At 67.3% G+C, this 57,175-nt stretch carries 52 protein-coding genes and 2 riboswitches (2 of these 54 only partly in view); of the genes, 47 read left to right on the plus strand and 5 right to left on the minus strand.

Translation table 11 applies throughout. The features are described from left to right. From OVY29_RS01550 to OVY29_RS01605, 12 genes are all read left to right on the plus strand, one after another. Positions 1-936: the 3' portion of an acyl-CoA ligase (AMP-forming), exosortase A system-associated gene (locus tag OVY29_RS01550; RefSeq protein WP_037555121.1), read on the plus strand. It extends 597 nt beyond the left edge of the window; the window shows 936 of its 1,533 coding nt (coding positions 598-1,533); the start codon falls outside the window, past its left edge; its stop codon occupies positions 934-936. After that, a complete protein-coding gene (locus tag OVY29_RS01555; RefSeq protein WP_037555122.1) occupies positions 933-2,162 on the plus strand; it encodes a pyridoxal-dependent decarboxylase, exosortase A system-associated in 1,230 nt (409 codons plus the stop codon). Before OVY29_RS01550 ends, OVY29_RS01555 begins: the two co-directional genes overlap by 4 nt. Before the next feature lie 172 nt (positions 2,163-2,334). After that, the gene (locus OVY29_RS01560) at positions 2,335-2,988 is read left to right on the plus strand and encodes an XrtA/PEP-CTERM system exopolysaccharide export protein (protein ID WP_037555123.1); all 654 of its coding nucleotides are present in this window, start codon (positions 2,335-2,337) and stop codon (positions 2,986-2,988) included. A 48-nt stretch (positions 2,989-3,036) separates the two neighbouring features. Continuing rightward, positions 3,037-4,554 (plus strand): XrtA system polysaccharide chain length determinant, encoded by a 1,518-nt coding sequence (locus OVY29_RS01565; protein WP_313910687.1) that lies wholly within the window; start codon positions 3,037-3,039, stop codon positions 4,552-4,554. Between the two features lie 14 nt (positions 4,555-4,568). Next, complete coding sequence (locus OVY29_RS01570) at positions 4,569-5,594, plus strand: P-loop NTPase (protein WP_037555146.1); 1,026 nt, start codon at positions 4,569-4,571, stop codon at positions 5,592-5,594. Then, entirely contained in the window at positions 5,594-7,303 is a 1,710-nt protein-coding gene (locus tag OVY29_RS01575; RefSeq protein WP_313910688.1) for a hypothetical protein, read from the plus strand. Before OVY29_RS01570 ends, OVY29_RS01575 begins: the two co-directional genes overlap by 1 nt. Positions 7,304-7,326: 23 nt before the next feature. Then, a complete protein-coding gene (locus tag OVY29_RS01580; protein ID WP_037555127.1) occupies positions 7,327-8,583 on the plus strand; it encodes an XrtA/PEP-CTERM system-associated ATPase in 1,257 nt (418 codons plus the stop codon). Positions 8,584-8,628: 45 nt separating this feature from the next. Next, complete coding sequence (locus OVY29_RS01585) at positions 8,629-9,489, plus strand: XrtA system polysaccharide deacetylase (RefSeq protein ID WP_037555128.1); 861 nt, start codon at positions 8,629-8,631, stop codon at positions 9,487-9,489. Further along, on the plus strand, positions 9,471-10,553 hold the full coding sequence (locus OVY29_RS01590) for a FemAB family XrtA/PEP-CTERM system-associated protein (RefSeq protein WP_037555130.1): 1,083 nt from the start codon (positions 9,471-9,473) through the stop codon (positions 10,551-10,553). The genes OVY29_RS01585 and OVY29_RS01590 overlap by 19 nt, the downstream gene beginning before the upstream one ends. Then, a complete protein-coding gene (locus OVY29_RS01595; RefSeq protein ID WP_313910689.1) occupies positions 10,553-11,758 on the plus strand; it encodes a TIGR03087 family PEP-CTERM/XrtA system glycosyltransferase in 1,206 nt (401 codons plus the stop codon). Before OVY29_RS01590 ends, OVY29_RS01595 begins: the two co-directional genes overlap by 1 nt. Next, on the plus strand, positions 11,755-13,233 hold the full coding sequence (xrtA, locus tag OVY29_RS01600; protein WP_313910690.1) for an exosortase A: 1,479 nt from the start codon (positions 11,755-11,757) through the stop codon (positions 13,231-13,233). The genes OVY29_RS01595 and xrtA overlap by 4 nt, the downstream gene beginning before the upstream one ends. Positions 13,234-13,244: 11 nt before the next feature. Next, the gene (locus OVY29_RS01605) at positions 13,245-15,140 is read left to right on the plus strand and encodes an XrtA/PEP-CTERM system amidotransferase (protein WP_037554557.1); all 1,896 of its coding nucleotides are present in this window, start codon (positions 13,245-13,247) and stop codon (positions 15,138-15,140) included. A 299-nt stretch (positions 15,141-15,439) separates the two neighbouring features. On the opposite strand, the gene rplI is transcribed toward OVY29_RS01605, so the two are convergent. From rplI to OVY29_RS01625, 4 genes are all read right to left on the minus strand, one after another. Further along, on the minus strand, positions 15,440-16,072 hold the full coding sequence (rplI, locus tag OVY29_RS01610; RefSeq protein WP_037554560.1) for a 50S ribosomal protein L9: 633 nt from the start codon (positions 16,070-16,072) through the stop codon (positions 15,440-15,442). Positions 16,073-16,085: 13 nt separating this feature from the next. Continuing rightward, positions 16,086-16,310, minus strand: coding sequence for a 30S ribosomal protein S18 (rpsR, locus tag OVY29_RS01615; protein WP_037554562.1), 225 nt, complete (start codon positions 16,308-16,310; stop codon positions 16,086-16,088). A gap of 12 nt (positions 16,311-16,322) precedes the next feature. Continuing rightward, the gene (rpsF, locus tag OVY29_RS01620) at positions 16,323-16,688 is read right to left on the minus strand and encodes a 30S ribosomal protein S6 (RefSeq protein WP_037554563.1); all 366 of its coding nucleotides are present in this window, start codon (positions 16,686-16,688) and stop codon (positions 16,323-16,325) included. A 401-nt stretch (positions 16,689-17,089) separates the two neighbouring features. After that, a complete protein-coding gene (locus tag OVY29_RS01625; protein WP_037554565.1) occupies positions 17,090-18,469 on the minus strand; it encodes a Mur ligase family protein in 1,380 nt (459 codons plus the stop codon). Positions 18,470-18,683: 214 nt separating this feature from the next. On the opposite strand from OVY29_RS01625, the gene OVY29_RS01630 reads away from it, so the two are divergent. From OVY29_RS01630 to OVY29_RS01650, 5 genes are all read left to right on the plus strand, one after another. Then, entirely contained in the window at positions 18,684-19,511 is an 828-nt protein-coding gene (locus tag OVY29_RS01630) for an LD-carboxypeptidase (RefSeq protein ID WP_037554567.1), read from the plus strand. Positions 19,512-19,555: 44 nt separating this feature from the next. Beyond that, positions 19,556-20,494, plus strand: coding sequence for an ACP S-malonyltransferase (fabD, locus tag OVY29_RS01635; RefSeq protein ID WP_037554568.1), 939 nt, complete (start codon positions 19,556-19,558; stop codon positions 20,492-20,494). Positions 20,495-20,564: 70 nt separating this feature from the next. Beyond that, the gene (locus tag OVY29_RS01640; protein WP_037554570.1) at positions 20,565-20,981 is read left to right on the plus strand and encodes a GxxExxY protein; all 417 of its coding nucleotides are present in this window, start codon (positions 20,565-20,567) and stop codon (positions 20,979-20,981) included. A gap of 18 nt (positions 20,982-20,999) precedes the next feature. After that, complete coding sequence (gene fabG / locus OVY29_RS01645) at positions 21,000-21,740, plus strand: 3-oxoacyl-[acyl-carrier-protein] reductase (RefSeq protein WP_037554571.1); 741 nt, start codon at positions 21,000-21,002, stop codon at positions 21,738-21,740. Positions 21,741-21,772: 32 nt separating this feature from the next. Next, positions 21,773-22,312 (plus strand): hypothetical protein, encoded by a 540-nt coding sequence (locus OVY29_RS01650; RefSeq protein ID WP_037554572.1) that lies wholly within the window; start codon positions 21,773-21,775, stop codon positions 22,310-22,312. Positions 22,313-22,390: 78 nt separating this feature from the next. Here the strand turns inward: OVY29_RS01650 and OVY29_RS01655 are convergent, their stop codons facing one another. After that, complete coding sequence (locus OVY29_RS01655; RefSeq protein WP_037554573.1) at positions 22,391-24,520, minus strand: TonB-dependent receptor; 2,130 nt, start codon at positions 24,518-24,520, stop codon at positions 22,391-22,393. Between the two features lie 192 nt (positions 24,521-24,712). Here OVY29_RS01655 and OVY29_RS01660 point away from each other — a divergent pair, with 192 nt between their 5' ends. From OVY29_RS01660 to OVY29_RS01805, 30 genes are all read left to right on the plus strand, one after another. Beyond that, the gene (locus OVY29_RS01660) at positions 24,713-25,690 is read left to right on the plus strand and encodes a cysteine synthase A (RefSeq protein WP_037554774.1); all 978 of its coding nucleotides are present in this window, start codon (positions 24,713-24,715) and stop codon (positions 25,688-25,690) included. Next, entirely contained in the window at positions 25,687-26,088 is a 402-nt protein-coding gene (locus OVY29_RS01665; RefSeq protein WP_313910691.1) for a hypothetical protein, read from the plus strand. Before OVY29_RS01660 ends, OVY29_RS01665 begins: the two co-directional genes overlap by 4 nt. A 2-nt stretch (positions 26,089-26,090) precedes the next feature. Next, a complete protein-coding gene (locus OVY29_RS01670) occupies positions 26,091-27,248 on the plus strand; it encodes a hypothetical protein (RefSeq protein WP_037554776.1) in 1,158 nt (385 codons plus the stop codon). Between the two features lie 277 nt (positions 27,249-27,525). Continuing rightward, complete coding sequence (locus OVY29_RS01675; protein WP_037554575.1) at positions 27,526-28,026, plus strand: division/cell wall cluster transcriptional repressor MraZ; 501 nt, start codon at positions 27,526-27,528, stop codon at positions 28,024-28,026. After that, entirely contained in the window at positions 28,023-29,027 is a 1,005-nt protein-coding gene (gene rsmH / locus OVY29_RS01680; RefSeq protein ID WP_037554576.1) for a 16S rRNA (cytosine(1402)-N(4))-methyltransferase RsmH, read from the plus strand. Before OVY29_RS01675 ends, rsmH begins: the two co-directional genes overlap by 4 nt. Beyond that, positions 29,021-29,644 carry a hypothetical protein gene (locus OVY29_RS01685; RefSeq protein WP_037554577.1) on the plus strand — a complete coding sequence of 208 codons (624 nt, stop codon included), beginning with the start codon at positions 29,021-29,023 and terminating at the stop codon, positions 29,642-29,644. The genes rsmH and OVY29_RS01685 overlap by 7 nt, the downstream gene beginning before the upstream one ends. Next, entirely contained in the window at positions 29,641-31,329 is a 1,689-nt protein-coding gene (locus tag OVY29_RS01690) for a peptidoglycan D,D-transpeptidase FtsI family protein (protein ID WP_037554578.1), read from the plus strand. The genes OVY29_RS01685 and OVY29_RS01690 overlap by 4 nt, the downstream gene beginning before the upstream one ends. Next, on the plus strand, positions 31,329-32,768 hold the full coding sequence (locus tag OVY29_RS01695; protein WP_037554579.1) for a UDP-N-acetylmuramoyl-L-alanyl-D-glutamate--2,6-diaminopimelate ligase: 1,440 nt from the start codon (positions 31,329-31,331) through the stop codon (positions 32,766-32,768). The genes OVY29_RS01690 and OVY29_RS01695 overlap by 1 nt, the downstream gene beginning before the upstream one ends. Further along, entirely contained in the window at positions 32,765-34,141 is a 1,377-nt protein-coding gene (gene murF / locus OVY29_RS01700; RefSeq protein ID WP_313910692.1) for a UDP-N-acetylmuramoyl-tripeptide--D-alanyl-D-alanine ligase, read from the plus strand. Before OVY29_RS01695 ends, murF begins: the two co-directional genes overlap by 4 nt. After that, on the plus strand, positions 34,141-35,211 hold the full coding sequence (gene mraY, locus OVY29_RS01705; RefSeq protein WP_037554581.1) for a phospho-N-acetylmuramoyl-pentapeptide-transferase: 1,071 nt from the start codon (positions 34,141-34,143) through the stop codon (positions 35,209-35,211). Before murF ends, mraY begins: the two co-directional genes overlap by 1 nt. Next, positions 35,208-36,524, plus strand: coding sequence for a UDP-N-acetylmuramoyl-L-alanine--D-glutamate ligase (gene murD, locus OVY29_RS01710; RefSeq protein ID WP_037554582.1), 1,317 nt, complete (start codon positions 35,208-35,210; stop codon positions 36,522-36,524). Before mraY ends, murD begins: the two co-directional genes overlap by 4 nt. Next, positions 36,521-37,753, plus strand: a complete 1,233-nt coding sequence (locus OVY29_RS01715) for an FtsW/RodA/SpoVE family cell cycle protein (RefSeq protein ID WP_200880155.1) — start codon at positions 36,521-36,523, stop codon at positions 37,751-37,753. The genes murD and OVY29_RS01715 overlap by 4 nt, the downstream gene beginning before the upstream one ends. Positions 37,754-37,763: 10 nt before the next feature. Continuing rightward, positions 37,764-38,948 carry an undecaprenyldiphospho-muramoylpentapeptide beta-N-acetylglucosaminyltransferase gene (gene murG / locus OVY29_RS01720; protein WP_037554584.1) on the plus strand — a complete coding sequence of 395 codons (1,185 nt, stop codon included), beginning with the start codon at positions 37,764-37,766 and terminating at the stop codon, positions 38,946-38,948. Next, positions 38,948-40,378 (plus strand): UDP-N-acetylmuramate--L-alanine ligase, encoded by a 1,431-nt coding sequence (gene murC / locus OVY29_RS01725; RefSeq protein WP_037554585.1) that lies wholly within the window; start codon positions 38,948-38,950, stop codon positions 40,376-40,378. The genes murG and murC overlap by 1 nt, the downstream gene beginning before the upstream one ends. After that, complete coding sequence (gene murB, locus OVY29_RS01730; protein ID WP_037554586.1) at positions 40,375-41,274, plus strand: UDP-N-acetylmuramate dehydrogenase; 900 nt, start codon at positions 40,375-40,377, stop codon at positions 41,272-41,274. The genes murC and murB overlap by 4 nt, the downstream gene beginning before the upstream one ends. Next, positions 41,271-42,197, plus strand: a complete 927-nt coding sequence (locus OVY29_RS01735; protein WP_037554587.1) for a D-alanine--D-alanine ligase — start codon at positions 41,271-41,273, stop codon at positions 42,195-42,197. The genes murB and OVY29_RS01735 overlap by 4 nt, the downstream gene beginning before the upstream one ends. Next, positions 42,194-43,132 (plus strand): cell division protein FtsQ/DivIB, encoded by a 939-nt coding sequence (locus OVY29_RS01740; protein ID WP_313910693.1) that lies wholly within the window; start codon positions 42,194-42,196, stop codon positions 43,130-43,132. The genes OVY29_RS01735 and OVY29_RS01740 overlap by 4 nt, the downstream gene beginning before the upstream one ends. Positions 43,133-43,136: 4 nt before the next feature. After that, entirely contained in the window at positions 43,137-44,393 is a 1,257-nt protein-coding gene (gene ftsA, locus OVY29_RS01745; RefSeq protein WP_136173816.1) for a cell division protein FtsA, read from the plus strand. A 153-nt stretch (positions 44,394-44,546) separates the two neighbouring features. After that, positions 44,547-45,998 carry a cell division protein FtsZ gene (ftsZ, locus tag OVY29_RS01750; protein WP_037554778.1) on the plus strand — a complete coding sequence of 484 codons (1,452 nt, stop codon included), beginning with the start codon at positions 44,547-44,549 and terminating at the stop codon, positions 45,996-45,998. Positions 45,999-46,058: 60 nt separating this feature from the next. Beyond that, entirely contained in the window at positions 46,059-47,798 is a 1,740-nt protein-coding gene (locus OVY29_RS01755; protein ID WP_037554590.1) for a tetratricopeptide repeat protein, read from the plus strand. Between the two features lie 154 nt (positions 47,799-47,952). After that, entirely contained in the window at positions 47,953-49,128 is a 1,176-nt protein-coding gene (locus OVY29_RS01760) for a deoxyguanosinetriphosphate triphosphohydrolase (RefSeq protein WP_037554591.1), read from the plus strand. Between the two features lie 126 nt (positions 49,129-49,254). Then, positions 49,255-49,908, plus strand: coding sequence for an NAD-dependent dehydratase (locus tag OVY29_RS01765; protein WP_313910694.1), 654 nt, complete (start codon positions 49,255-49,257; stop codon positions 49,906-49,908). Positions 49,909-49,966: 58 nt separating this feature from the next. Continuing rightward, a riboswitch (glycine riboswitch) is annotated at positions 49,967-50,057 on the plus strand. After that, a riboswitch (glycine riboswitch) is annotated at positions 50,058-50,166 on the plus strand. 52 nt (positions 50,167-50,218) lie between these two features. Further along, positions 50,219-51,343: a glycine cleavage system aminomethyltransferase GcvT gene (gene gcvT / locus OVY29_RS01770; RefSeq protein ID WP_313910695.1), complete on the plus strand. Its 1,125-nt coding sequence runs from the start codon at positions 50,219-50,221 to the stop codon at positions 51,341-51,343. A 3-nt stretch (positions 51,344-51,346) separates the two neighbouring features. Further along, entirely contained in the window at positions 51,347-51,718 is a 372-nt protein-coding gene (gene gcvH, locus OVY29_RS01775) for a glycine cleavage system protein GcvH (protein WP_037554592.1), read from the plus strand. 39 nt (positions 51,719-51,757) lie between these two features. After that, positions 51,758-52,564 (plus strand): glycosyltransferase family 2 protein, encoded by an 807-nt coding sequence (locus OVY29_RS01780; RefSeq protein ID WP_037554594.1) that lies wholly within the window; start codon positions 51,758-51,760, stop codon positions 52,562-52,564. A gap of 12 nt (positions 52,565-52,576) precedes the next feature. After that, entirely contained in the window at positions 52,577-53,935 is a 1,359-nt protein-coding gene (gcvPA, locus tag OVY29_RS01785) for an aminomethyl-transferring glycine dehydrogenase subunit GcvPA (protein WP_313910696.1), read from the plus strand. Next, positions 53,932-55,479, plus strand: a complete 1,548-nt coding sequence (gene gcvPB / locus OVY29_RS01790) for an aminomethyl-transferring glycine dehydrogenase subunit GcvPB (protein WP_313910697.1) — start codon at positions 53,932-53,934, stop codon at positions 55,477-55,479. The genes gcvPA and gcvPB overlap by 4 nt, the downstream gene beginning before the upstream one ends. Before the next feature lie 142 nt (positions 55,480-55,621). Next, positions 55,622-56,068 carry an ABA4-like family protein gene (locus OVY29_RS01795; RefSeq protein WP_313910698.1) on the plus strand — a complete coding sequence of 149 codons (447 nt, stop codon included), beginning with the start codon at positions 55,622-55,624 and terminating at the stop codon, positions 56,066-56,068. After that, positions 56,020-56,700 (plus strand): DUF938 domain-containing protein, encoded by a 681-nt coding sequence (locus tag OVY29_RS01800; RefSeq protein WP_409581450.1) that lies wholly within the window; start codon positions 56,020-56,022, stop codon positions 56,698-56,700. Before OVY29_RS01795 ends, OVY29_RS01800 begins: the two co-directional genes overlap by 49 nt. 103 nt (positions 56,701-56,803) lie before the next feature. After that, positions 56,804-57,175: the beginning of a fatty acid--CoA ligase gene (locus OVY29_RS01805; protein ID WP_313910699.1), read on the plus strand. The gene runs 1,188 nt beyond the window's last position; only the first 372 of its 1,560 coding nucleotides appear in the window; its start codon is at positions 56,804-56,806; its stop codon lies off the right edge, out of view.

Raw genomic sequence — 57,175 nt, forward strand, 5'->3', positions numbered from 1 at the left:
GTGCTGCCGCTCAGTTTCGACTATGGGCAGAATCAGTTGCTTTCGAGCTGGTACGCGGGCGCGGCGGTCGCGCCGCTCGACTATCTCACCGCGCGTGACGTCGTGAAGGCGGTCGCGCGGCACGCGATAACGACGCTCGCCGGGGTGCCGCCGCTCTGGGTGCAGCTCGTCGAGGCTGAATGGCCCGCCGAGACCGCCGGCGTACTCCAACGCCTGACCAACAGCGGGGGGGCGCTGACGCCGTCGCTGATCGACGCAATGCGCCGGACGTTCCCGGGCGCCGACATCTACCCGATGTACGGGCTGACCGAGGCGTTCCGCTCGACGTATCTGGATCCCACGCTCGTCGCCGATCATCCAACCTCGATGGGCCGCGCGATCCCGCACGCCGAAATCCTCGTCTGCCGTCCCGACGGCAGCGTCACCGCCGACGACGAGCCGGGCGAACTCGTCCATGCGGGACCTCTGGTCGCCAAAGGCTATTGGCGCGACGAAGAACGAACCGCGCAGCGCTTCAAGCCCGCGCCCGCCGCCTCGCGCTATGGCGGCACCGCGGTATGGTCGGGCGACACCGTTCGCCGCGATGCCGAAGGCCTGCTCACTTTCGTCGGCCGCGACGATGCGATGATCAAGACCGCGGGCAATCGCGTCAGCCCGACCGAGGTCGAGGATGTCGCGGTCGCGTCGGGGCTGATCTATGAAGCCGTCGCCTTCGGCGTGCCCGATGCGCGGCTCGGCGCCGCGATCGTCCTGATCGTGCGCGGCAGGGACGGCGCCGCCGACGACGAGAGTCTCGCGGCTTATCTTCGCCAGAACCTCCCCAATTTCATGCAGCCGCAGGCCATCGAATGGCGGAGTGAACTGCCGCGCAATCCGAACGGCAAGCTCGATCGCGTCGCGATCGCCGCGGGCTGGACGCGGGAGGAAGTGCAATGAAACCGCACGGCCCGATCCCGCCCGGCTTTCGTGCCGATCCCGATGGCATGCTGCTGATCGGCGGCGACCGCGCCGCCGCGCTCGCCGACGTCGCGGGCGACACGCCGCTCTTCGTATACGACAGCGCGATGCTCGCCGCGCGCGTCGCCGAATGGCGCGCCGCGATGCCTGCCGAGGTGCAGCTTCATTATGCGATGAAGGCGAACCCCTATGCGCCGCTGCTCGCCTTCATGGCGGGGCTCGTCGACGGCTTCGACGTGGCATCGGGCGGCGAACTCAAGGCCGCGCTGGCGAGCGGCATCGCGGCGGCGGACATCAGCTTCGCCGGTCCCGGCAAGCGCGACCGCGAGCTCGAAGCGGCGATCGGCGCCGGCGCGACGCTCAATCTCGAATCGGCGGGCGAGGCGGCACGCGCGCTGTCGATCGCCGATCATCTGGGCGTGACGCCAAGACTTGCGGTGCGCGTCAACCCCGACTTCGACCTCAAGGGGTCGGGGATGAAGATGGGGGGCGGCGCCAAGCCTTTCGGGGTCGATGCCGCCGAGGTTCCCGCGCTCGTCCGCCGCCTGATCGACGCCGGCGCCGACTGGCGCGGCTTTCATATCTTTGCGGGGTCGCAGGCGCTGGGCGCGGCTGCGATCGCCGAGACGCAGGCGCAGACCGTTGCGCTCGCCGCGCGGCTGGCGAGTGAAATCGGCGGGCCGCCGCCGCTCGTCAATATCGGCGGCGGCATGGGGGTGCCCTATTTCCCCGGCGACATGGCGGTCGATGCGATGGCGGTCGGGCAGGCGCTCGGCGAAACGCTGCGCGCGCGCGACCCGGTCCTCGCGGACAGCCGCTTCGCGATGGAACTCGGCCGCTGGCTCGTCGCCGAGGCGGGGGTCTATCTGACGCGCATCGTCGATCGGAAGGTCAGCCACGGCGAGACCTTTCTCGTCACCGACGGCGGCCTCCACCACCAGCTCGCCGCGAGCGGCAATTTCGGCACGGTGATCCGGCGCAACTATCCGATCGCTCTCGCCAACGCCTTCGGGCGCGAGCCTGTCGAGACGGTATCGGTCGTCGGCTGCCTTTGCACCCCGCTCGACCGGCTCGGCGATCAGGTCGCGCTCCCGCGCGCCGAGGTCGGCGACCTGATCGCGATCTTCCAGGCGGGCGCTTATGGCGCGAGCGCGAGCCCGGCGGCGTTTCTGGGGCAAGGGCCGGCGCGCGAAATGCTCGTCTGACGCCGCACGACCTGTTCCCAATCGGGACAGTTTGATGCGGCCGCGGTCCAGACTTATGTCAATACTAACATTATGTTCACCCTTTCCGAGCAAGGACGGACGCTGACGCAATGGCTGTCGCCGCTTAAGTTCTGACCGCGGCTCCCCCCGGCGGCTCGAAAGGTTGATGATTATGGCTTCGTTTCCCTCGCTCCGTATCGCGCGCGCCGCGCTCGTCTCGGGCATTGCCGCGACCGCGCTCACCGGCTGTATGGGGGCGGGAAACGCGCCGCAGCTTCCCAGCGCGAATTTCGTCGCGAACCAGGAAGGGCCGGGCGAGGAATATATCATCGGCCCGCTGGACGAGCTCCAGATCTTCGTGTGGCGCAACCCCGAACTCGGCGGCAAGGTGCAGGTGCGCCCCGACGGGCGCATCACCACGCCGCTGATCACCGACATGCCCGCGGTGGGGAAAACCCCCACGATGCTGCAGCAGGATATCAAGCTCCAGCTCAGCCAATATATCAACGACCCGATCGTCAGCGTGATCGTCACCAGCTTCAACAGCACCTTCTCGCAGCAGGTGCGGATCGTCGGCGCGACCGAGAAGCCCGCCTCGATTCCGTTCCGCGCCAACATGACCGTGCTCGACGCGATGATTGCAGTCGGCGGCCTGGGCGAATATGCCGCTGGGAACAAGGCGCGACTCGTCCGTTTCGACAAGGGCAGTGGGAAGCAGCAGGAATTTGCCCTGCGGCTTAATGACCTGATCAAGCGCGGCGATATCAAGGCGAACGTGCGGCTTCAGCCGGGCGATGTGATCATCATCCCCGAAAGCATGTTCTGATATCGACCGGCGGCCACTCACCCATCTCCCAAGGATAGATTTCGAGCGATGAACAGCCTCTACGACGAATTCCGGGTGGCAGTGCACAGCGTCTGGACGCGCCGCTGGCTCGTGCTCGCGGTCGCGTGGGGTATTTGCATCCTCGGCTGGCTCGCGATCGCGTCGATCCCGAACCGCTATGACAGCCGCGCGCGTTTGCTCGTCGAGATCAACCAGATTCTGCCCGACGAGGCGCAGGGCGGCCGGGGGCCGCGCATCGACCAGATCCGCGAGACGCTGACCAGTGCGCGCAATATGGAAAAGGTCGCGGCGACGACGGGCCTGCTTCCGGCGGGCGCGAACGACCGCGAAAAGGCCGGCACGGTCGCGATGCTGCAAAAGAGTATCAAGGTCGTTCCGCAGCAGGACAATATCTTCGAAATCACTTCGAGCATCGCGGTGGGCAGCCTTTCCGACGCCGACAATGCAAAGCTCGCGTCGGGGGTGCTCGACAGCCTGATCACCGTGGTTCGCGACGATCAGCTGCGCGGCGGCCGGATGAACGCGCGCGAGAGCCTGAAATTCCTCGATTCGCAGATTGCCGACCGCGAAAAGGCGCTGCGCGAGGTCGAGGCGCGCCGGGCGGCGTTCGAGGCGCAGAATATCGGGCTGATCCCGGCTGGTGCGGGCTCGCCCGCGCAGCGCGTCGAGGCGGCGCGCGCCGAACTCAGCCAGATCGATTCGCAGCTCGTCTCGGCGCAGGCGCAGCTCGCGGCGGCGAACGGACAGCTCGCCTCGACCCCGCAGTCGATCCCCGGCGGCGGCGGCGGCGTCGCGCGCCAGCAGCTCGCCGGTGCGCAGAACGAGCTGTCGGCGATGCGCGCACGCGGCCTGACCGATGCGCACCCCGACATGATCGCGATCAAAAGCCAGATCGCCTCGCTGAAGGCCATCGCCGACCGCGAAGGCACGGGCGGCGGTGGCGGCATCCAGAACCCCGCCTATGCCTCGCTCGCCGCGATGCGCGCCGAGCGTCAGGCGACGGTGAGCGCGCTGTCGGCGCGCAAGAGTCAGCTGATGGGCGACATATCGAAGATCACGGCGCAGCAGATCCAGAACCCCGGCATCGCCGCCGAATATGACCGGATCAACGGCGAATATACGGCGTTCAAGGCGCAATATGACAAGCTGCTCGCGCAGCGCGAGCAGGTGCGCCTGCGCGGCGAGGTGCAGACCGAAACCGACGCGGTGAAGATCGAGCTGCTCGACCCGCCGTCGAAACCGACAAGCCCCGCAGCACCCAACCGGCCGCTGTTCCTGACGCTCGTGCTGCTTGCCGGGATCGGCGGCGGCATCGGTGCCGCCTTCGGATTGGCCCAGGTGCGCACGAGCTATGCAACCGCGGCGAAGCTCGAACGCGCGAGCGGGCTGCCGGTGATCGGCTCGATTACCGAGGTGGTGACGCCCGAACGCCATGTCGAGCGGCGCAAGAAGCTGGTCTGGCTGGCCAGCGGCGGCGGTGCGCTCGTCGGGCTTTATGCGTTGCTGCTCGTCGCCGAATTCATCCAGCGCGGCATGGTTGCGTGACGGGGGACGATGACATGAACGATCAACGCAAAGTCAAACGTCCGCCCTCGCTCCTCGAACGCGCCGCCGATATGTTCGGGCTCGATCCCGTCGCCAACGCGCCGACGATCGACGTGTCGAACCTGCCGCCCGAGCCGGAGAAAAAAGCGAAGAAGGTCGAGCCGGCCGAACCCGCGGCCGAGGCGCCGCAGCCCGAAATTCTCGAGCCGGTCGTCGAAGCCGCGCCCGCCGTCGAACCCGCGCCGGCGCCGAAGCCGTCGCCGCGCAAGGATGTCGCGAAGGCCGCGGCCGCGATCGTTCCGGCGCGCCAGGGGACGATCGACCGCGAGCGGCTCGCATCGCGCGGCATGATCGTACCCGGCACGCCGGTCACCGGCATCGCCGAAGAATATCGCATCGTGAAGCGCGAGCTGATCCGCAATTTCGGCGGCGCGGGCAACCGCCCGATCCTGCCGCGCGGGCACCGCGTGCTCATCGCCTCGGCGAACCCGGGTGAGGGCAAGACCTTCTCGGCGGTCAATTTGGCGCTCAGCCTCGCGGTCGAGGCCGATCACGACGTGCTGCTGATCGACGCGGATATCGCGAAGCCGAGCGTGCTCGATGCGCTCGGACTGGAAGACGGTCCAGGCCTGATGGACGCGCTCGCCGACCCGCATCTGCCGCTCGGCGATTGCCTGATCCAGACCGACATCGCGGGGCTGAAGGTCATGCCCGCCGGCACCCAGCATATGCACGACACCGAGCTGCTCGCTTCGGCACGTACCGAGACCTTGCTGGCCCAGCTCGAAGCCGGCGCGCCGGGCCGCATCCTGATCCTCGATTCGCCGCCGGTGCTCGCCGCCTCGCCCGCCGCCGTGCTCGCCGGCCATGTCGGTCAGACGATCATGGTCGTGCGCGCCGACGAGACGCTTGAATCGGCGCTGCGCGACGCCATCGGATTGATGGGCGCGTGCCCGCATATCCAGCTGCTCCTCAACGGGGTGAAATATTCGCCGGGCGGCCGCCGCTTCGGCACCTATTACGGACAGGGAGGCGCGTGATGCGCTCCGCCACCACCGCGCGTCATGTTGCGACGCTGGCGGCGCTTCTGTTCGCCGGAACCGCAACGGGCGCGCACGCGCAATTTTCGGGCGATCCCGGTGCGAGCGCCGGTGAAGCGCCAACAGGCGTGCCCACGGCCGAGCCGGGCCGCGCGGAGAGCCGGGCCGAAGGCCGCCGAGCCCAGCGCCAGGTCGACGTCAGCCCCTATCTCGAGGTCGGGCAGGTGCTGACCGCCGATCTCAAGAACGGCGGCGACGTGCTCACCTACACAACTGTCGCGGCCGGCATCGACGCCGCGATCGTGACGCGCCGCGCCGAACTCGCCGCGACCTTGCGTTACGAGCATCAATTCGGCTGGGGCGATCAGGGCGATACCGACGTCGTCAGCGGCCTTGCGCGCGGGCGGCTCGAAGTCGCGCGCGGCCTCAATCTCGAAGGCGGCGCGCTCGCGACGCGCACGCGCGCCGACGGGCAGGGCGCCGACAGCGGCCTGTTCATCGGCGACGCCAGCAATGTCGCCAACCTCTATTCGGTCTACGCCGGGCCGACGCTCGCGCGGCGGATCGGCGGGCTCGACTTCGGCGCCGGCTATCGCTTCGGCTATACCAAGGTCGATATCGACCAGCCCGCGATCCTGTCGCCCGATGTGCAGCCGCAGGATATTTTCGACAGCTCGACCAACCATGTCGCCTGGGCCAGCCTCGGTGCGCGCCCCGGCGACCTGCCGTTCGGCTGGCAGGTTTCGGGCGGTTACGAGCGCGAGGATGCGAGCCAGCTCGACCAGCGTTACGAGGGCAAATATGCCCGCGCCGACGTCACGGTGCCGATCGGCCCGACCGTCGCGCTGCTCGGCGGCGTCGGTTACGAGGATATCGAGATCGGCCAGCGCGATCCTGTGCTGGACGCCGATGGCGTTCCGGTGCGCGACGCGAACGGCCGCTTTGTCACCGACAAATCGAGCCCGCGCCGCCTGTCGTTCGACACCGACGGGCTGATCTGGGATGCCGGGGTGATGTGGCGGCCGAGCCGCCGGACGTCCCTGACGGCAAGGGTCGGGCGCCGCTATGGCGATACCATCTATACCGGCAGCTTCGCCTATCGCGCCGACCATGCGACGTCGATCCAGGTCGGCGTCTATGACGGACTGTCGAGCCTCGGCCGCGGCCTGTCGGGCGGACTGGCCGCGCTGCCGACGCAGTTCGATCCGACGCGCAACCCGGTCGGCGGCAATATCAACCCGTGCGTGTTCGGCCAGCAGGGCGGTGGTTGCCTCAACAACCAGCTCGGCAATGCGACCTCGGCGCAATATCGCAGCCGCGGCGTGCAGGCGACGCTGTCGTCGCGTTTCGGCGGCTGGGCCTATGGCGTTGGCCTCGGTTATGACCAGCGCAAGCTGCTCGCGCCGCAGCTGTCGCCGATCGGCGGGCTTAACGGAATCAAGGATGAGAGCTATTATCTCTTCGTTTCGGCGGGCCGTCAGCTCGACGTCGATTCGGACCTCAGCCTGTCGGGCTACGTCAATTATTTCGACAATGGCGCCCCGGGGGCAAGCGACGTCCAGTCGGCCGGATTGTCGGCTGCCTATTCGCGGCGCTTCTGGCGCGGCCTGACCGGGACCGCGGCGGCCAGCCTCAACGCCTTCGATCAGGAAGGCTTCAACAGCCAGCTTATCGGCTCAGCTTTGGTGGGACTGCGTTACAACTTCTGACCAGTCGAACGGGAATTCAAGCGATGTACGATCAATATTATGGTTTCACCGGCCGTCCGTTCCAGCTGACGCCTGACCCGAATTTCTATTTCGAAAGCGGCACGCACCGCAAGGCGATGTCCTACCTCGGTTATGGCCTCGCGCAGGGCGAAGGCTTCATCGTCATCACCGGCGACGTCGGCGCGGGCAAGACGACGCTCGTCGGCCATCTGATGAACACGATCGACCCCAATCGCCTGACCGCGGTCAAGCTGGTGTCGACACAGGTCGAGGGCGACGATCTGCTCCGCCTCGTCGCCGAACAGTTCGGGATCGAATGGGAAGGGCAGAGCAAGGCCGAACTGCTGCGTTCGATGGAACAATATCTGCGCGAACAGGCGCGCGCGGGTAAACGCACGCTGCTGATCGTCGACGAGGGACAGAACCTTGCCATCTCGGCGCTCGAAGAGCTGCGGATGCTCTCGAACTTTCAGCTCGGCGGCCATTCGCTGCTCCAGATCTTCCTGCTCGGCCAGCCTGAATTTCGCCAGACGCTCTTTCACTCGCCGACGCTCGAACAGCTGCGCCAGCGCGTGATCGCGACGCACCACCTCGACCCGATGGAGCCCGAAGAGGTCGAACCCTATATCCTGCACCGTCTCGGCAAGGTCGGCTGGACGGGGAACCCCAGCTTCAGCCCCGACGCGTTCGAGGAAATTTTCGATTACAGCGAAGGCGTGCCGCGCAAGCTCAATGTCCTCGTCAGCCGGCTTTTGCTCTATGGCGCGGTCGAACAGATGAATCGCATCACCGCGCAGAATGTGCGCTCGGTCGTCGCCGAGATCGAGGCCGATCGCGGCATCGACGCCTCGACGCTCGCCCCGCTGCCGGTCGAAGAGGTCGTCGCGGCCGCCGCGACGGCGGTCGCACCGACCCCCGCGCCCTTCGCCGCCCCGGCGGCCACGAACGAAACGCCCGAATGGCCGCAGCGTGCGGCAGCACCTGCCACGGAGGGGCCGGCGCCTTTCGCCGTGCCCGCCGAACCGGCGCAGGTCATCACGCTGACCCCGCCTGCCGCCGACGCGGTCGCGCCCGACGCGACCGAAATCACCCCGCCGGCCGCGCCGGCGATCGACCCCGAACATCTCGCGGCGCTCGAGGCGCAGGTCGCCTCGCTCGAGGCGCGGCTGGTCGAACAGGATGAAGCGCTTCGCCGCGTTCTCGACCTGCTCATCGAATGGGTCGAGCGCGATCCCGACAACGCGCCCAACCCGGCGACGTCGCGGACCTGGGCCGCCTGACACGCCGGCCGAAATCGGCTATCCCGCTGATGAAGGTGAGGGAAAATGCAGAACGGCCTGTCGGTCGATGTCGAGGACTGGTTCCAGGTCGGCGCCTTTGAGCGCACGATCGACCGCGCCGACTGGCCGACGCTCGAATGCCGCGTCGAGGCGAATTGCGACGCGGTGCTGCGGATTTTCGCCGACGCCGGCGCGACGGGGACCTTCTTCACCTTGGGGTGGGTTGCCGAACGCTATCCCGCGCTGATCAAGCGCATCGTCGCGGCGGGGCACGAGCTTGCCAGCCACGGTTATGATCACAAACGCGTGTTCAATATGACGGCGGACGAATTCGCCGCGGACCTCAAGAAGACGCGGGCCATCCTCGAAGACCTCGGCGGAGCGCAGGTGCGCGGCTATCGTGCGCCGAGCTTCTCGGTCGATACGCGCACGCCTTGGGCGCACGCGGTGCTCGCCGAACAAGGCTATGCCTATTCGTCGAGCGTCGCGCCCGTGGTCCACGATCATTATGGCTGGCCGCAAAGTCCGCGCCATGCGTGGCGCCCGCTTGCCGACAGCGACCTCGTCGAATGGCCGGTGACGACCGCACGTTTTGCCGGGCGGACATTGGCGGCGGGCGGCGGCGGCTTCATGCGAATGCTGCCCTATGGCTTCACGCGCTGGGCGATCGCGCGGATGAATGAAGAGGGGCATCCGGCGATCCTCTATTTCCACCCGTGGGAAATCGACCCCGGCCAGCCACGCGTCGCCGATGCGCCGATCAAATCGAAAATCCGCCATTACAGCGGCTTGTCGGCAATGGCTGGCAAGCTGAAGAAATTGCTTGCCGATTTCGAATGGACGCGCGCCGACGCCCTGCTCCCCGCGCAGCAACAACGCGCACAGCGATGGCGCGCCGCGGCGTGAACGCGCCGGGGCTTGCCGCGAAGAACGCCTTTTCGGGCGCGCCGCTCTCCGATGCGGGCGAATGGGACGCCTATGTCGCCGCGCATCTGGAAGCGACCCCCTTCCACAGCCGCGCCTGGTGCGAGGCGATCACCAGCGCGACCGGGCATCGCTGTCACCTCGTCACCGCGCGCGACGCGGCGGGCGCGCTCACCGGTATCCTGCCGCTCCACCATATCCGCTCGCCGCTCTTCGGGCAGGCGCTCGTCGGCAGCGGCTTCGCGGTCGGCGGCGGCATATTGGCCGACGATCCCGCCGTCGCGACGACGCTGGCGCAAGGCGCGGCCTCCATGGCGAAATCGCTCGGCGTGCCGTCGGTCGAACTGCGCGGCGGCGCGCAGCCCGAAGGCGAGGGCTGGGCCCGAGAGGAGGGCGTCTACGCCGGCTTCGCGCGCGACCTCGCGGCGGACGATGATGCCGAACTCCTCGCCATCCCGCGCAAGCAGCGCGCCGAAGTGCGCAAGGTTCTGGAAAGCGCGCTGACCGTCACCACCGGCCGCGATGCCGCCGAACGCCGCGACCACTACCGCATCTATGCGACCAGCGTTCGCAACTTGGGAACGCCCGTCTTTCCGAAAGCCTTGTTCGACGCGGTCCTCGATGCCTTTGGCGACACGGCGGATATCCTGACGGTGCGCGAAGGCGGTCGCCCCGTCGCCAGCGTGCTCAGCCTATACTGGCGCGGAACCGTCATGCCCTATTGGGGCGGCGGCACCGCCGACGCCCGCCGTCTGCGCGCCAACGAACTCATGTATTTCGCGCTGATGCGCCACGCGCGCGAACGGGGCTGCACGCGCTTCGATTTCGGCCGCTCGAAGCTCGGCACCGGCCCGTTCGCCTATAAGAAGAATTGGGGTTTCGAACCGCAGCCGCTCATCTACACGCGCTGGCTCGCGCCCGGGGAAACGCCGCGCGATACCAATCCGAACAGCGCCCGATACCGGCTGCAGGTCGACCTCTGGAAGAAGCTGCCGCTTTGGGCGGCGAACCGGATCGGGCCGCTGATCGCGCGCGGGCTTGGCTAGTGGCCGAAATCCTGTTCCTCGTTCACCGCGCGCCATGGCCCCCCGACCGCGGCGACCGGATCCGCAGCTGGCATATGTTCGAGGCGCTGGCGAAGCTCGCGCCGGTGCATGTCGCGGCGCTCGCCGACAATCAGGCCGACGCCGCGCTCGCTCGCGAAAAAATGACGCCGCTTTGCAAAAGCTTGGCGATCGAAGTGCGCAAGGCATCGCGCCCGCTTGCGCTCGCGCAAGCGGTCCTGACCGGCGATCCGATGTCGAACCGCCTGTTCCGCAGCGCCGCGCTCGCCCGCCATGTCGACGCGCTGATCGGACAGGGCGGCATCAGCCATATCGTCGCCTTCTCGGGCCAGATGGCGCAATATCTCCCGGCCTGTTTCGACGGGCCGGTGCTGATGGATTTCGTCGACGTCGATTCGGCCAAATTCGCCACCTATGCGGAACAGGACAAGCGCCAGCCGCTGCATTGGGTGCACAAGCGCGAGGCGCGCGTTCTTGCCGCCTATGAAGCGGACGTCGCGCGCCGCGCCGATGCGAGCCTCTTCGTCAGCGACGCGGAGGCGGCGCTGTTCCGCAGCCAAAGCGGTCTCGGCGCCGACAAGGTGCGCGCGGTTGGGAACGGCATCGACACCGATCGCTTCGATCCGGCTATCCCGTTGGAACGGGTCGAGACGGGGGAGGGACCGCTCGCGGTCTTCACCGGCCAGATGGATTACCGGCCCAATATCGACGCGGTCCGCTGGTTCGCGAACGACATTCTGCCGCTGGTCCGCAAGCGCCAGCTGCGAGCACGCTTCGCGATCGTCGGCCGCGCGCCGACCGAGGAGGTGCGTGCGCTGGAAGCTCTGCCCGGCGTGACCGCGACCGGCGAAGTAGCCGACGTGCGCCCGTGGCTTGCCGCCGCCGACGCGGTGGTCGCGCCCCTGCTGCTCGCGCGGGGGGTGCAGAACAAGCTGCTCGAAGCGATGGCGATGGCGCGCCCCGTGGTCGCGAGCGCCGCCGCCGCGACGGGGATCGACGCGGTGCCCGGCGAGCATCTGTTCGTCGCCGACGGGGCGGAAGCGATCGCCGACGCCGTTTGCACGCTCTTCGACGACCGCAACGTCGCCGCAAAGATGGGGCAGGCGGCGCGCGCGCAAATGATCGCGCGTTACGGCTGGGACGCGCGCATGGCGCCGCTTGGCGAGCTTCTGGGATTGCCCGCATGACGCTCTGGCAGCGCCATCTCGCCGCGCTCGGCCTGCTCGCAGCAGTCATCCTCGCGCTTTTCTGGCGCGATGCCGCCGACATGGCGGGCATCTGGTGGAATAGTTCGACCTTCACCCATTGCCTGCTGATGGTGCCGATGATCGGCTGGCTGGTGTCGCAGCGCGCATCGTTGCTCCGCCCGTTGACACCCGCCTTCTGGTGGCCCGCGCTCATCTGGATGGCGGGGGCGGGGCTGGTGTGGCTGGTCGGCGAGGCGGCGGGGGTCGGGCTGTTCCGGCAGCTCGGGCTCGTGCTGATGCTGCAGGGGGCGGTCGGCACGGCACTCGGCGAAAAACTCGTTCGCGGACTGCTGTTCCCGCTCGGCTATGCGCTGCTGCTTGTGCCGTTCGGCGAGGAACTGGTGCCGCTGCTCCAGACCTTCACCGCGCACATCAGCGTCGTCCTGCTCCATCTCTCGGGCATCGCCGCCGAGATGCAGGGCGTGTTCATCACGACGAAGGCCGGCTTCTTCGAGGTTGCCGAGGAATGTTCGGGGGTCAATTTTCTGATCGCGATGCTCGCCTATTCGGTGTTCGCGGCGCATCTCTGTTTCAAAAGCTGGACGCGGCGGATCGTCTTCGTCGTCGCGGCGCTCGCGACGACGATCCTCGCCAACGCGCTGCGCGCCTATGGTACGATGGTCGCCGCCGAAATCTGGGGGATCGAGGCGGCGGGCGGTATTGACCATGTCTTTTACGGCTGGATTTTCTTCGGGCTCGTCATCCTGCTCGTGATGCTCGTCGCGCTGCGCTGGTTCGACCGGCCGGCGAACGACCCCGCGGTCGATGTGCGCGCTCTGGGCGGCGTGCCGCGCTTTGCAGGGCCGGCAAAATCGGTGCTGCCTGCCGCGCTCGCACTTCCGATGGTCTTTGCCGGATGGGGGATGCTGATCGGCGGTCGCAGCGCGCCGCTGCCCGCGACAATGGCAATCATCGCGCCGCCGGGCTGGAGCGAGGTCATCCTCGAACGCCCGATATGGTCGCCGCGCTTCGATGGCTCCGACCAGATCCGGATCGTGCATTTCGTCGATGGCGCTGGGCGGTATGTGACGGTCGCGATCGGCGGCTATGAGCGCCAGGCCGAGGGACGCGAGGTCGTCGCGTTCGGGCAGGGCGCCGTCGATCCCCAAAGCAAATGGGCATGGAGCGCCGCGCTTCCCCCCGTCGAAGGTGCGAAGACCGAGCGCCTGCTCCACCCCGGCCCGGTGCTGCGCGATGCTGCAACCTGGTACGTTGTCGACGGCCGTGTGACGGGCGATCCGCGCCGCGCCAAGCTCGCGGGGCTTCGCGCGCGGCTGCTCGGCGGCGACCCGCGCGCACTCTCCTTGATCATATCGAGCGAGGAGCGGCAGGGGGGGCTTGATGCGATCACCGATTTCCTTTCCGCGTCGGGTGGTGTCAAAGCAATGGCTGACCGCGCGCTGAAACTGCGATAGGAGCGCACCATATGTGCGGCATCGCGGGCATCTATCATCTCGAAACCGCGAAGCCGGTCGACCCGGCCCGCTTGCGCGCGATGCTCCAGCCGATGCAGCATCGCGGCCCCGACGGGTCGGGCGAATGGACCGCGCCCGGCGTCGGCCTTGGGCATCTCCGCCTGTCGATCATCGACATCGAGGGCAGCCCGCAGCCGATGGCGAGCGACGACGAATCCGTTACGCTCACCTATAACGGCGAAATCTACAACTTCCGCGAGCTGCGCGCCGAACTCGAGGATCGCGGCCACCGCTTCCGCACCAGCGGCGATACCGAGGTCATCATCGCCGCGTGGCGCCAATGGGGCCCCGACTGTCTGCCGCGGCTCAACGGCATGTTCGCCTTCGCGATCCACGATCATGCGCGCGGCGGCCTGTTCCTCGCGCGCGACCGGCTGGGGGTGAAGCCGCTTCATTATGCCCGCCTGTCCGATGGCTCGGTGGCGTTCGCGTCGGAGCTCAAGGGGTTGCTGCGCAATCCCTTGCTGCGACAGGAAGCGAACCTCACCGCGATCGAGGATTTCCTCGCCTTCGGCTACGTCCCCGACGACAATTGCATCGTCGCGGGCGTGGAGAAACTGCCCGCGGGCCATTGTCTGATGCTCGAACGTGGCAAGCCGGTCCCGGCGCCGACGCGCTGGTGGGCGCCCGATTTTTCGAAACGCATCAGGGCTAGCGAAGGCGAGGCGGCCGAACATCTCGTTCACCTGATGCGCGCCGCGGTGACCGACCGCATGGTCGCCGACGTGCCGCTCGGCGCTTTCCTGTCGGGTGGGGTCGATTCGAGCGCGGTCGTCGCGCTGATGGCCGAAGCGAGCGCGAAGGCGGTCAAGACCTGCACGATCGGCTTCGATCAGGCGGCACTCGACGAAACGGCCCATGCGCGAGCGATCGCCGAGCGTTTCGCGACCGATCACCGCACCCGTATCGTTTCACCCGGCGATTTCACGCTCGTCGACCGGATCGCCGACATGTTCGACGAACCCTTTGCCGATGCCAGCGCGCTGCCGACCTACCGCGTCTGCGAACTCGCGCGCGAGGAGGTGACGGTCGCGCTGTCGGGCGACGGCGCCGACGAGGCGTTCGCGGGTTATCGCCGCCTCGTCTTTCAGCATCAGGAGGAAAGGCTGCGCGGGCTGATCCCCGGTTTCCTCCGCCGCGGCCTGCTCGGCCCGCTGTCGCATGTCTGGCCGCAGATGGACTGGGCGCCGCGCCCCCTGCGCGCCCGCGCGACGCTCGCCAGCCTCTCGAAAAGCGGGGCGGAAGGCTATGCCGAGGCGGTCGGCGTGACGGGGCCGGCGCAGCGCGCGCGGCTCTTCAACGATGCCGCACACCATGCGCTCGGCGATCATGTCGCCGAAGCGCGCTATTGGAAAGCGATGACGGACGCGCCGGCGCGCGAGGCGCTCGACCGCGCGCAATATGCCGACCTGATGATCTGGCTGCCCGGCGATATTTTGACCAAGACCGACCGGATGAGCATGGCGGTCAGCCTTGAGGCGCGCGAACCCTTGCTCGACTATCGCCTCGTCGAATTCGCTGCGAGCCTGCCCGCGTCGATGCGCGTCAGGCGCGGTACGGGCAAGGCGATCATGAAGCAGGCGATGGAACGCTATCTGCCGCACGATATTCTTTACCGGCCGAAAATGGGGTTCGTGACCCCCGTGTCGGCGTGGTTCCGCGGCGCGCTCGCGCAGCAGGCGAAGGGGCTCGCGACCTCCTCGACGCTCGCGCGCTCGGGCTGGTTCGACATGGCCGAGATCGAGCGCATCGTCGCCGCGCACCAGTCGGGCCGCCGCGACCACGGCCGGCTGATCTGGCAATATTTCATGCTCGAAAAATCGCTGGCGAAGCTGTTCGGGATTTGAACGGGCGGTTTTTGGGGGTGGAGATCGGACGTCCAGATCCTCCCCTTTGCGGAGCAATGGGGAGGTGGCAGCGCGAAGCGCTGACGGAGGGGTCGACGCCGTCAGGCGTCGGTGCAAGGCCAGACCCCTCCACCACGCCCTACGGGCGCGGTCCCCCTCCCCATCGCTTCGCGAAGGGGAGGATCTTTCTACGGCCGCAACCGGCCTCCAGCCGCCCACCATTCGAAAATCGCATAAGAAAAGGGCCGCGCCTCCATCGGGAAACGCGGCCCTTTCGAAAGGCTTCAGCCTGAAAAAGCTTAAGCTTCTTCTTCGGCCTCGTCGGCAGCCGGAGCTTCCTCGGCGGCGAGTTCCGAAGGCGGGGTCGCGTCTTCGAACTCGTCCTCGCTGTCGGGCTCGAGCGCGGCAGCGGCGGCTTCGGCCTGTTCTTCTTCGAACATCGCGGCGATGACGTCGATGCCCTGCTTCTGCATCTCGGCTTCGTCGGGCGAGCGCGCGACGTTGACGCCGACGGTCACGACGACCTCGGGGTGCAGCTTGACCTTGACGTCGACGAGGCCGAGCGACTTGATCGGGCGCTCGAGCTCGACCATCGCCTTGGTGACGCCCTGGACGCCGTCTTCGGTCAGTGCCTCGACGATGTCGCGGACGGCAACCGAGCCATAGAGCTGGCCGGTGTTCGACGCCTGGCGGATCAGGACGATCTGCTTGCCGTCGATGTCCTTGGCGCGGCCTTCGGCGTCGGTGCGACGCTCGGCGTTGTCGGCCTCGATCTTCGAACGATTGGCTTCGAACAGCTTCTTGTTGGCGTCGTTCGCACGGAGCGCCTTGTTGTTCGGCAGCAGATAGTTACGGGCAAAGCCGTTCTTGACGGTGACGACGTCGCCGATACCGCCCAGTTTCTCGATACGTTCGAGCAGGATGATTTCCATCGGTCCGCCCTCCTTACTTCACAATGTAGGGGAGCAGGCCGATATGGCGCGAACGCTTGATCGCCTTCGCCAGCTCACGCTGCTTCTTGGTGGACACCGCGGTGATCCGCGACGGGACGATCTTGCCGCGCTCCGACAGGTAACCCTGGAGCAGACGGACGTCCTTGTAATCGATGACCGGTGCGTCCTTCGCGCTGAAGGGGCAGGTCTTGCGGCGGCGGAAAAAGGGTCGTGCCATGGGTGCTGTTCCTTATTCTTCGCCGTCGCGGTCACGGCCACGGCCGCCGCGGCGTTCCTGCTTGCGCATCATCACCGACGGACCCTTTTCGAGTTCGTCGACCTTGATGGTGAGCCAGCGGATGATATCTTCGTTGATCGCAGCCTGACGCTCGATCTCTGCGATCGCTTCGCCCGACACTTCGGCCGACAGCATCACATAATGACCCTTGCGGTTCTTCTGGATCTTGTAGGCGAGCTGCTTGAGGCCCCAGGTCTCGGTCTTGTGGACCGTGCCCTTGAACTCGCCGATGACGTTGGTGACGGTTTCCGCCAGCGCATCGACCTGAGCCTGGCTCAGGTCCTGACGCGCGATAAAGACATGCTCGTAAAACGGCATGGTTTGCGTCCTTCGATTTGGCCGATCGCTGATTTCGCGCCAATCGCGAAACCCCTCCGGCTGTCGTCCGGCCTTGCGTATTCGTGCAAGACAAACGGGGCGACAGGCACAAGGCCTCGCCCCGAATGCGGGCGCCTATATAGATTTCGGTGAAAGAAGCAAGAGCTGGAGAGAATTGGGATTCGCGCAGAGGACGCAGAGATCGCGGAGGGGAAGATATCGGATTCACGCGGAGGCGCGGAGAGAAAGTGTTTGCCGCGAAGCGGTCTTTCCCTTCGGCCTCGCCTCGCAAATTGACGGTGCAATAAGAAGGGGCCTTTCGGCCCGATCATCTCCGCGCCTCCGCGTCTCCGCGTGAACAAAAAATCTCTGCGTCCTCTGCGCCTCTGCGCGCAATAGTCTCAGCCAAGCTTTGCCAGCAATTTCCTCCCAAACTCGGTGAGCGTGTCGTCGCGCGCGCCGAGGATCAGGATGCGGTCGCCGGGCCGCGCTTCGTCGAGGATCGCGGCGCCGCAATTGGCGCGCGTCGTCAGGTGGACGGCGTCGGCGCCGCCCGCAACGACATCGGCGACCAGCGCCTCGCTGCCGATGCTGCGATCGACGGTGCCGCCAAAATAGACGGGGTCGCAGACATAGAGTTTGTCGCCGTCGCGCATACCGGCGGCAAAGCTGGCGGCGAGTTCCTTGCCCATCTGGCGGAGCGGGCCATAGCCGTGCGGCTGGAAGAAGAGCAGGGCGCGGCCCGGCAGTTCGGCCACGGCCGCCAGCGTCGCGGCGACCTTGTCGGGATTATGCGCGAAATCGTCGATGACCGTGATGCCGTTCGCCTGTCCCAGCACCTCATAGCGCCGCGCGAGTCCCGCGAAATCGGCGAGCGCCTCGACCGCCTGCGCCACGGTCGCGCCCGCCGCACGCGCCGCCGCGATCGCCGCGAGCGCATTGGCGGCATTGTGGCGGCCGGGCATGCGCAGCTTCACCTGATAGGCGGTGCCGCCCGCATGGACGGCGAAGCGGCACCCATCGGGCAGCGCCTCGAAATCACTGCCGCGCACTGTTGCGCTGTCGTGGAAGCCGAATGTCACAACATTCTGCCCCGACAGCAGCGGCGCCGATTCCGTATCGTCCGCATTCACTACAGCGACGCGCGCCTTCGTGGCGAAATCGCCGAACAGCTGGTGCAATTCGGCGAGGCTCTTATGATCAAGGCTGATATTGGTGACGACCGCGACATCGGGCGCATAGAGCGCGATCGACCCGTCGCTCTCATCGACTTCGCTGACATAAAAAGCATCGTCGCCCACCAGCGCGCTAGCAAAGGGCCTGCCGTCTCCCGTGAAATTGCGCATCACCGCGCCGTTCATCACCGTCGGTCTTTTGCCTGCGCTTTCGAGGATCCAGCCGATCATGCCGGTAACGGTCGACTTGCCGCTCGTGCCGCCAACGCCGACCGCCCCGTCGGCCGCGTTGAACAGCGCGGCATTCAGGTCGGCGCGCGTCATCCGGGGCAGGCCAAGCGCGTTGGCGGCGGCGATGTCGGGAACGCTGTCCTCGATCGCTGCCGATGCGACGAGAATCTGCCCCGCCTTCGGCCCGCTGCCGTCTTGCGGATAAAAGACGATGCCTTGTCCTTCGAGCCAGGCGAATTTCTCGGGCGTCCGGCCCTGGTCGCGGCTGCGGTCCGAGCCCGAAACCGCCGCGCCGCGCGCCGCGACGATCATCGCGAGCGGCAGCATGCCCGATCCACCGATGCCGCAGAAGAAATAGGATTTGTTTTCGGCCATCGCGGCGCGATATGGCTTCCATCAGTCATTTGCAATTGCTTCCCTCTCCCATCGGGAGAGGGTTGCGCAGACTTGGTGCGAAGTGCCCAGTCGAAGCTGGATGAGGGGATGTGAGGGTGCTGGTGAAACGATACGGCCGACATCCTCATCCAACTTCGCCTAGCCGGCGAGCCGGCAAGGCTGCGTATCCTTCTCCCAAGGGGAGAAGGATGTAATGCGTATCGGGATCGTTGCCCCCTCCACTCCCATATTGCCCGACGATGCCGAAGCCGTGCGCGCGCTCGCCAGCCTCGGCTATCCCGACATCGAACTCGAATTCGACCCGCAATGCTTCGCGATACACGGCCATTTCGCCGGCGAGGACGGCCACCGCTTCGCCGCGCTCGTCGAGATGGCGAACCGCCCCGACATCGACGCCATATGGTTCGCGCGCGGAGGTTACGGTGCGTGCCGGATCGCCGAAGATGCGGTCGCGGCGATGACCCACGTCGCGCGGGGCAAGGCGTTCCTCGGCTATTCGGATCAGGGTAATCTGCTCGGCGCGCTCTATCGCGACGGTTTCGACCATGTCGCGCACGGCCCGATGGTCGCCGACATCCGCCGCGAGGGGGGCGACGCGGCGGTGCTCCGTGCGCTCGACTGGCTCGTCGCGCGCGATCCGGCAGCCTGCGAGTCTGGCCTTCAGCATGGCGCGCAGCACGCCGCCTTCAACCTGATGACGCTGTCGATGCTGCTCGGGACCCCGCTCGAGCCCGACCTTTCGGGGCATGTCCTGCTCGTCGAGGAGGTCAGCGAATATCTTTACGCCTTCGACCGCGCCTTTTTCCATGTCGCGACCTATCTCGCACCGCGCGGGCTCGCCGGGCTACGGCTGGGGCGGGTGAGCGACGTGCCCGAGAACGACCGTCCCTTCGGCATCGAGGCCGTGGAAATCGCGCAGGACTGGTGCGCGCGCACCGGCATCGCCTATCTCGGCCGCGCCGACATCGGCCACGACGCGGCGAACAAGGTCGTGCCCTTCGGCTTGCATCGCGCCGGGTGAGCGAATAGGCGCGGGCCCATTCAAGAACACGCAGGGGACGCATCATGCGCGCATTCATCTTTCCGGGTCAGGGCAGCCAGTCGGTCGGCATGGGCAAGGCGCTCGCCGAAGCATCGAGCCACGCGCGCGAGGTGTTTCAGGAAGTCGACGACGCGCTCGGCCAGAAACTGTTCCAGCTGATGAGCGAAGGCCCCGAGGATCAGCTCACCCTCACCGAAAACGCCCAGCCCGCGATCATGGCGAACGCGATCGCGACGCTGCGCGTGCTCGAAAAGGAAGGCGGCGTGACGCTCGCCGCCAAGGCCGATTATGTCGCGGGCCACAGCCTCGGCGAATATAGCGCGCTCTGCGCTGCGGGCGCCTTCGACCTCGCGACCACCGCGCGGCTTTTGAAGACGCGCGGGCAGGCGATGCAGGCGGCCGTGCCCGTCGGCGTCGGCGCGATGGCCGCGCTGCTCGGCGCCGATATCGACACAGCGCAAAAGCTCGCCGACGCCGCTGCCGAGGGCGAGGTTTGCACCGTCGCCAACGACAACGACCCCTCGCAGGTCGTGATCTCGGGCCACAAGGGCGCGGTCGAGCGCGCCGTCGCGTTGGTCAAGGATTATGGCATCAAGCGCGGCGTGCTGCTCCCGGTGTCGGCGCCCTTCCACTGCCCGCTGATGCAGGGAGCCGCCGACGCGATGGCCGAAGCGCTCGGCGCGAACCCGCCCGCTGCGCCGCTGGTACCCGTCGTCGCCAACGTCACCGCCAGTCCGGTGAGCGACGCCGACAGTATTCGCGACCTCCTTGTCCAGCAGGTGACCGGCCGCGTCCGCTGGCGCGAAAGCGTCGCGTCGATGGAGGATATCGGCGTTGCCCAGTTCGTCGAATTCGGCGGCAAGGTCCTCTCGCCGATGGTCAAGCGCAGCGCATCGGGCGAGGTCGAGACGGTGAGCGTCATCTCGATGGACGACATCGAAGCGCTGCTGAAAACCCTCTAAAGAATACACGCAGGGGCGCAGGGGCAGCGACGAAGAAGTTCACGCGGAGACGCGGAGACGCGGAGGGATTGTGCGGGACATAGATGTCGTAAGCGGCGATGTGCTTGATTTGTCCCTCCGCTTGCACCGCGATTTGGGACCGGGCTTACTGGAAAGCGTATACGAGACCGTGCTTGCCGGAAAACTGGTTGCGCTCGGATATCGGGTCGATCGGCAAATGCCGATCGATATATATTTCGAAGGGTCTCGCTTCGACGCGGCCTTTCGTATCGATTTGCTCGTCGATAACCGTCTGCTGGTGGAGATCAAATCGGTCGAACGGCTGAACCCGGCACATGGCAAACAGCTGTTGACCTATCTTCGCCTGACCGGCCAATCCGTCGGACTGCTTATCAATTTCGGTGGCGCGACGCTCAAGGAAGGCGTCCGCCGCATCGTCAACGATCATAAACCCTCCGCGTCTCCGCGTCTCCGCGTGAACCGGTAATCATCAGGAGAATAAGCTATGTTCGATCTCACCGGCATGACCGCCCTCGTCACCGGCGCCTCGGGCGGTATCGGTTCGGCTATCGCGCAGGCGCTCGCGGCGCGGGGCGCGCGTCTCGCGGTGTCGGGCTCCAACGCCGACAAGCTCGCCGCCTTCCGCGACACGCTCGGCGGCGACCATGTCGCGTTGCCGTGCAATCTCGGCGATGCCGCCGCCGTCGATGCGCTGGTGCCGTCGACGGTTGAGGCGCTCGGCCAGCTCGACATCCTCGTCAACAACGCCGGCGTCACGCGCGACAACCTCATCCTGCGGATGAAGGACGACGAATGGTCCGACGTCATCCGCATCAACCTCGAGGCCAATTTCCGCCTCGCGCGCGCGGCTGCGAAGCCGATGATGAAGGCGCGCTTCGGGCGTATCATCTCGATCACCAGTGTCGTCGGTGCGACGGGCAACCCGGGGCAGGCTAATTATGCCGCGTCGAAGGCGGGTGTCACCGGCATGAGCAAGGCGCTGGCGCAGGAACTCGCGAGCCGCGGCATCACGGTCAACTGCGTCGCGCCGGGCTTCATCGCGACCGCGATGACCGATGACCTGCCCGACGCACAGAAGGAGGCGCTCAACCAGCGCATTCCCGCAGGCCGGATGGGCGAGGGCAGCGACATCGCCGCTGCGGTCGTTTATCTCGCGTCGAAGGAAGCGGGCTATGTCACCGGCCAGACGTTGCATGTGAACGGCGGCATGGCCATGCTGTCCTGAAGAACGGACCCTCCGGATCGAAAGACGAGTCGATGATGAAGGTTTTGATGGCGGGCACGGCGTTGATGCTCGCGGTGCTGCCGGACGTTGCCGCGGCGCAGGATGGCGAGAAGCTCGATTGCGTCGTTACTTCGGTGCCCGGCGACACAAAGATCTCGATCGGCGATGCGATGGCCGGCGGCGGTGACGACGCGTCGCGCGAAGCCCTGTTCAAGCAGTTGGCGAGCGTTACCGACGCTTGCGTCACGCGGCACGGCATCGCGGCGGAGCAAAAGGGTCCTTATTTCGATTATAGCCTCGCGCGCATTTCGCGAGAATGGCTGGCGAACGACATCGCCAAACTCGATCTGTCGCCGGCGATCGTCGACAAGGCGCTCGATTTCGGACCCGCCGGCGCAAACCCCGACCTTTCGACCGACATGACCGAAGAGCAGATCATGAAGATCGTTCAGGCCTATGTCGAAGCCGGGGTCGATATCGACAAGGTCGACGGCGCGGTCTGGGAAAAGGTCGGCGCCTATGCCGCGGCGACCTCGATCTACTGGAACAAGCGCAAGCTGCTCGTGCCCTGATCGCTTCGAGTCCGATTTCTATCTGTTCGTCATCCCGGCCTGCGCCGGGATGACGATCCAAATAAATTCGGCTGGAAGCTAAAAGCTCGCTCGCGCCGTCAGACGGAAATCGCGGCCCGCCAGCGGCACATAATCCTTGGTAAAGCTCGCGTGGCGGCGTGCCTCGACGTCGAAGATATTGTTCGCCGACAGGCTGAGCGTCAGATTCTTCGTGTCGGGCAGCGGACGCCAGCTCAGCGAGGCGTTGACCAAAGTGAAGCCGTCGGTCGGCGTCTCGAACTGCGCGACGCGCGTCTGATCGTCGGTCCATTCGACCTCGACGCGCGCATCGACGCGTTCTCCCTGCGCTTCAAGCCCTCCCAGCACGCGCAGCGGCGGGATGCGTGGGACGTTGCGGTCGAGCCCGGCATTCTTGATCTTCGCGCGCGTCATGTCGGCGGTCACATCGCCGACGATGTTGAAACCGCCGATCTGCGCCAGCCGCGCGCTCGCCTCGGCCTCGAAGCCATAGACGCGTGCGTCGCGCTGGAAATATTGGAAGACGGGCAGCTCATCCTCTTCGGCACCGGTGGCGGCCGAATAGATGAAATTGTCGAACCAGTTCGAATAGCCGGTAAGGCTGAGGTTGAAGCCGTCGGACTTGAATTTGAACGAGGCTTCGGCGCCCCAGTTTTTCTCGAGACGCAGGTTCGGGTCGCCGACCTCGAAGCTCTGCGTCGCGATGTGCGGACCGTTCGACAGCAGTTCCTCGGCCGACGGCGCCCGCACCGCGCGCGAGACCGAAACGCCGAACTTGCCGCCTTCGAAGATATCGTAGGTCGCACCGAGCGCGCCCGAGAAGCTGTCGAAATTGCGCTCGAAGCCGAGCGTCTGCGCACGCACATTGGTCTTTTCATAGCGCGCCGCGGCTTCGAGGCCGAGCGGACCCATCGTCAGTTCCTGCAGCGTGAAGAGCGCGAACTGGTCGGTCAGGTTGCGCGGCACGAAGGCTTCGGCGCCGATCGCGTTGAAATCGCGGTGGCTGTACTGGACGCCGCTCGCGCCGCGCCAGCCGCCGCGGTCGTTCTGCGCCAGCTCGATCCGGCCTTCGACGCCCTGGTTGGTGAAGATCGTGCCGACCTCGTCGCCTTCGAACTCGGTGTGCTTGTAATCGGCAAAGCCCGCGCGGACGCGCAGCTTGTCGAAAAAGCCGTCGCCGAGCTCGACCTCGCCGCGCAGGTCGGCGCGCCATTGCTTCATGCCGATCGTGACGGGGCCTTCGCCATGGTCATGGCCGCCTTCTTCCTCTTCGCCGTCCTCGTCATGATGCTCGGTTCCGGGACGCGCGGGGACGCCATAATTGGTGTCGAAATAGCCGACCGAAATGCCGAGCTGACCGCCGTCGTTGATCAGCGAGATGCCGCCGCCCGCGGTCCAGGTCTCGCTCTGGGTGTTGTCGATCTTGCCGCGCTTGCCCGCCTGCTCGGTCAGTTCGGCCGCTTCGTCGAGATGGCCTTCTTCGACTTCATGCTCGGCAAGGTGGAGCAGGTCGTCGCGAATGCCGGGGGCAAAGACATAGCCGCCCGAGCGCACGTCGCCTGTCTTGCGCCAGCTGCCGTCAAGATGTGCAACGATCTGGGGACTTAGCGCCACGTCGATCGAGCTGCCGATGTTCCGGTCGTTCGCTGCGGTAGCATAGCCGCCGATCGCGTCGATATGGACATGGTCGGCGGGGACTTTCCTCGGAATCCGGCGGTCGAACAGGTTGACCGCGCCGCCGATCGCCTGGCTGCCGAACAGCAGCACCGCTGGGCCGCGCAGGATTTCGACGCGCTCAACGGTCAGCGGGTCGATCGTCACCGCGTGGTCGGCCGACGTGTTCGACGCGTCGATCGATCCGATGCCGTCGGTCAGGACCTTGACGCGCTCGCCCGAAAAGCCGCGCAGGACGGGGCGCGACGCGCCTGGCGAAAAGCTCGTCGCCGACACGCCCGGTTGCCGCGTCAGCGTGTCGCCGATCTGGCCGCGAATGTCGCGTGCCAGCTCGTCGCCCTCGAGCACCGACACATTGCCGAGGATATCGAGGCTGCGGACATAGGGCGCGGTGACCACGATCGGCTCGCCGGTATGCACATCGTCATCGCTGCCGGCATTGGCGCGGTCCTGCGCAAAGGCGGGGGCGGCGAGGAAAAGGGCAAAGGTAAAACCGGCGGAACAAAGCAAACGCATGAGGGGAGAGTCCTGTAATTTTGGCGATCAGATGGCGCGTCAGTAATGATATACTGTCACAATGACAACCCCCGACGCGCGCAAACCCTGTCGTTCGTCGGGCCTCGGCGCCCGTTGGTCGACAAGGCCGATCATCGGCGGGGCAAGCGAAGCTGTCTTGCGGGGCCGCGGGCGCCGCCCTAGATCATGGGCATGACTATTGCTGCAAACAGCCTCGACCTGATCGGCAACACTCCGCTGGTGCTGCTCAAGGGGCCGAGCGAAGCGACCGGCTGCGAAATCTGGGGCAAGTGCGAATATGCGAACCCCGGCGGCTCGGTGAAGGACCGCGCCGCGCTTTATATCGTCCGCGATGCCGAGGCGAACGGCAGCCTGCGCCCTGGCGGCACGATCGTCGAGGGGACGGCGGGCAACACGGGCATCGGGCTTGCCCTCGTCGCCAATGCCTTGGGGTACAAGACGATCATCGTCATGCCCGACAATCAGAGCGCCGAGAAAATGGCGACGATCCGCGCATTGGGCGCCGAGCTGGTGCTCGTTCCCCCCGCGCCCTTTGCCAACCCCGGCCATTTCGTCCACACTTCGCGCCGCATCGCCGAGGAAACCGACAATGCGATCTGGGCCAACCAGTTCGACAATATCGCGAACCGCAAGGCGCATATTTTCGGCACGGCCGAGGAAATCTGGGAACAGATGGACGGCCGCATCGACGGCTTCACCTGCGCCGCGGGCACCGGCGGCACGATCGCGGGGACCGGGCTCGGGCTCAAGGCGCATAATTCGGACATCGTCATCGCGCTCACCGATCCGCACGGCGCGGGACTCTATAATTATTACCAATGCGGCGAACTGAAGCCCGAGGGGTCGAGCGTCGCCGAAGGTATCGGGCAGAACCGCATCACCGCCAACCTCGAAGGCGCGCCGATCGATACGCAGTTCCGGATCTCGGACGCCGAAGGGCTCGCGGTGGTCCGCCGCCTGCTGGGCGAAGAGGGGCTGTGCCTCGGCCTCTCGTCGGGGATCAATGTCGCCGGCGCTATGGCGCTCGCGCGGCAACTGGGCCCCGGCAAACGCATCGCAACCATCCTCTGCGACAGCGGGTTTCGCTATCTCTCGACGCTCTACAACCCCGAATGGCTGGCGAGCAAGGGACTGGAGGCGGCAGCATGAGCGTTCGGATCGACACCCCCTCGGCACCCAAGTCGCAAGCCGCGCCGCCAGCGCCGACGGCGCCCGTCAACGACACGATGCGGCGGCTGCAGATCGGCATCGCCGGGGTGCTCACGGTGCTGCTGCTCGTCGGCATGGCGGGGCTGATCGGCGAGCGCGCGCGCGAACGGGCGGAAGCCGAGGCTCCGACAACCGCCGAGGTGAAGATGCCCGGCGAAGAACCTGCGGTCGGCGCGCCCCTCGAAGAACTTGGCGTCCAGCCGGTCTCGCCCTCGTCGTCGAAGGATGAAAATGCGGCGACCTCGGTCAAGATCCCGCAGGCGGTGGCGCCGGCGGCGACCGTTCCCGATCTCGAACCCGACCCTGAACTCCAGCGCGCGCGCCAGTCGAAACAGTGATCGTGGTATCGCGCGGACCGCTGCTGCGCGCTTTCATCATCTCCATTGCAACTGTTGCTCTGGCGTGGGTCGCGGGCGGGCAGGCGCTGCTCGGGCGCATCGATCCCGCGCTCGCCGTCCCCTTGCTTGTGCCCTCGATGCTGCTTCTCGCCTGGTGGCAGCGCCGCGCACCCACCGCGGCGCGGCGGCGCACTTGGCTCGTGACGCTGGCGTTTCTGGTCACGGCGCAGGCGTTGCTCGGGCTGGTGCTCGCGGGCTCGGCCGGCTGGCCGCAACTGCCGCTGGTCGTCGTCGCGGCGGGCGTTGCCGCGGCGCTTGCCGATCTTGTCGTTCAGTGGCGCCCGCGCTTGGCCGTCCTGCCATGGCTCGGCGCGCTCGCGCTCGCCGTCGGCTGGTTCGCGACGGGGCATGCGCTGCTTGCCGTCCTCTATCGCCCCGCCCCCGCAGGGCCGGGTGCGCCCGCCGCCACGATGCTCACCGGCCTGCCGCTGCGCTGGTCGGGCGGCGGCGACATCGCGGCGATGATCGCCGAGGGGGCGAATGACGATCCCGCACTCGCGCGGCTGGCGGCGGCCGGCCCGGTGTCGCTCGTCGACAGCCTCGCCGACCATGTCCCGCCGCCCGGCGGGGCGCTGCTGCTCGCGCATCCGCGCGCGGTCGCGCCGCAGGAGCTGGTCGCGATCGACGCCTTCGTGCGCGGGGGCGGCCGCGCGGTCGTTCTCGCCGACGCGCTGTCGGGCTGGCCTCCGCGCCACCCGCTCGGCGATCCGCGCAACCCGACGGTGACGAGCCTGCTCACCCCGCTGCTCGATCATTGGGGCGTGGTGCTCGCCGCCGCATCCGCCGCCGAGGGTGCGGCACTTCCGGCCGATGTCGATGGCGCGCGGCTGCGGCTGTTCAGCGCCGGCCGCTTCGATCGCCTTCCTTCGCAATGTCAGGCTTTCGCCGACCGGCGCGTTGCCCGCTGCCCGATAGGCGAGGGCGAGGCCTGGCTCGTCGGCGACGCCGACCTCCTCTTCGCGCCGCTCTGGCGGCCGCTCGTGCCCGGCGCCGACCATCTGCGGCAGGCCGACACGATGGAATGGCTTTCGGCGCGCCTCTGGCCCGGCGCGGGCAGTAGCGTGCTCCGCCCGCTCTGGATTCGCGCCCACGCCGGCTGAGTCGGCGTTTTCGCCCCAATTCACCCCGATCGAAGCTCCCCGACGGTGCCTCCGCTGCGCCGCGCGACCGCCATTTACCCAATTTCGAGTGCTTTTTGCGGTAAATAGGGGCTAGATTCCCTATTTCACCCTAAAATACCCCTTTTCACCCCGATCTATAGTTGATACTCAAGCAAGTGGAGAGGGGCATTCTCCGCCCGGGCCGAACCAGCTGGAATCACGCGATTCCGGGGCCGGGAAAGTTTTGCCCGGTGGCGCGGATACGGGGGGCAGAGCGATGGCGATTGTGACGCCCGGCCAATATGCGGGCACCAATTTCGCCGCGATCGATGGCAAGGGGCGCATCGCCGTCCCCTCTCAGTTCCGCAACAATGTGCCCCTCAATGCGGACGGCCAGCGCGTGCTCTGGGTCGGTTTCCACGAAAAACTGCCCTGCCTTGTCGCCTATGGTCAGGATCAGTACGACCGGCTGAACGGCGAGATCGAGCGCGACCGCGAAACCGCGCGGCTCCGCAACCTCGATTTCGATGAGGATAGCGAGTTCAAGAAGCGCTTCAGCTATACCGAGCCCTACACGCTCGACGACAGCGGTCGTTTCCTTCCCAGCTTCATCCACCGCGACCGCGTCGGCGATGCCGGCGCGACGGCTTTTGTGGGCTCGGGCCGCCGCCTCGAAATCTGGTGGCTGCCGACCTTGGCCGAATGCGTCGATGCCGATCCCGTGCTCCAGCGCCTTGCCGCCTCGTGGGATCAGGCGAAAGGGAAGGGGCGCAAGTGACTGACCTCCCCCCCAGACTCCCAAGGGATCCCCGCCACGATCCGGTCCTCCGCGACGAAGTCATCGCCGCGCTCGCCATCGCCCCGGGTGAGCGCCATGTCGATGCGACCTTCGGCGCCGGCGGCTACACGCGTGCGATGCTCGCCGCGGGCGCCGAGGTCGTCGCCTGCGACCGCGACCCCGACGCGATCGCCGAAGGGCAGGCGCTCGTCGCCGAAGCCGGCGGCAAGCTGACGCTGGTCCACGGCCGCTTCGGCGAGATCGACCGGCTGCTCGCCGAGCGCGGAATCGACGCGGTCGACGGCATCACCTTCGACATCGGCGTCTCCTCGATGCAGCTCGACCGTGACGAACGCGGCTTTTCCTTTCAAAAGGACGGCCCGCTCGACATGCGCATGGCGCAGGAGGGCGAAAGCGCCGCCGACTGGCTCAATCGCGCCGACGAGGCCGAGATCGCCGACGTGCTCTTTCACTATGGCGACGAGCGCCAGTCGCGCCGCGTCGCGCGCGCGATCGTCGCCGCGCGCCCGCTGACGCGCACCGCCGAGCTTGCGAGCGTGATCCGCAAGGCGCTGCGCCATCCGCCCGGCGCGCCCAAGGATCCCTCGACCAAAAGCTTTCAGGCGATCCGCATCCACATCAACAGCGAACTCGACGAACTGGTCGCGGGTCTTTCCGCCGCCGAGCGGCTGCTGCGTCCCGGCGGCCGGCTCGCCGTCGTCAGCTTTCACAGCACCGAGGACCGGATCGTGAAGAATTTCCTGCGCGAACGCAGCGGTGGCGATGCCGCGGGTTCGCGTCACCGGCCCGCGCCGATCCCTCTGGCGCGGGCCGCAACTTTCGAGACCCCGGCGCGCAAGGTGCGCCCGGGCAAGGCAGAGGAAGCGCGCAATCCGCGCGCGCGCTCGGCGACGCTGCGCAGCGCAGTCCGCACCGCGGCGCCCGCCTGGCCAGGAAATTCAGGGCCGGATAGTTCGATGAAGGAGGCGATGTCATGCTGATGGCGGCCCGCAAGCTCCAGGGAATCGGCCTGGTCCTGCTCGTGCTCATCTTCGCGATGATGCTCTATCCCGTGTCGCTCAAGGTCGCGGCGACGCGCAGCGAACTGACGCGCATCGAGCGCGACATTATCCGGACGCGCGACAATATCCGCTACCTCGAATCCGAACTCGCGGTGCGCGCCTCGATGCGCCAGCTCGAACAGTGGAACGCCGATGCTTTCGGCTATTCGGCGCCCGACGCGACGCAATATCTGGAAAACGAGCGCCAGCTTGCCTCGCTCGACCGCCTTCCGCGCGCGCGCGGCGCGGGCGAGGTGGCGCCGGTGCTGATGGCGATGGTCTCGCCGGTCGCGGTGGCGGCCGCGCCGACGGAAAGCCCGGTTGCAAACAAGCCCGCGGCGGCAAAGCCTGCGGCGCCCAAGCCCGTCGCCGCGAAGCCCGTCATGCTGGCGCAGGCCGATACCGGCGTGCGCAGCGACGTGGCGCCGCGCATGGCGCCGACGCGCCGGCGCGAGCAGCTCAAGATGATCGAGGACCAGTTGCTCGCCGAATCGACGCTCGCCGATTTGAAGCGCGCGGCCGCCATCGAAGCGGCGGGAGGCAAGCCCGGCCGATGAACACGCTCGTCGTCCGTCCGACGCGGGTCCGAACCGCCGGGGTGCGGCAGCAGATATTGCTGACCGCGCAACAGCGTTTGATGATCCTGATGCTGCTGTTCATGGCGGCATTTTTCGTCGTGTCGGTGCGCCTTCTCTATTTCGCGCTGTTCGACACCTCGTCGGGCCGGTCGTCGGCGGCGGCGTTCGTCCCGGCACGCGCCGACATCGTCGACCGCAACGGCGTGCCGCTCGCGCGCACGATCGACGGCTATTCGATCCGCGTCGTGCCGTCGAAACTGCTCAACGACCGGCACTATCTGGCGGCCGAGCTTCACAAGATCTTCCCCGACATGTCGCGCCAGGACTTGCTGGCAAAGCTGACCGGGCCGCGCCCGACCTATATTCGCCGCCGCGCGCTGCCCGATCAGGTCGCGGCTGTGAATGCGATCGGCGATGTCGGTTTCGACTTCCCGCGCGAAAAGGAACGCCTCTATCCGCAGCTCACGCTCGCGGCGCATGTGCTCGGCTTCATCAACGCCGACGGCCATGGCGTGACGGGAGTCGAGGGGGCGTTCGACCAGCGGCTGATCGACGAGGCGACGCGCGGCCAGCCGCTCGCGCTGTCGATCGACGCGCGCGTGCAGGGTGTGCTCGAAAGCGAGCTGAGTTCGGCGGTCACCAACCTCGAGGCGATCGGCGGCGCGGGCATCATCCTCGACGTCCACACCGGCGAAGTCGCCGCGATGACCTCGCTCCCGACCTATAATCCGAACAAGCTGACGGGCAGCGATCCGACGACGCGGCGCAACGCCGTCACCTATAATCTCTACGAGCTTGGTTCGACCTTCAAGCCGCTGTCGATCGGCGCCGCGATCGATGCGGGCACGGTGACCAGCATGGCGCGCCGCTATGATGCGACGGCGCCGCTCCCGATCGCGGGCTTCCGTATCCGCGACAGCCATCCCGGCCGCTGGTACAATGTGCCCGAGACGCTGATTGAAAGCTCCAACATCGCGACCGCGCGTATCGCCGACGAGCTGGGGCGCGAAAAGCTGGAAGCGTTGTTCCGCAGCGTCGATTTCGACAAGCGCCCCGAAATCGAACTCAAGGAACGCGCCTTTCCGCTCTGGCCCAAAAACTGGGGCCGGGTGACGACGATGACGACCAGCTATGGTCACGGCATCGCGGTGACGCCGCTGCATCTCGCGAGCGCCTATGCCGCGCTCGTCAACGGCGGCCTCTATCGCCCGGCGACGATGCTCAAGCTCGGCGACAAGCCGCCGCCGCAGGGGCGCCGCGTGTTCAAGGCGTCGACCAGCGCGCGGATGCGCCAGCTGTTGCGGCTGATCGTTTCGGACGGTACCGGCAAACAGGCCGACGCGCCCGGCTTCCGCGTCGGCGGCAAGACCGGGTCGGCCGAAAAGCCGGGCGCGGGCGGGTATCGCCGCCATTCGCTCGTCTCGACCTTCGCCGCAGCCTTCCCGATGGACAATCCGCGCTATATCGTGCTCGTGATGATCGACGAGCCCAAAGGCAATGCCTATAGCTCGGGCCAGCGCACCGCGGGCTGGACCGCGGCGCCGGTCGTGCGCAAGGTCGTGACGCGCGCGGGGCCGATGCTCGGCGTCTTCCCCGACGAAAGCCGCGATGTCGACGTCTCCGAACTCACCCCGCTGCTACGGAGAGAGGAGGAAACGCACTGATGCGTCTCGCCGCGCTGCTCGACGATCAGGCGCTGGAGGGAAGCGATCCCGTCGTGACGGGGCTCGCGATCGATCATCGCAAGGTCGCGCCGGGCACGATCTTCGGCGCTTTCGTCGGCGAAAAATTCAACGGCGAGGATTTCATTCCCGCCGCGGTCGACGCGGGCGCGGTCGCGATCGTCGCGCGGCCCGAAGCGCGGGTCGAGGGCGCGGTGCACGTCGCCGACGCCAATCCGCGCCGCGCCTTCGCGCATATCGCCGCGCGCTTCTTCCACCGCTTTCCGGCGACCTCGGTCGCGGTGACGGGGACGAACGGCAAGACCTCGACTGTCGAGATGACGCGCCAGCTTTGGCGGATGGCGGGGTTCAACGCCGCGTCGATCGGTACGCTCGGTATCACGACGTCGATGGACAGCGCCTCGACCGGGCTCACGACGCCCGACATCGTCACTTTCCTCTCGAACATGTCGGGCCTCGCCGCCGAGGGTGTGACGCATGCGGCGTTTGAGGCGTCGAGCCACGGCCTCGACCAGTATCGCACCGAAGGCCTGCCGGTGAAGGCGGCCGCCTTCACCAATTTGAGCCACGACCATCTCGATTATCATGGCACGATGGAGGCCTATCTTCAGGCCAAGCTCCGCCTCTTCACCGAAGTGGTCGAGCCGGGCGGCGCGGCGGTGGTCTGGGCCGACGATGACTATTCACGCGCCGTGATCGACGCCGTGCAGGCGCGCGGCGCCCGCCTGCTGACTGTCGGCACGAAGGGCGAGGCGCTCCGCCTCGTCTCGCGCGCGCCGACCCAGCTCGGCCAGTCGCTGATGATCGCGGCGGGCGACGCTACGCACAAGGTCGATCTGCCGCTGATCGGCGCCTATCAGGTCGCGAATGCGTTGGTATCGGCAGGACTCGTCATTGCCACCGGCGGCGACATCGGCCAGACGCTCACCAACCTCGCGCGGCTCCAGCCGGTGCGCGGGCGGCTCGAACGCGCCGCCATCACCCGCGCGGGCGCGCCGGTCTATGTCGACTATGCGCACACCCCCGACGCGATCGAAGCGGCGCTCGACGCGCTGCGCCCGCATGCGAGCGGCCGGCTGATACTCGTCTTCGGCGCGGGCGGCGACCGCGACCAGGCGAAGCGCCCCGAAATGGGCAAGGTCGCTGCGGCCAAGGCTGACGCGCTTATCATCACCGACGACAATCCGCGCGGCGAGGAGCCCGCGGTCATTCGCGACGCGATCGCTGCCGCCGCACCGACGGCGCAGGTGATCGGCGACCGCCGCGCCGCGATCGCCGCCGCGATCGCTGAAGCGCAGGCCGACGACATCATCTGCATCGCGGGCAAGGGACACGAACAGGGCCAGATCGTCGGGCGCGGCGACGCGATGCGCGTCATCCCCTTCGACGATGTGACCGTCGCGCGCGAGGAGGCGGCATGAACCCGCTCTGGACCGCGCGCGCTATCGCATCGGCAACAGGCGGCACCGCCAGCGCCGACTTCACCGTCCAGGGCGTCGCCTTCGACTCGCGCGAGGTGACGAAGGGCGATCTCTTCATCGCGATGAAGGGCGAGAGCGCCGACGGGCATGCTTTCATCGACAAGGCGATCGCGGCGGGCGCGGCAGGCATAATCTGCGAAAGTGCGATCGACCATCCGCATGTCCGCGTCGCCGACAGCGCCGCCGCGCTGAACGCGCTCGGCATCGCGTCGCGTGCGCGCAGTCATGGCCGCATCATCGGCGTCACCGGATCGGCGGGCAAGACGGGGACGAAGGAGGCGCTGTTCGCCGCGCTCGACCGCTTCCGTCCGGGCAGGGCGCATCGCTCGGTCAAAAGCTACAACAATCATGTCGGCGTGCCGCTCAGCCTCGCGCGTATGCCGAGCTCGGCCGATTACGGCATCTTCGAAATGGGCATGAACCATGCGGGCGAGCTTGCCGCGCTGACGCGGATGGTGCGCCCGCACGTCGCCATCGTCACCACTATCGCCCCCGCCCACATGGAGTATTTCGGCAGCGAGGAAGCGATCGCCGATGCGAAGGGCGAGATTTTCGAGGGGCTCGAACCCGGGGGCACCGCGATCGTCCCGTTCGACAGCCCGCATTATGCGCGCCTCCGTGCCAAGGCCGAACAACACGCCGGGCAAATCGTCAGCTTCGGGCTGAACGAGGGCGCCGACGTCCGCGCGGTCGACTGGCTGCCCGACGGGCAGGGCGGCTCGCTCGTCACCGCCGAGGTGCAGGACTCGCTGCTCTGCTTCACCATCGCGCAGGCCGGGGCGCACTGGGTCGCCAACTCGCTCGCGGTGCTCGCCGCGGTGAAAGCGGTCGGCGGCGACTTGCCCGCGGCGGGTCTCGCCTTCGCCGAAATGGGAGGCCTCACAGGGCGCGGTGCGCGTCACCGGGTCGAGGTGCCTGGCGGCGACATCCTCGTCATCGACGAAAGCTATAACGCCAACCCGGCCTCGATGGCCGCGACGATCGGCCAGCTCGGGACCGAATCCGCAGCGCGCAAGGTCGCGATTCTCGGCGCGATGAAGGAGCTCGGACCGGACGGCGAGGCCTATCACGCCGCGCTCGCGGCTCCGCTCGTCGCGGCCGGAGTGCAATTCGCCCTGCTTGTCGGCGAAGAGATGGCGCCGCTCGCCAAAGCACTTGAGGGCCGCATCGATTTCGAGCATGTGCCCGCCCACTCGGCCGCGGTAGGGCGGCTCGGTGACCTGATCCGCGCCGGCGACGCCGTGCTGGTCAAGGGGTCGAACAGCGTCGGCCTGTCGCATGTCGTGACGGCGCTGACCAACGGGGATTATTGATGTTATATTGGCTGGCGGAATGGCTTGGCTTTCCGGGGGCTCTCAACCTCATCCGCTACCTGAGCTTCCGCTCGGGCGCCGCGGTCGCGACCGCGATGATCCTCGGGCTGTGGATCGGGCCGCGCTTCATCCTGATGTTGCGGATGCGGCAGGGGAAGGGGCAGCCGATCCGCGACGACGGCCCGCAGAGCCACCTCGCCAAAAAGGGCACGCCGACGATGGGCGGGCTGATGATCCTCATTTCGCTGATGATCTCGGCGCTCCTCTGGATGGACCTCTCCAACCGTTTCGTCTGGGCGTGCCTGTTCGTAACCGCGGGTTTCGCGGTCGTCGGTTTTCTCGACGATTTCGACAAGGTGACCAAGGCCAGCCACCGCGGCATTCCCGGCCGCGTGCGCCTGCTCATCGAATTCCTCATCGCGGGGGTTGCGGTGCTGCTGATCGTCTCGCGCACCGGCACCGACCTCTACCTGCCTTTTTTCAACGACGTCTATGTCCCGCTCGGCCCGCTCTACTATGTCTTCGCGATGGTGCTGATCGTCGGCTTCGGCAACGCGGTGAACCTGACCGACGGGCTTGACGGACTCGCGACCTTCCCGGTGATCATCGCCAGCCTGACCTTCCTCGTCATCGTCTATCTCTCGGGCAACGCGAAGTTCGCGGGCTATCTCGGCATCCCGCACGTCCCCGGCGCGGGCGAGCTCGCGGTGTTCGCCGCCGCGATCATCGGCGCCTGCCTCGCATTCCTGTGGTTCAACGCGCCCCCCGCCGCCGTCTTCATGGGCGACACGGGCAGCCTTGCATTGGGCGGCGCGCTCGCGACGATCGCGGTGACCGCGCAGCACGAACTGGTGCTCGTCCTCGTCGGCGGGCTGTTCGTGGTCGAGGCGCTATCGGTGATCATCCAGGTCTTCTGGTACAAGCGTACCGGCAAGCGCGTCTTTCGCATGGCGCCGATCCACCATCATTTCGAGCAATTGGGCTGGCCCGAATCGACCGTCGTCATCCGCTTCTGGATCGTCTCGATCGTCCTCGCTCTGGCAGGGCTCGCGACCTTGAAACTCCGGTGATCACCTCGCGCGCCTTCGCCGGCCGCCGCTACGCGGTGCTGGGACTGGCGCGCTCGGGGCTCGCGACGGTCGAGGCGCTCGTCGCCAGCGGCGCGGGCGTCACCGCGTGGGACGAGCGCGAGGACGCGCGCGACGACGCGATGGCGCTCGGCGCCGACATCGGCGACCCGCTAGAGATCGACCTCGTCGGCTTCGCGGGCGTCGTCGTGTCGCCCGGCGTGCCATTGAACCGCCACCCCATCGCCGCGCACGCCAAGGAAGCCCATGTACCCGTCATCGGCGATATCGAACTCTTCGCAGAGGCGCAGGGCGACCTCCCGCCGCACAAGCTCGTCGGCATCACCGGCACCAACGGCAAGTCGACCGTCACCGCGCTCGTCGCCCACATGCTCGAAAGCGCAGGGATCCCGACGCTGATGGGCGGCAATATCGGTCTGCCGATCCTCAGCCGCGAGCCGCTCGCCCCCAATGAAAACGGCGTCGGCGTTTACGTTCTCGAACTGTCGAGCTACCAGATCGACCTTGCGCACAGCCTCGCGTGCGATGTCGCGGTGCTGACCAATCTCAGCCCCGATCACCTCGACCGCTACGACGGTTTCGCGGGCTATACGGCATCGAAGGCGCGGCTCTTTTCGCTCCAGCACCGCGATCAGGTCGCGATCGTCGCGGTCGACGACGATCCGTCGAAGATGATCGCGGGGCGCATCAACCATCGTCTCCACCGCGTCTCGGGCAGGGATATCGACCCCGCCGACCAGGCGCGCTGGCCCGCATTGCAGGGCCCGCACAACGCCCAGAACGCCGTCTGCGCGATCGCGGTATGCCGCGTGCTGGGGCTGAACGACGAGCAGATCGAACGCGGCCTCGCGACCTACACGTCGCTGCCGCATCGCATGGAATTGGTCGGCGAAGCCGATGGTGTCCGCTGGTTCAACGACAGCAAGGCCACCAACGCGGCTTCCGCTGCACCGGCGCTGGCGGCATTCCCGCCGGCGCCGGACCAGCGTTTGCACTGGATCGCCGGCGGACAGGCAAAGGGCGACGGGCTCGCCGCGTGCCGTCCGTGGTTCGGGCACGTCAAACGCGCCTATCTGATCGGCGAGGCGATGGAGCCGTTCGCCGCCGAGATCGGCGGCGCGGTTCCGGTCGAGCGGTCGGGCGACCTGGCGACGGCGGTCAAGCAGGCGGCGGCGGCGGCAGAGCCCGGCGACATCGTCCTGCTGTCGCCCGCCTGCGCCTCGTTCGACCAGTTCAGGGATTATGAACAGCGCGGCGATGCGTTCCGCGCCGCCGTACGGGCGCTCGGGGCATGAGCGGGGGGGACAATATGGATGCGACCGAACGCCCGGTGATCGCCACGACGCGCACGACCAAACGCCGGGGCCCGCGCCTCAGCCGCGCCGACCGCACGCCGCTCGGCCTCTGGTTCTGGGAAATCGACCGCGTGCTGCTGCTGCTCGTCTCGATCCTCGTCGCGGTCGGGCTCGTCGCGGTCGCGGCGGCATCGCCTGTCGCGGCGCAGAAACTCTCGACTTCGACCGCGGCGCTCGACCCGCTCTACTATTTCTATCGCCAGCTGATGTGGGTAATCGTCGGCGTGCCCGTGATGCTCATGGTCTCGATGCTGCCCAAGCCGCAGGCGCGGCGCTTCGCCATTTACGGCACCGTCGCCTTTCTCTTCCTGCTCTTTCTCGTGCCGCTCGTCGGCACCTCGGTCAACGGTGCGCAGCGCTGGCTCGGAAGCGGGATGTTCCGGCTCCAGCCGTCCGAATTTCTGAAGCCCTTTTTCGCGGTGTCGCTCGCGTGGGTGCTGTCGCTGCGCCTCCACGACCAGAGCCTGCCCGTCGTCCCGCTCGCCGCGGCGCTCACCGGGGTCATCGCGCTACTGCTGATGGGGCAGCCCGACCTTGGGCAGACGGTGATCTTCGCCGCGACCTGGTTCGTGCTCGTGCTCGTCGCCGGCCTTTCGATGCGGATCATGGGGATGCTCGCGGGCACCGGCGTCGCCGGCCTCATCCTTGCCTATTTCTTCTATCCCGTGGCGCAGCAGCGCATCAACATCTGGCTGTTCGACAAGGGCGACAGCTTTCAGGTCGACAAGGCGCATGCGACGCTGACCGCCGGCGGCCTCATCGGTACCGGCCCCGGCGCCGGGCTCGCCAAGTTCCAGCTGCCCGAAGCGCACACCGACTACATCTTCTCGGTGATCGGCGAGGAGTTCGGGATGATCGCCTGCATCGCGATCGCCGCGCTTTATCTCGCGATCATCGTCCGCGTGCTCGTTCGCCTGCTCGACGAGGAGGACAGCTTCCTGATCCTCGCGGTCGCGGGGCTGATCGCGCAGTTCGGCGGACAGGCAGTGATCAACATGGGGGTGAACACGCAGATATTCCCGTCAAAGGGGATGACGCTGCCTTTCATCTCCTACGGCGGCTCGTCTTTCATCGCTTTGTCGATCGGCATGGGTTTGCTCTTGTCGCTGACCCGGCGAAACCCCTATGCGGCACGGGTGTCGATGACCCGAAACTGGAACAAGAAATGAGCGCCCAAAAATGACCGCGACGCGCCACTTCCTTCTCGCCGCCGGCGGGACGGGAGGCCATATGCTGCCCGCCTACGCCCTCGCCGGCGAACTGATCGCGCGCGGCCACCGCGTCGCGCTGGTCAGCGACGACCGCGGGCTGAAGATCCCCGGCGCGCCCGCCGAGATGGAAACGCATGTGCTTCCCGCCGGCCGCGTCCACGGCGGCCCCGTCGGCTGGCTCAAGGCGGCGCTCGCGATCCGCAAGGGGCGCCGCTTGGCGATCGACCTGATCCGCGAGTTCGACCCTGCGGTCGTCGTCGGCTTCGGCGGCTATCCCTCGCTTCCCAGTCTGCTCGCGGCGGGTTCGACGAAGCGGCCGCGCGTGCTGCACGAGCAGAATGCCGTGCTCGGCCGCGTCAATCGCATGATGGCGCCGCGCGTCGACGCGGTGGCGGTCGCCTATCATAATATCCAGCGCTATCCCGCGGGGCACGAGCTCAAGAAACATATCACCGGCAATCCGGTGCGCGACGAGATCGTCGCGATCCGCGACGACGGTTTCCCGCCTTTGCCCGAGGACGGCATCTTCCGCCTGCTCGTCGTCGGGGGCAGCCTCGGCGCGACGGTGCTCAGCGAGGTCGTGCCCGCCGCGATCGCGATGCTGCCGCGCGCGCTGCTCGACCGGTTGCAGGTCGTGCAGCAATGCCGCGAGGATGATCTGGAAGCGGTGCGCGCCAAATATGCCGAACTCGGCGTCGCCGCCGAATGCGCGTCCTACATCAAGGATTTTCCCGATCGGCTGCGCTGGGCGCATATGGTCATCGCGCGCGCCGGGGCGTCGACCGTCGCCGAACTCGCCTGCGCCGGGCGCCCCGCTATCTTCGTCCCCTATCCGAGTGCGATGGACGATCATCAGACTTATAATGTCGTCGACCTGGTCGAAGCGGGCGGGGCGATCGCCTTTCAGCAGCCGGCCTTCACTCCCGCCGAGGTCGCGAAGCATATCCAGCGCATGGCGCTCGAACCCGGCGCGATCGAGGAAGCCGCCGAGCGCGCGGCAAGCTGCGGCCTGCCGAACGCGACGCGCGACCTCGCCGATCTTGTCGAATCGCTCGTCGCGCCGCCGATGATGGACGTGATCCGCGTCGGCGCGCCGTCGCGCAGCGCGGCGGTAGCTGGCGGCGTCGCCGCTACCCGCGCGGGAGACAAATGATGCGCGGCGTCGCGACCGATATCGGCACGATCCATTTCATCGGCATCGGCGGCATCGGCATGTCGGGCATCGCCGAGGTGATGCACAATCTCGGCTATCGGGTGCAGGGCAGCGACATCGCCGAATCCTATGTCGTCGAGGGCCTGCGCAAACGCGGCATCAAGGTCGCGATCGGCCATGAGGCCTCGAACGTCGATGGGGTCGCGGTGGTCGTCACCTCGACCGCGGTCAAGCGCGGCAACCCCGAGGTCGAAGCCGCGCTCGCGAGCCGCATCCCCATCGTCCGCCGCGCCGAGATGCTCGCCGAGCTGATGCGGCTCAAGTCGACCGTCGCCATCGCGGGCACGCATGGCAAGACGACGACGACCAGCCTCGTTGCGGCCTTGCTCGACGCGGGCGGGATCGACCCCACCGTGATCAACGGCGGCATCATCAATAATTATGGCTCGAACGCGCGTCTCGGCGCGTCGGACTGGATGGTGGTCGAGGCCGACGAGAGCGACGGTAGCTTCCTGCGCCTCGACGGGACGATCGCGGTCGTCACCAACATCGATCCCGAACATCTCGACCATTATGGCAGCTTCGACGCGATCAAGGATGCGTTCGTCGAGTTTATCGAGAATGTGCCCTTTTACGGCGCCGCGATGCTGTGCCTCGACCATCCCGAGGTGCAGGCGATCATCCCGCGCATCCGCGACCGCCGCATCATTACCTATGGCTTCTCCGCCCAAGCCGATGTGCGCGGCACCAATGTGACGCCGGGCCCCGACGGCAACCGCTTCGACGTCGTCGTGCGCGACCGCGACGGGAACAGCCGCACGATCGAAGGCATCCACCTGCCGATGTCGGGGCGCCATAATGTGCAGAATTCGCTCGCGGCCATTGCCGTCGCCCTGCACATGGGCGTTTCGGACGACAAGATTGTATCGGGCTTCAACGGCTTTGCCGGGGTCAAGCGGCGCTTCACCAAGGTCGGCGAGATTGCCGCGGGCGAGGGCGTCGTCACCGTCATCGACGATTATGCGCATCATCCCGTCGAGATCCGCGCGGTGCTGTCGGCTGCGCGCGAAGGCGTCGGTGCGGGGCGCGTCGTCGGCGTCGTCCAGCCGCACCGTTTCACGCGCCTTCGCGATCACATGGACGATTTCCAGCAGGCATTCAACGACGCCGATATCGTGCTCGCGCTGCCCGTTTACGCTGCCGGGGAGGCGCCGATTGACGGTGTATCGTCGGATGCGCTGGTCGAGGGCCTCCGCGATCGCGGTCATCGTCAAGCCAATGTCGTCGCTGACGCGGGGGCGTTGGCTTCCGCTATCGCCGCCAGCATCGCCGCAGGCGATCTCGGCGCAGGCGACAAGATCATCTGTCTCGGCGCGGGCGACATTACCAAGATGGCGGCGGGTTTAGCCGCTGCGGTCGAGGCAGCATGAGCGCCGCCGAAACCCTCCCTGCGGTGCGTGGCAAGCTGACGGCAAAAGCGCCGCTGGCGCCGCTGGTCTGGTTCAAGTCGGGCGGCCCCGCCGACTGGCTCTTCGAACCGAAGGACGCCGATGATCTCGCCGATTTCCTCCGCGACCTCGATCCCGCCGTGCCGGTTATGGCGCTCGGGCTCGGCTCGAACCTGATCGTCCGCGACGGCGGCTTTCCCGGCGTCGTCGTCCGGCTCGGCAAGGCGTTCGCGAAGGTCGAAGCCATCGACGCGACGAGCTTGCGCTGCGGTGGCGGCGCGTCGGGGATACTCGTCTCGTCGACCGCGCGCGATGCGGGGATCGCCGGCATGGAATTTCTGCGCTCGATCCCCGGCACGGTTGGCGGCTTCGTGCGGATGAACGGCGGCGCCTATGGCGGCGAGGTCAAGGACATATTGATCGACGCCGACGTCGTGCTGCGCTCGGGCGAGCGCCGGTCGCTGCCGCTCGCCGATTTGGGCTACACCTATCGCCACAGCGAATTGCCCGAAGGTGCGGTGGTGATCGGCGCGACCTTCCGCGGCCGTCCCGGCGAACCCGCTGCGATCCAGGCCGAAATGGACCGCATTTCGGCGAGCCGCGAGGCGTCGCAGCCGCTGCGTTCGAAGACCGGCGGCTCGACCTTCAAGAACCCCGACGGCAACAAGGCATGGCGACTCGTCGACGAGGCCGGCTGCCGCGGCTTCACCGTCGGCGGCGCGCAGGTCAGCGAAAAGCACACCAATTTCCTCATCAACACCGGTGAGGCGACGAGCGCCGACATCGAAGCGCTCGGCGAGGAAGTCCGCCGCCGGGTCAAGGCCAAGAGCGGCATCGAATTGCAATGGGAGATTCAGCGCGTGGGGAAGGCCAAGTGAGCCGGGGTCCGTGGCATGTCGCCGTCCTGATGGGCGGCTGGTCGGCCGAGCGCGAAGTGTCGCTGATGAGCGGCAACGGCGTCGCCGACGCCCTCGAAAGCCGCGGCCACAAGGTCACACGCATCGACATGGACCGCGACGTCGCGCTGCGGCTCGCCGAAGCGAAGCCCGATGTCGTGTTCAACGCGCTCCACGGCGTGCCGGGCGAGGACGGAACGGTGCAGGGCATGCTCGACTTGATGGGCCTCAAATATACCCATAGCGGGCTGGTCACTTCGGTGATCGCGATCGACAAGGAATTGACGAAACAGGCGCTCGTGCCGCATGGTATTCCCATGCCGACGGGGACGATGGTCGACAGCGAAAGCCTCTTTTCCATCGACCCCCTGCCGCGCCCCTATGTGCTGAAACCCGTCAACGAAGGCTCGTCGGTCGGGATTGCAATCGTCAAGGACGACAGCAATTACGGCAACCCGATCGCGCGCGATGCGGTGGGCCCCTGGCAGAAGTTCGACCGCCTGCTCGCCGAACCCTTCATCAAGGGGCGCGAGCTGACTGTTGCCGTACTTGCCGACACGCCGCTCGCGGTCACCGAATTGCGCGTGAAGTCGGGCTTCTACGACTATGACGCCAAATATACTCCGGGCCTCACCGAACACATCTGCCCCGCCGACGTTCCCGCCGACGTCGCGCAGCGGATGAAGGATCTGGCGCTGCAGTCGCATCGCCTGCTCGGCTGCAAGGGCGCGTCGCGCTCGGATTTCCGCTGGGATGACGAGCATGGCCTCGCGGGCATCTTCCTGCTCGAGGTCAACACCCAGCCCGGCATGACGCCGCTCAGCCTCGTGCCCGAACAGGGGCGCGCCGTCGGCATGGATTATGCCGAACTCGTCGAACGCATCGTGGGGGAAGCGCTCATATGAGCAAGACACAGATCAAGCGCGGGAAAGCACCGCCAAGGCGGCCCGCGCGCGCGCCGAAAAAGCGGCGCAAGATCCAGCAGTCGCGCCTCAACGCGATCATCAACGCGCTGCCGGTCAGCCCGCAGCGTCTGCAGCAGGTCGCCAACTGGACGATCGGGCTCAGCCTCTGCGCCGTCGCGGCGATCGCCGCGCACGCGACCGGCGTCACCGCGAAAATCCACGAGGAATATGCGCAGGCGGTCGGCCGCGCGGGCTTTCAGGTCAAAAAGGTCGAGGTCGTCGGCGCCGACCGCATCGACCGGCTCAAACTCTATGACATCGCGCTCGCGCAGAAGGACCGCTCGATGGCCGCGGTCGATCTTGAGGATGTCCGCGCGGACCTCATGAAATATGGCTGGATCAAGGATGCGCGCGTGTCGCGACGCCTGCCCGACACGCTCGTCGTCGACATCGTCGAACGCACCCCGGCGGCGATCTGGCAGCACTCGGGCCGTCTGTCGCTGATCGACGACAAGGGCGTCGTGCTCGAACCCGTCACCGTCGCGACGATGCCCGACCTGCCGCTCGTCATCGGCCCGCGCGCCAACCAGCGGTCGCAGGATCTCGCGCGCCTGCTCGCCGAGGCGAGCAGCCTCAAGGAATTGCTCGCCGGCGCGACCTGGGTCGGCAACCGCCGCTGGGACCTCCGCTTCCGCAGCGGCGAGACGCTGTCGCTGCCCGAAGGCGAGGCCGAAGCGAAAGCCGCGCTCGTCAAATTCGCGCATATGGACGGCGCCAACCGCCTGCTCGGCCGCGGCATCCTCCGCTTCGACATGCGCGACCCCGCGCGCTTCGTGCTTCGCCTGCCGCACGAGGGACAGGTGGCGCCGGCGAAGCTCGACGACATGCGCGCAGCGGTCGATGCCGTCGCGGCCAGCCAGTCGAGCGAGGGCTAGGGGCATGGCGCCGCCGCGCATCGAAAAGATCATCACCGCGCTCGATGTCGGGTCGTGGAAGGTCTGCGCGTTGATCGCGGGGCAGACCGCCGACGGCAAGCTCCACGTCCTCGGCACCGGCCAGCGCGAGAGCCGCGGCGTCCAGCGCGGCTATGTCGCCGACATGGAACAGACCGAGCATGTCGTGCGCGAGGCGATCGAACAGGCCGAGCGCATCGCGGGCCTCAACATCGACGATGTCTGGGTCAGCTTCTCGGCGGGCAGTCTCTTGAGCGACGTCGCGCCGATCGAAAGCGAACTCGGCGGCCACCGGATCGAGCAGGAGGACGTCGACGATCTGCTCGCCGCGGGCCGCGCGGGCATCGATCCCGAGGGCCGCATGATCCTCCACGCCCAGCCCGCGCTCTACACGCTCGACGGGCTCAACGGGGTCAAGAACCCGATCGGCCTTCACGCCGACCGCCTCGGCGTCGATATCCACATCATCATGGCCGACGGCGCGCCGGTACGGAACCTCGAGGCGGCGGTGCGTCAGGCGCATCTCGACGTCAACGCGGTCGTCGCTTCGCCGATCGCCGCGGGGCTCGCCTGTTTGTCGGAGGAGGAGCGCGACCTCGGCGTCGCGCTCGTCGAGCTCGGCGCCGCAGTCACGACCGTTTCGCTCTACGCCGGGGGCATGCTCGTCGAAATGGCGTCGCTGCCCTTCGGTGCGAGCGACATCACCGACGACATCGCCTCGGCCTTCGGCATAAGGCGGAGCCAGGCGCAGCGCTTGCAAAGCTTCTACGGTTCGGCCTCGGCCAGTCCGCGCGACAATAACGAGATTATCGAACTCGAACCCGGCGCGCCTTCGGGCGGCGATTCCCCGCGCATCACGCGCGCGCAGCTCGTCGCGGTGATCCGCCAGCGGCTCGACGCGATGATGGGCGAGATCGGCCGGACCTTGAAGGACCTCCATTTCGTCGGCCCGATCGGGCGCCAGGTCGTGCTCGTCGGCGGCGGCGCCGACCTCAAGGGCATCGCCGACTATACGCAGGCCGCGCTCGGCCGCGCCGCGCGCGTCGGGCGACCGCGCGGCTTGCACGGCCTGCCCGATGCGCATGGCGGTCCCGCTTTCGCGACGCTCGCGGGTCTGGTTCTCTATGCCGCGTCGGACCCCGTCGACCTTCGCGACCTGCCGATGATGGCGCAGGATGTTTACAAGCCGGCGGGGACCTCGATCCTCCACCGGCTGATGGCCGCATTGAAAAGCAGTTTTTAGGTGCTGCAAAGGCGAAAAGGTTAATTTTTTGGGTGATTCCGACGTCACAATAGTGCAATGCGGTAACAGTTATCCGGGCGGCAGGACCACCGCCCGACGGGTCGCAAGGTGCAGGGAAGCGGCATCGGTTCGCCGCTGCAGGGAGATTATTTGATGAGCATCAATATTGGCCCGCCGCAGGTCGACGAGCTGAAGCCGCGCATCGCGGTGATCGGCGTCGGCGGCGCGGGCGGCAATGCCATCGCAAACATGATCGCGGCGCGCGTCGAGGGCGTCGATTTCGTCGTCGCGAACACCGACGCGCAGGCGCTTAACGCCTCGCCGGCCGAACGGCGCATCCAGCTGGGGACGCAGATCACCCAGGGACTGGGCGCGGGTTCGCGGCCCGAGGTCGGCCGCGCGGCGGCCGAGGAAAGCATCACGCAGGTCGAAGAGGCGCTCAACGGCGCGCATATGTGCTTCGTCGCGGCGGGCATGGGCGGCGGCACGGGCACCGGCGCGGCGCCGGTCATCGCGAAAGCGGCGCGCGACCGCGGCATCCTGACCGTCGGCGTCGTGACCAAGCCCTTCATGTTCGAAGGCTCGCGGCGGATGCGCTCGGCCGACGCCGGCATCGCCGAGCTGCAAGAGCATGTCGATACGCTCATCGTCATTCCGAACCAGAATCTCTTCCTCGTCGCCAACCCGAACACGACCTTCAAGGAAGCGTTCACCATGGCCGACGAGGTGCTTCAGCAGGGCGTGCGCGGCATCACCGACCTGATGGTCATGCCCGGCCTCATCAACCTCGACTTCGCCGACGTGCGCAGCGTGATGCGCGAGATGGGCAAGGCGATGATGGGCACCGGCGAAGCCGAAGGCGACGGCCGCGCGCTCGAAGCCGCCCAGAAAGCGATTGCCAACCCGCTGCTCGACGGCGTGTCGATGGCGGGCGCGAAGGGCGTCATCATCTCGATCACCGGCGGCGAGGACATGCGCCTGATGGAAGTCGACGAGGCCGCGAATCATATTCGCGAGCTGGTCGATCCCGACGCCAACATCATCTGGGGCAGCGCGTTCAACGACAGCCTCGACGGCAAGATCCGCGTCTCGGTCGTCGCGACCGGCATCGACGGTACGGGCGAAGCGGCGCAGGCCGCGCCCGCGACGCGCAGCTTCTCCTTCGCTCCCGCGCGCACCGCGGCGCCGGCACCGGTGGCCGAAGAGGTGGTCGAACCCGCGGTGCAGGAAGAACCCGTCGCCGAAGCGCCGGTCCAGCAGGACAACGACCCGGCACCGGGCTTCTCGCTCGGCGATGCCCCCGAACCCGAGGCTCCGGCCGCGGCGGAGGAAGAGCCGATGGAATTGTCGCAGGTCGCCGCGACCTATGACGATACCGCCGACGAACTGGTGCTCGACGCGCCCGAAGCTCCGGCGAGCGATTATCGTTCGGCGCCCGCAGCGGAAGCTCCGGCCGAAGCGCCGGCGCGCTCGGTCGGCGGCGGCACCCTGTTCGAGCGCATGTCGCGGCTCTCGCGCGGGGCATCGACCCCCGACGCCGAAGAGGGCGGCAAGGACGACGGGGTCGATATTCCGCGTTTTCTGGGACGGCAGAACAACCAGTAACGGGGCTATCGAGCGGCCGCCCGCCGGGCACGGCAGGCCGGAAATCGGGATGAGTTGCCCATGCGGCAGGTGAAATGGACGGCGAAGCCGGCGCGCGCGCGCTACCTTGTTCGCGCTCTCGGCGCGCTGTTGCTTGGAACCGCGACGCTCGGCCTGGTGCAGGCGCCCGCACTGGCTCAGGTGACCCCGCCGGACCCCGCGACGAAGGCGGCGATGGAAAAGCGCACGGCCGCGCGTAGCTTGCTGTCGTCGTCGCTCGCCCGCATCGCGGCGAACAGCAGCGACACGGCAGCGCTGCTCGATGCGGGGCGCGCGTCGATCGATCTCGAGGATTATCGCGCCGCGCTCGGTTTCCTCGTCCGTGCCGAACAGGCGCGCCCGCGCGACGGCACGATCAAGGCGGCGCTGGGATCGGCGATGGTCCATATGGAAAATCCGACGCGCGCGCTCGACTATTTCGGCGAGGCGCAGCTGATGGGTGCGCCCGAACGCCTGTTCCTCGCCGACCGCGGCCTCGCGCGCGACCTTCTGGGGCAACAGGATGCGGCGCAGCGCGACTATCAGCTCGCCCTGTCGATCGCGCCCAACGACGAACTGACGCGGCGCTATGCGCTGTCGCTCGGGATCAGCGGCGACGCCGATCGCGGAATCGCCATGCTGACCCCGCAACTGCGCGCGCAGGATCGCGGGGCTTGGCGGCTCCGCGCGATGATCCTCGCGATGAACGGCCGCGACAAGGAAGCGACCGAAATCGTCAATGCGACGATGCCGCCCGCGATGGCGCAAAATATCACCCCCTATCTGCTCCAGATGGACCGGCTCAATCCCGCGCAGCAGGCCGCGGCGGCGCACTTCGGCCGCTTCCCCAGCGGTCAACCCGGCCCGAAACGTGGGCCCGTGCAGGTCGCGGCCGCGACGCCGCCGGCCGGGGCGACGGGCAAACCGGCGGCCAACGACCGGCGGCGGCCCGCTGCGGCGGTGACGCCGACGCCCGCGCCGGTGCCTACCGCGCGCAAACCTGAGCCGGCACCGGCCGTGCGTTCACCCACGCCCACGCCCACGCCGCCGGCCGCCCGGCCGGTCGCCGAGCCGCCCGCTTCGGCGCGGGTGGAGGCCAGCCGCCCCGCTCCGGCGCCCGCGCGCCCCGCGGCGGCGCCCGAACCGGTCGGTGCGGCGGTCGACGCCGGAAAAGGACCGATCGGTCCCGGATTCTCGATCGCCGATATGGGCCGTTCGACCCCGGCCGCATCGCCGTCCGCGCCGGCTGCTTCTCCGGTCGCGACGAGTTCCGCCGCCGCGTCGGCCCCGCTCGCGTCGCTTGCCGAGATCGTCGGATCGATCGAAATCCCGGCCGAAGAGCTGAGTCGGCCGGACAATGCGATCGGCGCCGACACGCTCGCCATGCTGCTCGAAGACAAGCGCAAGGCCGAAGCGGCCGAAGCGGCGAAGCGCGAAAAGGAAGAGGCGGCCGCCAAGGCGAAGGCCGAAGCGGATGCCAAGGCGAAGGAAGAAGCCGCGAAGAAAAAGGCGAACCCCGCGCGCCTCTGGGTCCAGATCGCGACGGGCGCGAACCTCAAGGCGCTCGCCTTCGACTACAACCGCTTCGCCAAGCGCAACGCGGCGCTGTTCAAGGGCAAATCTGGGTCGACCGCCGAATGGGGCCAGACGCGGCGCCTGCTCGTGGGGCCCTTCTCCAACCGCAAGGCGGCGCAGGACTGGCTCGGCGACTATAAAAAGGCCGAAGGCGACGGCTTCCTCTTCGACAGCGAAATCGGCGAAATCGTAGAGCCGCTCAAGTGAGCGGGGCTGAAACGAACATAAATCCTCCCTGTGCCGAAGGCATGGGGAGGGGGACCGCCGCCGCAGGCGGTGGTGGAGGGGCGACGACGCGGCGCCATGGCCCCTCCGTCAGCGCTTCGCGCCGCCACCTCCCCATGCCTGCGGCACAGGGAGGATTTGCTTGATTTCCCATTGCGCCAGCGACCCCGCGCGCAGCCGCGGCCGCCTCCACCCCGAATCCGGCCGCGTCGTGCGCGGCCCACGCGACGATTTTCAGCGCGACCGCGACCGCATCATCCACTCGATCGCCTTCCGCCGCCTGCGCCACAAGACGCAGGTGTTCGTCGCGCCCGACGGCGATCATTACCGCGTCCGCCTGACCCACAGCATCGAGGTCGCGCAGATCGGCCGTGGTATCGCGCGCGCGCTCGGGCTCAACGAGGATTTGACCGAAGCCCTGTGTCTGGCGCACGACATCGGTCATCCGCCCTTCGGTCACGCGGGCGAGGATGCGCTCAAGGCCGCGATGGCGGCGCACGGCGGCTTCGACCACAACGGCCATACGCTGCGCACGCTCGCGCGCCTCGAATGTCCCTATCCGCTGTTCGACGGCATCAACCTGACGTGGGAAACATTGGAAGGGCTCGCCAAGCATAATGGCCCCGTCGCGAACCCCGGCTGGGCGCTCGCCGAAATCGACGGCGAGTTCGGGCTCGATCTCGCCAGCCATGCCAGCCTCGAGGCGCAGGTCGCGGCGATCGCCGACGATATCGCCTATGACAATCACGACATCGACGACGGCCTGCGCGCCGGGCTGCTCGACCTCGACCAGCTGATGGCGCAGCCCTTCGTTGCCGCCAATTACCATGCGGTCGAGGGGCGTTTCCCCGGCGCGCCGCGCGACCGGCTGCTGCGCGAACTCGTCCGCGATCAGATCGGCGTGATGGTCAACGACGTGATCGCCGCAACCGCCGCCAACGTGTCCGATGCCGGCGTCGCGAGCGCCGATGAGGTCCGCGCTGCGGGGCGCACGCTCGGCGGCTTCTCGCCCGAACTCGCCGCCGCGGAACGCGAGCTTAAACGCTTCATGTACGCGAACCTCTATCACCACCCCGAACAGCTCGCCGCCGCCGAGGCCGCAAACCGGGTCGTCGCCGACCTCTTCGCCGCCTATGCCGCCGATCCCGCGTTGATGGGCGCCGACTGGGCGGCGCGGCTCCCCGGCGAAACCTGCGCGACAAACCGGCATATCGGTGATTATATCGCGGGCATGACCGACCGTTTCGCCATCGACCGCTACGCCGACATCTTCGGCCGCGACGCCGTGCCCCCGGCGCTGGCGCATGCCTGAAACTCCCCGTTTCCTCGAGCAAAGACGAGGGGCCCGTTCGAACGGAGCGAGAACTGCGCACCCGCGCTGCCTCGACTTCGCTCGGCATAGCCCCTCGTCTTCGCTCGGGGATACGGATCAGGTTTCATGAATATGTCGTCGATCCTCCTCGTCGGCGCGACCGGCATGGTCGGCCGCGCGGTGATCGCCCATTTCGGACCCGCACCCGTAACCGTCCTCGCGCGCCGCGCGGTCGAGGGGCTCGCACCGCATCACAAGGCGCTGGTCGCGCCATCCGAACGCTGGGGCGACATCATCGCCGCCGAACGGCCCGCCCTGCTCATCTCCTGCCTCGGCACCACGATCCGCCAGGCGGGGTCGCAGGCGGCGTTCCGCGCGGTCGATCACGACCTCGTGCTTGCCGCTGCGCGCGGGGCGAGGACGGGCGGCACGCCGCATATGATCGCGGTCAGCTCGGTCGGCGCCGCGGCGAAGAGCGGCAATTTCTACCTTCGCACCAAGGGCGAGACCGAGGACGACCTCAGCGCGCTCGGCTTCGACCGCCTAGACCTCATCCGCCCCGGCCTGCTCCGCGGCGACCGGCCGGGACCCCAGCGCCTCGCCGAAGGGCTCGCGACGATCGCCGCGCCGCTGACCGATGCGCTGCTCCACGGCGGCTTTCGCCGCTACCGCTCGATTTCGGGCGACAGCGTCGCCGCCGCGATCGTCGCGCTGGCCGGACAAAAGGCTTCGGGCGTGTATATCCACGAAAACGACGCGATCCGCGCGCTCGCCGATTGACTCCGCCGGGGCGCAGCGCCAAGGCTCGCGGCGTCTGTCGGTCCTGACAAGGGATTCGACCGGCCGCGCGGGAGAGCGCGGGGGCAACCCCGCCACCGAAGGAGCAACCGCCCCGGAAACTCTCAGGTGAAGCGGACCGCGCGGGCTGGAACGGACACTCTGGAAAGCGTTCCGGCCGATTCTGCCGGAACCACCGAAGGGGTAACTCCATGAAATCATGGAGGAAAACTCTCAGGTTCCCGTGACAGAGGGGGCATGGCACAGGGCGGCACCCGGCCGCGCCTTGCCGTGTCAACGACGGGAGTGCGATATGCGCGAAGATGAAGAAATTCCGATCGAAACGGCCACCCTGCCGCTCGACGCCTGGCACCGCGCGAAGGGCGGCCGCATGGTCGAATTCGCCGGATACTGGATGCCGATCCAGTATGAAGGCATCATGGCCGAACATCTCTGGACGCGCGAAAATGCCGGCCTGTTCGACGTCAGCCACATGGGACAGCTCTCACTCTCGGGCGACGGCGTCGCCGAAGCGCTCGAAACGCTCGTCCCCGGCGATATTTCGGCGCTGAAACCCGGCCGGATGCGCTACTCGCTGCTGCTCGATGAAGACGGCGGCATTCTCGACGACCTGATGATCACCAACGAGGGCGATCAATATGGCATCGTCGTCAACGGCGCCGTAAAATGGGAAGACATCGGTCACCTGCGCGAGAATCTCCCCGACCACATCACGCTCAACCATAATGAGGATTACGGCCTCTTGGCGCTGCAGGGGCCGAAGGCGGTCGACGCGCTGTCGCGCCTCATTCCTGAAGCTGCGACGCTCGTTTTCATGCAGGCGACCCGCGCGACCTGGCAGGGCCACGCGATCGGCCTCAGCCGCTCGGGCTACACCGGCGAGGATGGCTTCGAGATTTCGTTGCCCAACGAGGCACTTGAAGCCTTTGCCGACGCGCTCTGCGCGATGGAAGAGGTCAAGCCGATCGGCCTCGGCGCACGCGATTCGCTGCGGCTCGAAGCGGGCCTGCCGCTTTACGGGCATGACCTAAGCCCGGAGATCGACCCCGCCGAAGCCGATCTCGGCTTCGCGGTCAGCAAGCGCCGCCGCGAGGAGGAGAATTTCCCCGGCGCCGCGCGCATCCTCGGCCATCTCGAGGACGGCCCGCCCCGCAAGCGCGTCGGCCTGACCGTCGATGGAAAGCTGCCGGTGCGTGAGGGCGCCAAGCTGTTCGACGGCGAGGATGAAATCGGCGTCGTGACCTCGGGCGGTTTTGCGCCCAGCGTCGGCGCGCCGATCGCGATGGGCTTTGTTCCGACGGGCCTGTCCGAGCCGGGCGCCGCGATCGCCGCCGAAGTGCGCGGCAAGCTGGTCCATTGCACCGTCACCGCCATGCCATTCATTCCGCACCGCTATGTGCGCAAACAGGGAGCCTGATCGATGCCGCGTTATTACACCGAAGAACATGAATGGATCGACGTCGACGGCGACGTCGCGACGGTCGGCATCACCGACTTTGCGCAGGGCCAGCTCGGCGACATCGTCTTCGTCGAGGTTCCCGACACCGGCGCCGAACTGACCGCGGGCGGCGACGCCGCGGTGGTCGAATCGGTGAAGGCCGCCAGCGACGTCTATGCTCCCGTCGACGGCACCGTGACCGAAGGCAATGGCCAGCTCGAGGAAGACCCCGCGCTCGTCAATTCGGACCCCGAAGGCGAAGGCTGGTTCTTTCGCATGACGCTGTCCGACAAGGGCCAGCTCGATGGCCTGATGGACGCGAAGGCCTATAAGGCCTTCTGCGACGCCCTGTAACCGATCGCCCCTCCCGCGGGCGGGAGGGGGAGGGATGCGATGACCGACGCCGCGCCAGCCAATTGCCGCCTGATGGTGGCGACGCCGATCTATGACGGCGCGCAGGGCACCTATGTCCGCGCGGCGCTGGGTCTCGCGTTGGCGGCGCAGGCAGAGGGTGTGCCGGTGCGGTTCGAATTCATCCTCCACGAAGCGCAAATCCACCGCGCGCGCAGCCTGCTCGCCGACCTGTTTGTGCAGAGCGATTGCAGTCATCTGCTGTTCGTCGATGCCGATATCGACTTTGCCGCCGCCGATATTTTTTCGATGATCGAGGCGATGGCGGGACGGCCCGACTGCGCCATTCTCGGGGCCGCGGTGCCGCGCCGCACGGTCAACTGGCCGCAGGTCGCGCGCGCTGCGGAGCGCGGATTGGGAAAGGACAATGCGGCCGATCTTGCCCGATATGCCGGTGATTTCGCATTGAGCTTCCTGCAAGCCGATCAGCGCTTCGCGCTGACCGACCTCGTCGAGCTGTCGCAGCTCGGCACCGGGCTGATGCTGATCCGCCGCGATGTCGTCGAAACGCTTTGCGCGCGGCACCCCGAACTCGCTTTCCGCACCGATGCGCGGGACCGGCAGGGGACGGGGGTGCGTGAGAGCGTCCACGCGCTCTTCCTGCCAGAGATCGATGGCGGCAGCGGCCTGATGCTGTCGGAAGACTATGCCTTCTGCCACCGCGCGCGCGATGCGGGCTTTCGTATCTGGCTCGCCCCTTGGGTGCGCACGACACACAGCGGCCCCGCCGCCTTTCGCGGATCGCTCGCCGATCTCGCGCCGCTTTTTGCTTCTTCTTCCGATACCTGACCGGAGTATTTCATGCGTTATCTCCCTCTCACTCCCGATGACCGCGCGGCGATGCTTGCGGCGGTCGGCGCGTCGTCGATCGACGACCTGTTCGCCGATGTGCCCGCCGAGGCGCGGCTCGATGGTCCGATCGAAGGCCTGCCGATGCACGCGAGCGAACTCGCGGTCGAACGTCATATGGCGGCGCTCGCGCGACAGAATCGCGCCGCGGGCGACGGGCCTTTCTTTCTCGGCGCGGGCGCCTATCGCCACCATGTTCCCGCCAGCGTCGATCATCTGATCCAGCGCGGCGAGTTCCTCACCGCCTACACGCCCTATCAGCCCGAAATCGCACAGGGCACGCTGCAGATGCTGTTCGAATTCCAGTCGCAGGTCGCGCGGCTGCTCGGCACCGATGTTGCCAATGCGTCGATGTACGACGGTTCGACCGCCTGCTGGGAAGCGATCGTCATGGCGCGCCGCATCACGAAGCGCAGCAAGGCGCTGCTTTCGAACGGCCTCCACCCGCATTACCGCAGCGTCGCGCGCACGATGGCGAAATATACCGGCGATGTGCTGGTCGACGGCGACCCCAGCCTCGAAGCAGGAACCGACTGGGCCGCGCTCGCGGATAGCATCGACAAGGAGGTGAGTTGCGTCGTCGTCCAATATCCCGACATCCTCGGCCGCATCGACGACATGACGAAGCTCGCCGAAGCTTGCCAGGCGGCGGGTGCGCTGCTGATCGCGGTTGTCACCGAACCCGTCGCGCTGGGCCTTATCAAGTCGCCGGGCGAAATGGGCGCCGACATCGTCGTGGGCGAAGGGCAGGCGATCGGCGTCGGGCTGCAATTCGGTGGGCCTTATGTCGGCCTGTTCGCCTGCAAATCGAAATATGTCCGCCAGATGCCCGGCCGCCTCTGCGGCGAGACGGTCGATGCGAATGGAAAGCGCGGTTTCGTGCTCACCCTGTCGACCCGCGAACAGCATATCCGTCGCGAGAAAGCGACGAGCAATATCTGCACCAACGCAGGGCTTTGCGCGCTGGCCTTCAGCATTCACTTGACCCTGCTCGGTGAAGCCGGCCTCCGCCAGCTTGCCGCGATCAACCATGGCCGCGCGCAGGCGGCGGCGGCCGAGCTGGCGAAGGTGCCGGGCGTGTCAGTGATGAACGACAGTTTCTTCAACGAATTCACGTTGCGGCTGCCCGCCGACGCGCGCGCGACAGTGCACAAGCTCGCCGAAAAGGGCGTGCTGGGCGGCGTGTCGCTCGGCCGTCTTTATCCCGAAAATGATGGCCTCGCGAATGGGCTGGTGGTCGCGGTGACCGAAACCGTGACCGAGGATGATATCGCGGCCTTTGCCGCGGCGCTGAAGGAGGTGCTCGCATGACCGCGCTCAACCGTGCCGGCTGGCGCCCCGAAATGAACCCCGCGGGCGGCGCCGACGACAATATGACCTTCACCGGAAACCGTGCCTTGATGCTCGAGGAACCGCTGATTTTCGAAATCGGCTCGACCGATACCACCGGCGTCGATTTCGACGAGCCGGCGCCCGCCGCCGACCTCGGTTCGCTGATGCGCAGCGCTCCCATCGGCCTGCCGGGGCTGAGCGAGTCCGAAACGGTGCGCCACTATACGCGCCTGTCGCGGCAGAATTACGCGATCGATCTCGGCCTCTTCCCGCTCGGTAGCTGCACGATGAAGCATAACCCGCGCCTCAATGAAAAGGTCGCGCGGATGCCGGGCTTTGCCGACGTCCACCCGCTTCAGCCGCAGGAAACGGTGCAGGGCGCGTTGGCCGTGATCAACGAACTTGCCGTGTGGCTGATCAAGCTCACCGGCATGTATGGCGTCGCCATGTCGCCCAAGGCGGGCGCGCATGGCGAGCTTTGCGGCATCCTCTGTATCAAGGCGGCGCTCGAGGCGCGCGGCGAGGATCGGCGCGTGCTGCTCGTCCCCGAAAGCGCACACGGCACCAACCCCGCCACCGCGGCGTTCGCGGGCTTCACGGTCGAGGATATTCCCGCGACTCCCGAGGGCCGCGTCGACCTCGCGGCGCTCAAGGCGCGCCTTGGCCCCGACGTCGCGGGGGTGATGATCACCAATCCCAATACCTGCGGCCTGTTCGAGCGCGACATGAAGGCGATTTCGGACGCGGTGCACGCGGCGGGCGGCTATGTCTATTGCGACGGCGCGAACTTCAACGCGATCGTCGGCCGCGTGCGTCCGGGCGACCTCGGCATCGACGCGATGCACATCAACCTGCACAAGACCTTCTCGACCCCGCACGGCGGCGGCGGTCCGGGTTCGGGGCCGGTCGTGCTGTCGGAGGCGCTGTCGCCGTACGGCCCGATCCCCTATTCCGCGCGCTACGCCGACGGCTCGTTCAAGCTGGTCGAAGAGGAGAGCGCGGGCGAGGAGCACCCCGATACCTTCGGCCGCATGACCGCCTTCCATGGCCAGATGGGCATGTTCACGCGCGCGTTGACCTATATCCTCAGCCACGGGGCCGACGGGCTGAAACAGGTCGCCGAGGATGCGGTGCTCAACGCGAACTATGTGCTGCGCAGCCTCGAGGACGTCCTCGACGCGCCCTTCGCTGGCTCGGGCCCGTGCATGCACGAGGCGCTGTTCAGCGACAAGGGCCTCGCCGAGGGCTTCTCGACGCTCGATATCGCCAAGGGGCTGATCGACGAGGGCTATCACCCGATGACGGTCTATTTCCCGCTCGTCGTCCATGGCGCGATGCTCGTCGAGCCGACCGAGACCGAGAGCAAGGCGGTGCTCGACCAGTTCATCGGCGCGCTGCGCAGCATCGCGATGCGCGCGAAGAATGGCGACCCTGCGCTCAAATCGGCCCCGCATTTCGCGCCCCGCGCGCGGCTCGATGAGACGCTCGCGGCGCGGAGGCCGATGCTGGCGTGGGAAGGATGAATAGAGGCCATTCAAGCGGCCGGCGCGGATTGAGCTAATCTAGCTTTAACCGTCATCGCGGCGTAGGCCGGATCTCATCAGGGAGTTGGTTCCCAACGGCGAGATCCCGGCCTGCGCCGGGATGACGGAGAAGAGGGTGCATATGAGCTGGGACAGCTTGTTTCTGCTAGCAAATTATTGGGCTTTCGCCGGCTGGATCGCGCTGGCCTTCCTCGCGCGCGGGCCCAAGATTCTCGCGGCGATCCTCTATGTCGGCGTGTTCCTGCTCTGTCTGGTCTACACCGTCTTGATCGTCGGCTTCCTTACCGGCGGGATCGATGCGGGTGGGCCGGGCGGCGGCGATTTCACGACGCTGAAGGGCGTGATGAAATTATTCGACAGCCCGGGCGGGGCGACTATGGGGTGGATCCATTATCTGGCGTTCGACCTGTTCACCGGCATGTGGATTGCGCGCGACGCCGACCAGAAGGGCTTCAGCCGCGTCGTGCAATTCCCCTTCCTGTTTCTGACGCTGATGGCCGGTCCGGTCGGGCTTTTCGCATGGCTGATCGTGCGCGAGCGTCGCGCGCGGGCGCAGGCGAAACGGTGATGCCGCAGCTCTGGATGCCCGGCGACGGTGGTGAAGCCGACAAGCGCCACGCCCCCGCGACGCTCCGTAACCGCGACGCCATCGCCGCGGTGCTCGCCGACTGGTTGCCACCGGCGGGAAGTGTGATCGAGGTCGCGAGCGGATCGGGCGAGCATGTGATCCATTTCGCCGCGGCTTTCCCGCATCTGCATTGGCAGCCGAGCGATCCCGACCCCGCCGGTCTGGTGTCGATCGCGGCATGGCGCGCCGAGGCCGGGCTTTCCAATGTCGCGCCGCCGCTGGCGCTCGACGCTTCGGCATCGGGCTGGCCGGTCGACCGTGCCGATGCGATCCTCTGCATCAACATGGTCCATATCAGCCCGTGGGAAGCGACGCTCGGCCTGCTCGCTGGAGCCGCGCGATTGCTCGCGCCCGGCGCGCCGCTGATCCTCTACGGTCCCTACATCGAAGCGGATGTGTCGACCGCGGCGAGCAATCTCGACTTCGACGCCAATCTGCGCACGCGCGATCCGGCATGGGGGCTGCGCGATATCGATGCGGTCAAGGCGGCCGCCCGCGACGCGGGGCTCGCCTTCATCGAGCGCCGCGCGATGCCCGCCAACAATCTGATGCTGCTCTTCCGCCGCACCTGACGGACCTGACAGGGTCGGCCGATCGGCGCTTTACCTCGCCGGCAGAACCGTTAGCTTTCTCATCAATTGCGCGCAAACGACGCGATTCGAGGAGAGAGAGGCGATGGGCCGCGACGTTTCGGAGCTGTTTACGTTCGACGAATTCCTGACCCATTGGGCCGCCGAGCGTCCCGAGCGGGTGGCGATGCGCGAAGAGGACCGCGTCTATTCCTACGCCGAACTCGACGACCTGACGGCGCGCGCCGCCTCGGCGCTGATCGCGGCGGGGCTGAAAAAGGGCGACCGCATCGCGTGGATCGGCAAGAACAGCGATCTTTACTTCACCCTTTTTTATGGCGCGGCGCGCGCGGGCATCGTGATGGCGCCGATCGGCTGGCGCCTGTCGCCGGCCGAATGGGCGTTCATCGTCAATGACACGCAGGCGAAGATCGTCCTCGCCGGGCCGGGGTTCGAGGGATCGGCCGGCCAACTCGCG

Source organism: Sphingopyxis sp. SE2 (assembly GCF_032227185.1).
GTDB lineage: Bacteria > Pseudomonadota > Alphaproteobacteria > Sphingomonadales > Sphingomonadaceae > Sphingopyxis.

What these genes read in the sequence shown, in the direction of transcription:
- OVY29_RS01555 (WP_037555122.1), top strand. Translation starts at nt 933, where the DNA reads ATGAAACCGCACGGCCCGATCCCGCCCGGCTTTCGTGCCGATCCCGAT.
- rplI (WP_037554560.1), bottom strand. Translation starts at nt 16,072, where the DNA reads ATGGAAATCATCCTGCTCGAACGTATCGAGAAACTGGGCGGTATCGGC.
- OVY29_RS01605 (WP_037554557.1), top strand. Translation starts at nt 13,245, where the DNA reads ATGTGCGGCATCGCGGGCATCTATCATCTCGAAACCGCGAAGCCGGTC.
- OVY29_RS01765 (WP_313910694.1), top strand. Translation starts at nt 49,255, where the DNA reads ATGAATATGTCGTCGATCCTCCTCGTCGGCGCGACCGGCATGGTCGGC.
- xrtA (WP_313910690.1), top strand. Translation starts at nt 11,755, where the DNA reads ATGACGCTCTGGCAGCGCCATCTCGCCGCGCTCGGCCTGCTCGCAGCA.
- OVY29_RS01690 (WP_037554578.1), top strand. Translation starts at nt 29,641, where the DNA reads ATGAACACGCTCGTCGTCCGTCCGACGCGGGTCCGAACCGCCGGGGTG.
- OVY29_RS01800 (WP_409581450.1), top strand. Translation starts at nt 56,020, where the DNA reads ATGGCTGATCGTGCGCGAGCGTCGCGCGCGGGCGCAGGCGAAACGGTG.
- fabD (WP_037554568.1), top strand. Translation starts at nt 19,556, where the DNA reads ATGCGCGCATTCATCTTTCCGGGTCAGGGCAGCCAGTCGGTCGGCATG.
- murG (WP_037554584.1), top strand. Translation starts at nt 37,764, where the DNA reads ATGACCGCGACGCGCCACTTCCTTCTCGCCGCCGGCGGGACGGGAGGC.
- OVY29_RS01655 (WP_037554573.1), bottom strand. Translation starts at nt 24,520, where the DNA reads ATGCGTTTGCTTTGTTCCGCCGGTTTTACCTTTGCCCTTTTCCTCGCC.
- OVY29_RS01675 (WP_037554575.1), top strand. Translation starts at nt 27,526, where the DNA reads ATGGCGATTGTGACGCCCGGCCAATATGCGGGCACCAATTTCGCCGCG.
- OVY29_RS01695 (WP_037554579.1), top strand. Translation starts at nt 31,329, where the DNA reads ATGCGTCTCGCCGCGCTGCTCGACGATCAGGCGCTGGAGGGAAGCGAT.
- gcvPA (WP_313910696.1), top strand. Translation starts at nt 52,577, where the DNA reads ATGCGTTATCTCCCTCTCACTCCCGATGACCGCGCGGCGATGCTTGCG.
- OVY29_RS01630 (WP_037554567.1), top strand. Translation starts at nt 18,684, where the DNA reads ATGCGTATCGGGATCGTTGCCCCCTCCACTCCCATATTGCCCGACGAT.
- mraY (WP_037554581.1), top strand. Translation starts at nt 34,141, where the DNA reads ATGTTATATTGGCTGGCGGAATGGCTTGGCTTTCCGGGGGCTCTCAAC.
- OVY29_RS01625 (WP_037554565.1), bottom strand. Translation starts at nt 18,469, where the DNA reads ATGGCCGAAAACAAATCCTATTTCTTCTGCGGCATCGGTGGATCGGGC.
- murC (WP_037554585.1), top strand. Translation starts at nt 38,948, where the DNA reads ATGCGCGGCGTCGCGACCGATATCGGCACGATCCATTTCATCGGCATC.
- OVY29_RS01650 (WP_037554572.1), top strand. Translation starts at nt 21,773, where the DNA reads ATGATGAAGGTTTTGATGGCGGGCACGGCGTTGATGCTCGCGGTGCTG.
- OVY29_RS01660 (WP_037554774.1), top strand. Translation starts at nt 24,713, where the DNA reads ATGACTATTGCTGCAAACAGCCTCGACCTGATCGGCAACACTCCGCTG.
- OVY29_RS01780 (WP_037554594.1), top strand. Translation starts at nt 51,758, where the DNA reads ATGACCGACGCCGCGCCAGCCAATTGCCGCCTGATGGTGGCGACGCCG.
- ftsZ (WP_037554778.1), top strand. Translation starts at nt 44,547, where the DNA reads ATGAGCATCAATATTGGCCCGCCGCAGGTCGACGAGCTGAAGCCGCGC.
- OVY29_RS01740 (WP_313910693.1), top strand. Translation starts at nt 42,194, where the DNA reads ATGAGCAAGACACAGATCAAGCGCGGGAAAGCACCGCCAAGGCGGCCC.
- OVY29_RS01715 (WP_200880155.1), top strand. Translation starts at nt 36,521, where the DNA reads ATGAGCGGGGGGGACAATATGGATGCGACCGAACGCCCGGTGATCGCC.
- OVY29_RS01580 (WP_037555127.1), top strand. Translation starts at nt 7,327, where the DNA reads ATGTACGATCAATATTATGGTTTCACCGGCCGTCCGTTCCAGCTGACG.
- gcvT (WP_313910695.1), top strand. Translation starts at nt 50,219, where the DNA reads ATGCGCGAAGATGAAGAAATTCCGATCGAAACGGCCACCCTGCCGCTC.
- OVY29_RS01565 (WP_313910687.1), top strand. Translation starts at nt 3,037, where the DNA reads ATGAACAGCCTCTACGACGAATTCCGGGTGGCAGTGCACAGCGTCTGG.
- OVY29_RS01795 (WP_313910698.1), top strand. Translation starts at nt 55,622, where the DNA reads ATGAGCTGGGACAGCTTGTTTCTGCTAGCAAATTATTGGGCTTTCGCC.
- ftsA (WP_136173816.1), top strand. Translation starts at nt 43,137, where the DNA reads ATGGCGCCGCCGCGCATCGAAAAGATCATCACCGCGCTCGATGTCGGG.
- OVY29_RS01585 (WP_037555128.1), top strand. Translation starts at nt 8,629, where the DNA reads ATGCAGAACGGCCTGTCGGTCGATGTCGAGGACTGGTTCCAGGTCGGC.
- fabG (WP_037554571.1), top strand. Translation starts at nt 21,000, where the DNA reads ATGTTCGATCTCACCGGCATGACCGCCCTCGTCACCGGCGCCTCGGGC.
- OVY29_RS01575 (WP_313910688.1), top strand. Translation starts at nt 5,594, where the DNA reads ATGCGCTCCGCCACCACCGCGCGTCATGTTGCGACGCTGGCGGCGCTT.
- gcvPB (WP_313910697.1), top strand. Translation starts at nt 53,932, where the DNA reads ATGACCGCGCTCAACCGTGCCGGCTGGCGCCCCGAAATGAACCCCGCG.
- OVY29_RS01590 (WP_037555130.1), top strand. Translation starts at nt 9,471, where the DNA reads ATGGCGCGCCGCGGCGTGAACGCGCCGGGGCTTGCCGCGAAGAACGCC.
- rpsR (WP_037554562.1), bottom strand. Translation starts at nt 16,310, where the DNA reads ATGGCACGACCCTTTTTCCGCCGCCGCAAGACCTGCCCCTTCAGCGCG.
- murB (WP_037554586.1), top strand. Translation starts at nt 40,375, where the DNA reads ATGAGCGCCGCCGAAACCCTCCCTGCGGTGCGTGGCAAGCTGACGGCA.
- OVY29_RS01755 (WP_037554590.1), top strand. Translation starts at nt 46,059, where the DNA reads ATGCGGCAGGTGAAATGGACGGCGAAGCCGGCGCGCGCGCGCTACCTT.
- OVY29_RS01560 (WP_037555123.1), top strand. Translation starts at nt 2,335, where the DNA reads ATGGCTTCGTTTCCCTCGCTCCGTATCGCGCGCGCCGCGCTCGTCTCG.
- OVY29_RS01570 (WP_037555146.1), top strand. Translation starts at nt 4,569, where the DNA reads ATGAACGATCAACGCAAAGTCAAACGTCCGCCCTCGCTCCTCGAACGC.
- OVY29_RS01685 (WP_037554577.1), top strand. Translation starts at nt 29,021, where the DNA reads ATGCTGATGGCGGCCCGCAAGCTCCAGGGAATCGGCCTGGTCCTGCTC.
- gcvH (WP_037554592.1), top strand. Translation starts at nt 51,347, where the DNA reads ATGCCGCGTTATTACACCGAAGAACATGAATGGATCGACGTCGACGGC.
- OVY29_RS01665 (WP_313910691.1), top strand. Translation starts at nt 25,687, where the DNA reads ATGAGCGTTCGGATCGACACCCCCTCGGCACCCAAGTCGCAAGCCGCG.
- murF (WP_313910692.1), top strand. Translation starts at nt 32,765, where the DNA reads ATGAACCCGCTCTGGACCGCGCGCGCTATCGCATCGGCAACAGGCGGC.
- rpsF (WP_037554563.1), bottom strand. Translation starts at nt 16,688, where the DNA reads ATGCCGTTTTACGAGCATGTCTTTATCGCGCGTCAGGACCTGAGCCAG.